The sequence below is a fragment of the Flavobacterium tructae genome, from assembly GCF_001853485.1.
Taxonomy (GTDB): Bacteria; Bacteroidota; Bacteroidia; order Flavobacteriales; family Flavobacteriaceae; genus Flavobacterium; species Flavobacterium tructae.
In genome coordinates, this window is the sequence record NZ_MIKE01000025.1 from 1 (window position 1) to 57671 (window position 57671).

Annotated in this window: 48 protein-coding genes; 22 read left to right on the forward strand and 26 right to left on the reverse strand. The window is 35.2% G+C overall.

Going from position 1 to position 57671, the window contains the following annotated elements:
* The 5 genes from BHE19_RS16030 to BHE19_RS16050 form a co-directional block, all read left to right on the forward strand.
* On the forward strand, positions 1 to 1544 hold a 1544-nt coding region (locus BHE19_RS16030), incomplete at its 5' end, for an OmpA family protein (protein WP_070907969.1).
* A 286-nt stretch (positions 1545 to 1830) separates the two neighbouring features.
* Entirely contained in the window at positions 1831 to 2253 is a 423-nt protein-coding gene (locus BHE19_RS16035) for an MgtC/SapB family protein (protein ID WP_070907970.1), read from the forward strand.
* A gap of 389 nt (positions 2254 to 2642) precedes the next feature.
* Positions 2643 to 3314: a hypothetical protein gene (locus BHE19_RS16040; protein ID WP_123923432.1), complete on the forward strand. Its 672-nt coding sequence runs from the start codon at positions 2643 to 2645 to the stop codon at positions 3312 to 3314.
* A gap of 377 nt (positions 3315 to 3691) precedes the next feature.
* Positions 3692 to 5470: a 30S ribosomal protein S1 gene (gene rpsA, locus BHE19_RS16045; protein ID WP_017498660.1), complete on the forward strand. Its 1779-nt coding sequence runs from the start codon at positions 3692 to 3694 to the stop codon at positions 5468 to 5470.
* Positions 5471 to 5777: 307 nt separating this feature from the next.
* Positions 5778 to 8231 (forward strand): Ig-like domain-containing protein, encoded by a 2454-nt coding sequence (locus BHE19_RS16050; protein ID WP_233431386.1) that lies wholly within the window; start codon positions 5778 to 5780, stop codon positions 8229 to 8231.
* Between the two features lie 108 nt (positions 8232 to 8339).
* On the opposite strand, the gene BHE19_RS16055 is transcribed toward BHE19_RS16050, so the two are convergent.
* Both BHE19_RS16055 and BHE19_RS16060 read right to left on the reverse strand, forming a co-directional pair.
* Positions 8340 to 8864: an ExbD/TolR family protein gene (locus BHE19_RS16055; RefSeq protein ID WP_070907973.1), complete on the reverse strand. Its 525-nt coding sequence runs from the start codon at positions 8862 to 8864 to the stop codon at positions 8340 to 8342.
* A gap of 28 nt (positions 8865 to 8892) precedes the next feature.
* Positions 8893 to 9420 carry an ExbD/TolR family protein gene (locus BHE19_RS16060; RefSeq protein ID WP_070907974.1) on the reverse strand — a complete coding sequence of 176 codons (528 nt, stop codon included), beginning with the start codon at positions 9418 to 9420 and terminating at the stop codon, positions 8893 to 8895.
* 258 nt (positions 9421 to 9678) lie between these two features.
* Here BHE19_RS16060 and BHE19_RS16065 point away from each other — a divergent pair, with 258 nt between their 5' ends.
* Positions 9679 to 13167 carry a patatin-like phospholipase family protein gene (locus tag BHE19_RS16065; protein WP_070907975.1) on the forward strand — a complete coding sequence of 1163 codons (3489 nt, stop codon included), beginning with the start codon at positions 9679 to 9681 and terminating at the stop codon, positions 13165 to 13167.
* Positions 13168 to 13385: 218 nt separating this feature from the next.
* A complete protein-coding gene (locus BHE19_RS16070; protein ID WP_070907976.1) occupies positions 13386 to 13940 on the forward strand; it encodes a fasciclin domain-containing protein in 555 nt (184 codons plus the stop codon).
* A gap of 79 nt (positions 13941 to 14019) precedes the next feature.
* Here BHE19_RS16070 and BHE19_RS16075 read toward each other — a convergent pair whose 3' ends face one another.
* The 7 genes from BHE19_RS16075 to BHE19_RS16105 all read right to left on the reverse strand — a co-directional run bounded on the left by BHE19_RS16075 (position 14020) and on the right by BHE19_RS16105 (position 20967).
* On the reverse strand, positions 14020 to 14865 hold the full coding sequence (locus tag BHE19_RS16075; RefSeq protein ID WP_070907977.1) for an EamA family transporter: 846 nt from the start codon (positions 14863 to 14865) through the stop codon (positions 14020 to 14022).
* A gap of 85 nt (positions 14866 to 14950) precedes the next feature.
* Entirely contained in the window at positions 14951 to 15091 is a 141-nt protein-coding gene (locus tag BHE19_RS16080; protein ID WP_070907978.1) for an SsrA-binding protein, read from the reverse strand.
* 105 nt (positions 15092 to 15196) lie between these two features.
* Positions 15197 to 17014: a M56 family metallopeptidase gene (locus tag BHE19_RS16085; RefSeq protein ID WP_070907979.1), complete on the reverse strand. Its 1818-nt coding sequence runs from the start codon at positions 17012 to 17014 to the stop codon at positions 15197 to 15199.
* An 18-nt stretch (positions 17015 to 17032) separates the two neighbouring features.
* Complete coding sequence (locus tag BHE19_RS16090) at positions 17033 to 17389, reverse strand: BlaI/MecI/CopY family transcriptional regulator (protein WP_017498599.1); 357 nt, start codon at positions 17387 to 17389, stop codon at positions 17033 to 17035.
* Positions 17390 to 17400: 11 nt separating this feature from the next.
* Complete coding sequence (locus BHE19_RS16095) at positions 17401 to 18996, reverse strand: M56 family metallopeptidase (protein WP_070908192.1); 1596 nt, start codon at positions 18994 to 18996, stop codon at positions 17401 to 17403.
* A gap of 6 nt (positions 18997 to 19002) precedes the next feature.
* Positions 19003 to 19371, reverse strand: coding sequence for a BlaI/MecI/CopY family transcriptional regulator (locus BHE19_RS16100; RefSeq protein ID WP_017498597.1), 369 nt, complete (start codon positions 19369 to 19371; stop codon positions 19003 to 19005).
* A gap of 378 nt (positions 19372 to 19749) precedes the next feature.
* Positions 19750 to 20967 carry an MDR family MFS transporter gene (locus BHE19_RS16105; protein WP_070907980.1) on the reverse strand — a complete coding sequence of 406 codons (1218 nt, stop codon included), beginning with the start codon at positions 20965 to 20967 and terminating at the stop codon, positions 19750 to 19752.
* Between the two features lie 97 nt (positions 20968 to 21064).
* Here BHE19_RS16105 and BHE19_RS16110 point away from each other — a divergent pair, with 97 nt between their 5' ends.
* The 7 genes from BHE19_RS16110 to BHE19_RS16140 all read left to right on the forward strand — a co-directional run bounded on the left by BHE19_RS16110 (position 21065) and on the right by BHE19_RS16140 (position 26106).
* A complete protein-coding gene (locus BHE19_RS16110; protein WP_026110205.1) occupies positions 21065 to 21664 on the forward strand; it encodes a DUF1684 domain-containing protein in 600 nt (199 codons plus the stop codon).
* The gene (locus tag BHE19_RS16115) at positions 21665 to 22324 is read left to right on the forward strand and encodes a TatD family hydrolase (RefSeq protein WP_070907981.1); all 660 of its coding nucleotides are present in this window, start codon (positions 21665 to 21667) and stop codon (positions 22322 to 22324) included.
* 146 nt (positions 22325 to 22470) lie between these two features.
* Complete coding sequence (locus tag BHE19_RS16120; RefSeq protein ID WP_070907982.1) at positions 22471 to 23187, forward strand: tRNA threonylcarbamoyladenosine dehydratase; 717 nt, start codon at positions 22471 to 22473, stop codon at positions 23185 to 23187.
* Between the two features lie 153 nt (positions 23188 to 23340).
* Positions 23341 to 24003, forward strand: a complete 663-nt coding sequence (locus BHE19_RS16125) for an HAD family hydrolase (protein WP_017498592.1) — start codon at positions 23341 to 23343, stop codon at positions 24001 to 24003.
* 70 nt (positions 24004 to 24073) lie between these two features.
* Positions 24074 to 24916: a DUF2911 domain-containing protein gene (locus BHE19_RS16130; RefSeq protein ID WP_017498591.1), complete on the forward strand. Its 843-nt coding sequence runs from the start codon at positions 24074 to 24076 to the stop codon at positions 24914 to 24916.
* A 249-nt stretch (positions 24917 to 25165) separates the two neighbouring features.
* Complete coding sequence (locus BHE19_RS16135; protein ID WP_070907983.1) at positions 25166 to 25690, forward strand: TetR/AcrR family transcriptional regulator; 525 nt, start codon at positions 25166 to 25168, stop codon at positions 25688 to 25690.
* A gap of 2 nt (positions 25691 to 25692) precedes the next feature.
* Positions 25693 to 26106, forward strand: coding sequence for a nuclear transport factor 2 family protein (locus BHE19_RS16140; RefSeq protein WP_017498589.1), 414 nt, complete (start codon positions 25693 to 25695; stop codon positions 26104 to 26106).
* A 117-nt stretch (positions 26107 to 26223) separates the two neighbouring features.
* Here the strand turns inward: BHE19_RS16140 and BHE19_RS16145 are convergent, their stop codons facing one another.
* The 11 genes from BHE19_RS16145 to BHE19_RS16195 form a co-directional block, all read right to left on the reverse strand.
* Positions 26224 to 26853 carry an MCP four helix bundle domain-containing protein gene (locus tag BHE19_RS16145; RefSeq protein ID WP_070907984.1) on the reverse strand — a complete coding sequence of 210 codons (630 nt, stop codon included), beginning with the start codon at positions 26851 to 26853 and terminating at the stop codon, positions 26224 to 26226.
* Positions 26854 to 27085: 232 nt separating this feature from the next.
* Complete coding sequence (locus BHE19_RS16150) at positions 27086 to 28822, reverse strand: sodium:solute symporter (RefSeq protein ID WP_070907985.1); 1737 nt, start codon at positions 28820 to 28822, stop codon at positions 27086 to 27088.
* A 123-nt stretch (positions 28823 to 28945) separates the two neighbouring features.
* Complete coding sequence (locus BHE19_RS16155) at positions 28946 to 31477, reverse strand: PIG-L family deacetylase (protein WP_070907986.1); 2532 nt, start codon at positions 31475 to 31477, stop codon at positions 28946 to 28948.
* A 207-nt stretch (positions 31478 to 31684) separates the two neighbouring features.
* Complete coding sequence (locus BHE19_RS16160; protein ID WP_070907987.1) at positions 31685 to 33322, reverse strand: LVIVD repeat-containing protein; 1638 nt, start codon at positions 33320 to 33322, stop codon at positions 31685 to 31687.
* Between the two features lie 221 nt (positions 33323 to 33543).
* The gene (locus tag BHE19_RS16165) at positions 33544 to 34050 is read right to left on the reverse strand and encodes a hypothetical protein (protein WP_070907988.1); all 507 of its coding nucleotides are present in this window, start codon (positions 34048 to 34050) and stop codon (positions 33544 to 33546) included.
* Positions 34051 to 34252: 202 nt separating this feature from the next.
* Complete coding sequence (locus tag BHE19_RS16170) at positions 34253 to 36079, reverse strand: BamA/TamA family outer membrane protein (protein WP_070907989.1); 1827 nt, start codon at positions 36077 to 36079, stop codon at positions 34253 to 34255.
* Between the two features lie 275 nt (positions 36080 to 36354).
* Positions 36355 to 36885, reverse strand: coding sequence for a mechanosensitive ion channel domain-containing protein (locus BHE19_RS16175; protein WP_017498580.1), 531 nt, complete (start codon positions 36883 to 36885; stop codon positions 36355 to 36357).
* A 10-nt stretch (positions 36886 to 36895) separates the two neighbouring features.
* Positions 36896 to 37480 carry a Maf-like protein gene (locus tag BHE19_RS16180; protein WP_070907990.1) on the reverse strand — a complete coding sequence of 195 codons (585 nt, stop codon included), beginning with the start codon at positions 37478 to 37480 and terminating at the stop codon, positions 36896 to 36898.
* Entirely contained in the window at positions 37473 to 38399 is a 927-nt protein-coding gene (locus tag BHE19_RS16185) for a geranylgeranylglycerol-phosphate geranylgeranyltransferase (RefSeq protein WP_083342569.1), read from the reverse strand. The genes BHE19_RS16180 and BHE19_RS16185 overlap by 8 nt, the downstream gene beginning before the upstream one ends.
* A gap of 114 nt (positions 38400 to 38513) precedes the next feature.
* Positions 38514 to 39041, reverse strand: coding sequence for a KdsC family phosphatase (locus BHE19_RS16190; RefSeq protein ID WP_017498577.1), 528 nt, complete (start codon positions 39039 to 39041; stop codon positions 38514 to 38516).
* Entirely contained in the window at positions 39025 to 39786 is a 762-nt protein-coding gene (locus tag BHE19_RS16195; protein WP_070907991.1) for a Rossmann-like and DUF2520 domain-containing protein, read from the reverse strand. Before BHE19_RS16195 ends, BHE19_RS16190 begins: the two co-directional genes overlap by 17 nt.
* 184 nt (positions 39787 to 39970) lie before the next feature.
* Between BHE19_RS16195 and BHE19_RS22975 the strand changes: the two genes are divergently transcribed.
* The 4 genes from BHE19_RS22975 (at position 39971) to ccsA (ending at position 46308) form a co-directional block, all read left to right on the forward strand.
* Positions 39971 to 41182 (forward strand): hypothetical protein, encoded by a 1212-nt coding sequence (locus BHE19_RS22975; RefSeq protein ID WP_070907992.1) that lies wholly within the window; start codon positions 39971 to 39973, stop codon positions 41180 to 41182.
* 9 nt (positions 41183 to 41191) lie between these two features.
* Entirely contained in the window at positions 41192 to 42130 is a 939-nt protein-coding gene (locus tag BHE19_RS16205; RefSeq protein ID WP_070907993.1) for a hypothetical protein, read from the forward strand.
* Positions 42130 to 42810: a hypothetical protein gene (locus tag BHE19_RS22980; RefSeq protein WP_070907994.1), complete on the forward strand. Its 681-nt coding sequence runs from the start codon at positions 42130 to 42132 to the stop codon at positions 42808 to 42810. The genes BHE19_RS16205 and BHE19_RS22980 overlap by 1 nt, the downstream gene beginning before the upstream one ends.
* Positions 42811 to 43101: 291 nt before the next feature.
* A complete protein-coding gene (ccsA, locus tag BHE19_RS16215) occupies positions 43102 to 46308 on the forward strand; it encodes a cytochrome c biogenesis protein CcsA (protein WP_070907995.1) in 3207 nt (1068 codons plus the stop codon).
* A 69-nt stretch (positions 46309 to 46377) separates the two neighbouring features.
* Here the strand turns inward: ccsA and BHE19_RS16220 are convergent, their stop codons facing one another.
* The 3 genes from BHE19_RS16220 to BHE19_RS16230 all read right to left on the reverse strand — a co-directional run bounded on the left by BHE19_RS16220 (position 46378) and on the right by BHE19_RS16230 (position 48166).
* On the reverse strand, positions 46378 to 46758 hold the full coding sequence (locus BHE19_RS16220; protein ID WP_070907996.1) for a DoxX family protein: 381 nt from the start codon (positions 46756 to 46758) through the stop codon (positions 46378 to 46380).
* 89 nt (positions 46759 to 46847) lie between these two features.
* Positions 46848 to 47636, reverse strand: coding sequence for an anti-sigma factor (locus tag BHE19_RS16225; RefSeq protein WP_017498501.1), 789 nt, complete (start codon positions 47634 to 47636; stop codon positions 46848 to 46850).
* Positions 47636 to 48166 (reverse strand): RNA polymerase sigma factor, encoded by a 531-nt coding sequence (locus BHE19_RS16230; protein WP_017498502.1) that lies wholly within the window; start codon positions 48164 to 48166, stop codon positions 47636 to 47638. Before BHE19_RS16230 ends, BHE19_RS16225 begins: the two co-directional genes overlap by 1 nt.
* A gap of 836 nt (positions 48167 to 49002) precedes the next feature.
* On the opposite strand from BHE19_RS16230, the gene BHE19_RS16235 reads away from it, so the two are divergent.
* Together BHE19_RS16235 and BHE19_RS16240 are read left to right on the forward strand one after the other, a co-directional pair.
* Positions 49003 to 49590, forward strand: coding sequence for a glutathione peroxidase (locus BHE19_RS16235; protein ID WP_070907997.1), 588 nt, complete (start codon positions 49003 to 49005; stop codon positions 49588 to 49590).
* 338 nt (positions 49591 to 49928) lie between these two features.
* Complete coding sequence (locus tag BHE19_RS16240; protein WP_070907998.1) at positions 49929 to 50192, forward strand: SymE family type I addiction module toxin; 264 nt, start codon at positions 49929 to 49931, stop codon at positions 50190 to 50192.
* A 362-nt stretch (positions 50193 to 50554) separates the two neighbouring features.
* Here BHE19_RS16240 and BHE19_RS16245 read toward each other — a convergent pair whose 3' ends face one another.
* Both BHE19_RS16245 and BHE19_RS16250 read right to left on the reverse strand, forming a co-directional pair.
* Entirely contained in the window at positions 50555 to 51052 is a 498-nt protein-coding gene (locus tag BHE19_RS16245; RefSeq protein ID WP_070907999.1) for a GNAT family N-acetyltransferase, read from the reverse strand.
* Between the two features lie 36 nt (positions 51053 to 51088).
* The gene (locus BHE19_RS16250) at positions 51089 to 52267 is read right to left on the reverse strand and encodes a thioredoxin family protein (protein ID WP_070908000.1); all 1179 of its coding nucleotides are present in this window, start codon (positions 52265 to 52267) and stop codon (positions 51089 to 51091) included.
* Between the two features lie 180 nt (positions 52268 to 52447).
* Between BHE19_RS16250 and menD the strand changes: the two genes are divergently transcribed.
* On the forward strand, positions 52448 to 54112 hold the full coding sequence (gene menD / locus BHE19_RS16255; protein WP_070908001.1) for a 2-succinyl-5-enolpyruvyl-6-hydroxy-3-cyclohexene-1-carboxylic-acid synthase: 1665 nt from the start codon (positions 52448 to 52450) through the stop codon (positions 54110 to 54112).
* Between the two features lie 523 nt (positions 54113 to 54635).
* Here menD and BHE19_RS16260 read toward each other — a convergent pair.
* Complete coding sequence (locus BHE19_RS16260) at positions 54636 to 55985, reverse strand: M28 family metallopeptidase (protein ID WP_070908002.1); 1350 nt, start codon at positions 55983 to 55985, stop codon at positions 54636 to 54638.
* A gap of 166 nt (positions 55986 to 56151) precedes the next feature.
* On the opposite strand from BHE19_RS16260, the gene BHE19_RS16265 reads away from it, so the two are divergent.
* Complete coding sequence (locus BHE19_RS16265; protein ID WP_070908003.1) at positions 56152 to 57006, forward strand: CvfB family protein; 855 nt, start codon at positions 56152 to 56154, stop codon at positions 57004 to 57006.
* The last annotated feature ends 665 nt before the right edge of the window (positions 57007 to 57671 follow it).

Sequence of the window (57671 nt, forward strand, 5' to 3'; positions counted from 1 at the left end):
ATTTAGAGCAGATAAAAAACAATTCAGGGAGATTTGAAATAGCCGATGCCGGAATTAATTCAAGATACTCAGATTATGGAAGTTCTTTTTTAGATAATAAATTGGTATTTGCGTCTGCCAGAGACACAGGCGGAGTTGCCAAAGTAAAATTTAAATGGACCAATAAATGGTTTACAAACCTTTATTCGGCAGAATTAAACGCCGATGGCAGTGTTGGAATTCCGAAACGTTTTGAAAATAAGATCAATTCAAAATTTAATGAATCGACTCCCGTTTTTACAAAAGACGGATTAACGATGTATTTTACCAGAAACAATTTTCTAAACGGTACAAAAGGGACAGACGATAAGAAAGTCACTTTGTTGAAATTGTATAAGGCAAGTTACATAGAAGGTAAATGGACGAATATCGTTGAATTGCCTTTTAACAGCGATCAATACAGTGTGGCACATCCGACATTAAGTGTAGATGAAAAAAAGTTATACTTTGCTTCAGACATGCCGGGTACTTTTGGGCAATCAGATTTGTATAGTGTGACGATTAATACGGATGGCAGTTTTGGTAAACCAGAAAACCTGGGAGCCGCAATTAATACTGAAGGAAGAGAAACTTTTCCTTTTATATCAGGAGATAATGAATTGTATTTTGCCAGTGACGGACGTCCGGGATTAGGAGGACTTGATGTGTATGTTTCGACTATTAAAAATGATTTGACTTTTAGCGAAGTTCAGAATGTTGGAGCTCCTATAAATACAAAAGTGGATGATTTTGGTTTTATAATAGACAGTAAAAGCAGAACCGGTTTTTTCTCCTCCAATAGAGATGGAGGACATGGTTATGATGACGTTTATCGTTTTTCGGAAACCAGAAAATTGCCTTGTGAAGAGATTTTATCAGGAACTGTTATAGATGCCGAAACAAATTTGGTATTAGAGAACGCAAAAGTAAATTTACTGGACAATCAGCTTCAGATAATAGGCGAGGTAACAACCAAAGCCGATGGAAAGTATAGTTTTAAAGTAAATTGCAATAAAGAATACTTTGTTCGCGCTGCAAGACAAGATTATGATACTAATGAATTGCCTAAAGCAATCGATAAAACAAGTTTGACACTGCCTTTGAAAAAAACGCCTCAAAAAGTAGTCGAAAAAACGATTGAAAAATTGATTGTGGGTGATGATTTGGCGAAAATTTTACATATAAAAATGATTTATTTCGATTTAGGTAAATCGATTGTTCGAAAAGAGGCCGCCATTGAGTTAGAGAAAATCCGTCAGGTGATGATTCAAAATCCAAGTATGAAAATTGATGTTCGTTCGCACACAGACAGCCGACAAACTCATGCTTACAATGAAAAACTATCCGACAGAAGGGCTAAAGCAACAGTGGCATGGCTTGTTAAAAAAGGAATAGCTGCTGATCGCATTACCGGAAAAGGATACGGAGAAACACAATTACTGAATAAATGTGCTGATGGTGTAAAATGTACTACAGAAGAACATCAGGCGAATCGAAGAAGTGAGTTCATCATTGTTTCGATGTAATAAAGAGTTAGCTTTTTTAATGAAGTTGAGTTAATTAAATTGTTATGAAAAGCTGCAAGGTAATCTTGCAGCTTTTTTTTATGAAGTGCAATGAGATTTATTTTTTAATGATACAGATAAAAAATGATTGTATTTAATTTCTTAAATTTATTCTATTAAATAATTTAGAGAAAAGATTAAACAGAAAAAAATCTGCTAAATCTGCAGACCCGAGCAATAGCGAACAGGCGAAGCAATCTGGGTGAAAATATAAACCCAACGGTATCTAATATAAAAAACAATAACATTGAGTACAACAGAATTTCTAACCCGACTTATAATTGCACTCTTCGCCGGACTAATTATTGGTTTCGAAAGACAGTGGCACCACAAAGAAACCGGTTTAAAAACCAATATGCTGGTAGCAACAGGAGCAGCGGCATTCGTTTTATTATCGATTAAAGTGGCTGCGACAGCACCCAATATCGATGTAACCCGTATTACGGCTCAGGTCGTTATGGGAGTTGGTTTTTTAGGCGCCGGAGTTATATTTAGGGAAGGGTCTAATGTACACGGTTTGAATTCTGCAGCGACCATATGGTGCAGTGCTGCTATTGGCTGTATTGCCGCATCAGGTTATTTCATAGAAGCGCTAATTTGCACATTCCTGGTTACAATTGTCAACACAGTTCTCGAACCAATCGAAAGATGGCTTCGAAATCGAAAGTAAAGACCAATCTTAACTGTTTGTTAGATTTAAAATGCAAGCTGTAAAATGTAAAATGTGCCAGATCGTGTTACCTCATGATAATTTTTGCACACTTCGTGATTAAAAACAGCACATCAGATAGTTTATAGTTTTCAGTCTCAGTTTACAGTTTACACATCCTACGTTTCACAGTAAGCGCAACTTAATTCTGCAGTATATACATTCCGGAAATCACATCTCGTATTTTACATTTCACAGTGAACATAATTCATAATTAAAACTCCCTCTCCTCACCACTTATTCCAAACAAAGTACTATTTATTACATCATTACTGCTGCTTGTTAATTATGGATAATTAGCAGTAAATGAGTGTATTAAATTTGTGTTTGAATTTAAAGATGGAGTAAATATGAGGAAGATAATTTGGAGTATTATTTGGTTAGTTCCGGCAGTCGTAATGTGCCAGACAGGTGCCCCAAAACACCGGATAGACACACATAAAGAAATGTCTATTATAGCATCACATTTAGATCTAATTTGTAAAAGTAAAGAAATAATGATACCACGAACAATATTAAAAAGCAGATTTGACAAGTCTACGGTTGTAGGCAGAGATACCAAATTCATTTTGGTTTTTAATACAGCAAAAAATCAGGAAATTTTACCGGGTTATTATTATTGGTACGAAAATAAATGGAACAATTTGAAAAACCTGACCGAAGAAAACGGTTTGCCAAAAGATAATGGAAAAGCAGGAGATCTCTTTTTTGACTATTCTACAAAAGATGTGTACTATTATAATGGATCGATGTGGCTTTCAATGACAACAAGTGACGAAACCTTTTATGAGGCAGTATTTGAAAACAAGAGCGGTGTTTTAAAATATAAGAATAGTGTAGGAGAAAAGGTTGTGATTAATCTTCCTCAGTTAGTACCCAACTTTAATTACCCAAAAACAGTTTCATTGAATGCAGGAAAAGAAACCCTTAATTTTATCGACAACAGCGGAAGACTTACCGTTCTGAAACTTGATATTTTACTGGCCAAAAGCCAAAATACAAATTTAACCTCAACATTTTAAGTAAAGCCAATTCATAAGAATCTAATAATTATATCATACCCGACAGGTTTTAAAACCTGTCGGGTATATTTTTTTATAAATGATTTGTATATCCGTGAAACGTTAGATGTGAAATGCAAACTGAAAGACAGGACCATTATTAATTATCAATTAACCATTAACCATTAACCATTAACCATTAACCATTATCAATTATCAATTAACAATTAACATCTAACACACTTTTGTTTTGCTATTACAAATAAATGTATTAATTTTGCAGTCCTTTTGGCAAAGAAGAGTTTCCTTTAGGTATCAACTATTTATGTAAAACAACTTCTGTATTTTCTACTGCTTTATGAAACTCGAGAGAAACAGAATACAAATTTTTTATCAGCATGTCTGAACAATTAAAATCACAAGAAGAGTTTTTAGCAAATTTTAACTGGCATAACTTCCAAGAAGGAATTGATGCAGTTGATGAGAAAAACTTATTAGAATTCGAAGAACTAGTTTCAAAAACTTTCATCGCTACAGATCAGGAAGAAGTAGTAGAAGGTGTAGTTGTTAGAATTACAGATAGAGACGTTATCGTTGATATCAACGCAAAATCGGAAGGTGTTATTTCTTTAAACGAATTCCGTTACAACCCAAACTTAAAAGTAGGTGACAAAGTAGAAGTATTAATCGACATCCGTGAGGACAAAACAGGTCAATTAGTATTATCTCACAGAAAAGCTCGTACTATTAAATCATGGGATAGAGTTATTGCTGCAAACGAAACAGGTGAAATCGTTAATGGTTTTGTAAAATGCAGAACTAAAGGTGGTATGATCGTTGACGTTTTTGGTATTGAAGCTTTCTTACCTGGATCTCAAATTGACGTTAAGCCAATTAGAGACTACGATGTATATGTAAACAAAATGATGGAATTCAAAGTGGTAAAAATTAACCACGAATTCAAAAACGTTGTTGTATCTCATAAAGCACTTATCGAGGCTGATATCGAAGTACAGAAAAAAGAAATCATCGGTCAATTACAAAAAGGACAAGTATTAGAAGGTGTTGTTAAAAACATTACTTCTTATGGTGTGTTCATTGACTTAGGTGGTGTTGACGGATTAATTCACATTACTGACCTTTCTTGGAGCAGAATCAACCACCCAAGTGAAGTTCTTGAATTAGACCAAAAATTAAACGTTGTAATCCTTGATTTCGATGATGAGAAAACAAGAATTCAATTAGGATTGAAACAATTAAACGCTCACCCATGGGATGCTTTAGATGCTAACTTAACAATTGGTGATAAAGTAAAAGGTAAAGTAGTTGTAATCGCTGATTACGGTGCTTTCATCGAAGTTGCTGAAGGTGTTGAAGGTTTAATCCACGTTTCTGAAATGTCATGGTCTACTCACTTACGTTCTGCTCAGGACTTCGTGAAAGTTGGAGATGTTGTTGAAGCAGTTATCTTAACTTTAGACAGAGACGATCGTAAGATGTCATTAGGTATCAAACAATTGACTCAAGATCCATGGACTGACATTACTTCTAAATACCCGGTAGGTTCTAAACATACAGGTATCGTTAGAAACTTTACAAACTTTGGTATTTTCGTAGAATTAGAAGAAGGAATTGATGGATTAATCTACATTTCTGACCTTTCTTGGACTAAGAAAATCAAACACCCATCTGAGTTTGTAAACGTTGGTGAAAAACTTGATGTAGTTGTATTAGAATTAGATGTTGAAGGACGTAAATTATCTTTAGGTCACAAACAAACTACTGCTAATCCTTGGGATCAATACGAAGATTCTTTCGCTGTAGGAACTATCCACAATGGTGAAATTTCTGAAATCGTTGACAAAGGAGCTACTGTAGAATTCGGAGATGATATCGTTGCTTTCATTCCAACTCGTCACCTTGAAAAAGAAGACGGAAAGAAATTGAAAAAAGGTGATACTGCTGATTTCAAAGTAATCGAATTCAACAAAGAATTCAAAAGAGTAGTTGCTTCTCACACTGCTATCTTCCGTGAAGAAGAAGAGAAAAACGTGAAAGCTGCAACTGAAAATACTTCATCTGCATCTACTACAAATGCACCAGCTGCAACTTTAGGAGATAACAATGATGTATTAGCTGCTTTAAAAGCTAAAATGGAAAAAACGGAGAAAAAATAATTCTTAGTTTCCTCTAAATAGAAAGTCCCACAGCAATGTGGGACTTTTTTTTGTTTCATAGGTTTGGTCAGTTCGAGCGGAGTCGAGAACTCTTGTATGGGGAATTTATATTTTTTTTTCCGACAATAATTCTGTAAGTAAAACCTTAAAGCAACCATTTATTGCAGTGTTTTTACCAGTTATTACACAATAGTCCAAAGAAGTTTTTTTTGCAATTATTTTTACATAATATTCTTACAATAAATAGAATGTTTTTTTAACTTATTAGAAAAGAAAAAATTATGAAAAATTTAAAATGCAGAGAAAAATGAAAAGTAGATTACTTAAAATGTTTATTGTTTTATTGTGCTTGTTGTCGCTTACAGGGCATGGCCAGACCGCAACTAATCCTGCGGCACCAACGGGTAGTGCAACACAGTCATTTTGTGGTTTAACTACTGTGGCAAGTTTATCAGCTACGGGAACAGCTATTAAATGGTATAATGCAGCGACAGGAGGTGTTGTCCTTTCATCAAGTACATATTTAACAAACGGAACTATTTATTATGCTTCACAAACGGTAAATGGTTATGAGAGTACAACTCGATTGGCGGTAATAGCGGGAATTACTTATGCTTCAAAACCACTTGCTAATTTAGTACAGATTGTATGTCAAGCTAGTAGTAATGATAAACCAACCTTGGCAAGTTTTTCAGTCACAGGAACAGATTTAAAATGGTATGATTCGGAAACTGGTGGAAGTGTTATTACATCAACAACTGCCATAATTGAAAGTAAGCATTACTATGTTTCACAAACGATAAATGGTTGTGAAAGTTTAAGACAGCAAGTAGGTGCAATTATTGTTGACAATAGCGCACCCACAGGTAATGCATCGCAGTCATTTTGTGCGGCTAGTAATCCCACCTTAGCAAATTTAACAGTCACAATTACTGGCTGGGGAACAGTTAGATGGTATGATGTTACGACTGGTGGCAGTATTCTTGCATCGGACACACCCTTAATGAATGGCACAACTTATTATGCTTCAAATGCAGGCGGCGGTTCTTGCGAGAGTACACGTTTTGGAGTGACAGTAACTATTAATAATAATCCTCCACAAGCCCCAACGGGTATTACATCACAAACCTTTTGTACGAGTACTAATGCTACCGTGTCCAATTTATCAGCCACAGGAACCGCTATAAAATGGTACGATGCAGCTATAGGAGGTAATGTTGTAACATCAAGTACAGCTTTAACTAACGGAACGATTTATTATGCTTCACAAACCGTAAATGGCTGTGAGAGTACAACACGCTTAGCAGTTACAGCAACCATTAATAATCCTGCGGCGCCAACGGGGACTGCAAGTCAGGAATTCTGTAAGTCTACAAATTCTACCGTGGCAAGTTTACAAACCAATGAGAGTGGAGTGACTTGGTACGATGCAGCTATTGGCGGAAATGTAGTGAGTTCAACAACAGTATTAACTAGCGGAACAGTATATTATGGTTCGCTAAAAACAGGCACTTGTGAGAGCCCAACAAGATTGGCAGTAACAGTAACGATCAGTGATCCGAAAACGCCAACAGGAACAGCAAGTCAGGAATTTTACAAAAGTAGCAATGCTACTGTAGCAAGTCTGGTGACCAATGAAATAGATGTTACTTGGTTCGATGCGGCGACAGCAGGTAATGTTGTGCCCTCAACAACTATATTGACAGACGGGACAACATATTATGGTTCGCTAAAAACAGGAACTTGCGAAAGCCCAACACGTTTGGCAGTAACTGTAAAACTTAAAGAAGATCCAAAAACACCAACAACAGACAACACAATGCAGGACTTTTTGAAAACCAAGAATCCTACAGTAGCTGATCTGAAAGTGAATGAATCCAATGTAGTTTGGTACGACGCCCCAACAGGCGGAAACGTAGTAGATCCAAAAACAGCATTAGTCGATGGAAAAACCTATTATGGCGCTACGAAAGATGGTGATGTAGAAAGTCTAACACGTGTGGCGGTAACAGTTGATTTAAAAGAAGATCCAAAAGCACCAACGACTACACATCCAACACAGGAATTTTTAAATTCAAAAAATCCTACTGTAGCAGATCTGAAAGTGAATGAATCCAATGTAGTTTGGTACGACGCTCCAACAGGCGGAAACGTAGTAGATCCAAAAACAGCATTAGTCGATGGAAAAACCTATTATGGCGCTACGAAAGATGGTGATGTAGAAAGTCCAACACGTGTGGCGGTAACAGTTGATTTAAAAGAAGATCCAAAAGCACCAACGACTACACATCCAACACAGGAATTTTTAAATTCAAAAAATCCTACTGTAGCTGATCTTAAAGTGAATGAATCCAATGTAGTTTGGTACGACGCCCCAACAGGCGGAAACGTAGTAGATCCAAAAACAGCATTAGTTGATGGAAAAACCTATTACGGCGCTACGAAAGACGGTGATGTAGAAAGCTCAACACGTTTGGCGGTAACGGTAAGTATTAAAACATTAGGAGTAAAAGATTTTGAGTTTTCAAATTATTTTGTTCTTTATCCAAATCCGGTTTCAGATGTTTTGACTATTAAAACGAAACAAGACGCAGAAATACAATCGTTGGAAGTTTATGATATTTTTGGCCAGTTGGTCGTATCAGTTCCAAATGCGAAATCAGTTTCTACGGTTGATGTTTCAAATCTTAGTACGGGCAATTATTTCATAAAAGTAAAATCAGACAAAGGAAGCTTCAAAGTGAAGTTTGTTAAAAAGTAAAAATAAATGAGCAAAGAGAAAGTCCCACAGCAATGCGGGACTTTTTTTAGTTTCACAGGTTTGTCAGTTCGAGCGGAGTCGAGAACTTTTGTACTACGAATTTACAATCTATTTTGCAGCTAATAACTTTGTTTCTTCAGGCATAAAATCATTTATAATAGTATAGGAATTGATACCAGCAATTTTCATCTCATCTAAAATATCTACGAGATTTTTGAAATTAGATTTTTTAGATGGTTTAATAATAACAACCATGCCATTTTTTGGTTTCCCTACGGATACCATATAATCACTTACTTCTTTCTTTTTTAGAAATACTTCCTTTCTAATACCATTTTTCCCAAATTTAACTTCTTTAGGCGCTTCTAAAGGATAGGATAATACACCCGAATAGGTTATTATGTTATCATTATCATCCAGTATAATAGTGTATAAACGATTTCCTCTAATGCATCCCATTCCTCCACATGTATCTGAATAATCTGGTAAATCAAGATCAATACCTTTTGGCTTAGCTAATTCAATGGTTATCATAAAGAATATAATCAGTAAAAATGAAATACTTACCATAGCGGTTAAATCAACTTTTGTATTTAACTTTTTACTTCTTACTTTTTTTGGAAGATTTTGCATAGAATTTAATTTAAATTTTAAAAAGGAATTAATTGGACGCCAGTAAATTTTCTTCCTCTGGAGTGTAATAATCAACAATAGAGTAGGAAGTTATACCTATAACTTTCATTTCGTCTATTATATCAACTAAATTACCATAACTGGATTTTTTGCTTGGTTTTATTATAACTGTTACTCCTTGTCCGGGTTTACCCAAAGCGGCTGAGTATTCCAGAACTGTTTTATTTCTTTCAAATAATTCTCTTCTTATTCCATTTTTACCATATTCTAACTCTTTTGGAGGAACAATAGGGGCAAATAGTAAACCTGTGTAAGCAATTATTTTGTTGTTCTCGCCTAATATTATAGTCATTGATCTATTCTCTCCATAATGGCGAGGAGGGCAATCACAACAACCTCTGTCTGCACCAGTATCATATACTATAACTTTTGGTTTGGTCAATTCGATCGTTACCATAAAAAATATAATCAGCAAAAATGAAACACTTACCATAGCGGTTAAATCAACTTTTGCATTTAACTTTTTACTTCTTATTTTTTTGGGAAGATTTTGCATAATAAATTGGTTTTGATTCTAAAGTTATAAAAATATATTGAACTGAAAACAGTTGATTAAAATTGATTTTAAATAATAGGATCGATGTTTCATAAACAGGTAATTCCACCTGCTTTGTACAGAATTTTTTGATGTAATTTAGTACAGTTTTAAAGTGCTGAAAATCCCGGTATTTTACGGAGAATCAATTGAATAATCGATTGTTTTTTCTGACAGCTTAATTCCTCTAATCTATTAATCATTAAACCTCATTATATTATGGATATAGTAACCGATCTCACCGCCGAAGCAATATCCTATCTGACCCTTTTTCAGGATATTTTAAAAAGTAATCCTCAGAACACTTTTCCTAGAGCTCTTTTAGAAAAAGATTCATGGAAGAATCTCGGGAACGAGAATGAAAATCAATATGGTATATATGAATTAACTCCCGGACAGATAGATGAAATAACAGATTTAGTCTGGCATAGCCCTGATAAGCATGGAGATAAGAATTTGACAAAAATATATTTGGATATACTCTATGATCTTTTAGGTTGGCTAGCCGATAATATTGATGAGAGGTACATGGATAAACCTGAATCAAGTGAACTGTTGTTATTCAGAGTACCTTTTTTTTGGAGACAGCGTATACGGACAGCACTGTACAAAGAAAATTTGGGCAAACGAAAAGAATTATCAGCAGCACTTCGGTACATGCCGGTACAAGTGGTTCAGGCAATTACAGGACAGAATAAATCAGCATATGAGATTCGTCTTTATCAATTTTATGCCGCAAAAGATAAGGTGTACGATTACTCAGAGATTCTAAATGTTGATGATGCTAAAAAACATAAGGATTGGTGGAATGAAAACGGAGAGCAGGCTCTCACTTATCTTACTGATGATAAACAGCTTCTTGAACAGTTGCTCAATAATAAGTCTAAAAGAAAAATCAGAACTGAGTTTCCATTGCCGTTTGAAACCTTATTTAATGATGAACTGGATGAGATAAGGGAAGCCCGTAAAAAGAGAAGTGAAGAATGGCAGGCATCGACAACAAGTGATGATAGTGTATATGAGAACCTGTTAAAAATAGCCAGTAGTGAATCGAAAGTCTGCGATCCCATGTCAAGAGCTATTGATATGAAGCTTACCGGTCTCGCTTTTTCGGGTGGAGGTATTCGTTCGGCTACCTTTAATCTTGGAATACTCCAGAAATTGGCAAGTCTGGATGTTTTAGAAAAAATCGATTATATTTCTACGGTATCAGGAGGTGGGTATATTGGTACCTGGTATACCTCCTGGATCAAACGCTCCGGATCTTTTAGTAAAGTTACAGATCAGTTATGTCCGGATAAATCGTCCGACCCTTTTGCCGATGAAGTCCGTCCTATACGCTGGCTTAGGATGTTTAGTAATTATCTTTCTCCAAACGTAGGTATGATGTCGCCGGACGCCTGGACATCCGGAATGACGTGGCTGAGGAATACCCTTGTCAATCAGATATTGTTATTATTGGTGTTGTTAACTGTTTTTTCTACCATTTTAGATCTTTATAAAGGCTGGGAAATACTTGGTTTATTCTTTAAAGGATTAGAGAAGAAGGATGAAATTCCGTTTTTCTGGCTGAATACTGTAATGCTCTCAATCGGAGCACTAACTGCAGCTTTTGCCATGAGATCCTATTATAAAATTAAGCGGAAAAGGAAAGTGGCACGGGCAACAAAAATTTGGAATATTCTTAATTTAGATATACCCTTTCTTACAAAGGTATCAAGTGTTTTACCTTATTTACTCATAATCTGGACGATTATTTGTGCCTTTTTGGTTAGCACATTTATGTTTAATATCAGTATCGACGAAATTTGCCGAAAGCATGAAGATCTTTACGGATGGTTTATTTATAATATATCACTTCCGGGATTTATCGCATTGATTTTTGTTGCCATATTGGGTAATTATCACAAAAGATACGATCTTATTCAGTTAGGAAAAGCAAATGTAGTAACAGAAAAATCGTCTAATGAAGCAAATAAGGAAGCTAAAAATGAAACGACTAGAACCCGATTTGTAAATTGGTTTACCATAATATTAATAATATCTTCAGCTATTGCTGCGGTTGTTCTAAGTATATTGCTTTATCTGTTTTGGAAAAATTATGAATCGATACTTATTCCGATTAGAAATTTCAATCCGAAAGTATGTTCAGATAAAGTAATGTTGTTGCTTGGATTACCTATTGTTCTTGAAATTTTTTCTCTTGCCATAATAACAAGGATGGCTATATTGGGCAAAATGTTTCCCGATTATCGTCGGGAGTGGTGGGGAAGAACCGGAGGTTACATAAATCGTTTTGTGCTTTTCTGGGTTATTATCTGCTTTGCAGTATTTATAATGCCCGATTTATGGGATAGTTTCAAAGCTAAAGATGCTTTGATTATGCTGCCTATTACGGGTGGTTGGGCCGGCGTAGTGGCCTGGGGAGTAAAAATAGCATTTGCTTCCAAAGGTGACGAAGATCCAAAGAAGACGAATAGTATTGTAAACATCGTTGTTAAACTGGTACCCTTTATTTTCATGATTGGTGTACTGCTTATTGGTTCAGGTATAATAAACCTGATAAGAATAGGGAATAGCGATTTTGTAAATCGTCTCACCACAGTAGGATTAGCGCTAGTCACACTTTTCTTGAGTTGGCGTGTTGGGGTTAATGAGTTTTCGCTTCATCATTTTTATCGCAACCGTCTTATAAGAGCTTTTATGGGAGCTACCCGTAGTAGGGAAGATCGTATTAAAACGGCAAATGCATTTACGGGCTTTGATACAAATGATGATATATTACTGTCGTCTATGAAGGTTGAAGACGGTTATTTTGGTCCGTATCCTATTCTCAATACCGCACTTAATGCCACTGTTGTTTCGGCATTGGACCGTCAGGATCGTAAAGCAGAATCGTTTGTATTTACACCCTTGTATTGTGGCTATGATTTTAGTCCAACACGCCCGTCTACGTATGATGTGGATCATGTGTATGAATACGGTTATCGTCCTACTAATAAATTTTCTAACGAAAAAGGAGGGCCAACTATCGGGACAGCCATGGCTATTTCAGGGGCAGCAGTAAATCCGAATTGGGGATATCATTCTTCGGCACCTATGGCTTTTTTATTGACAATCTTTAATGTCCGCCTGGGATGGTGGATTGGAAATACGAGACTTAAGAGATGGAAAGATTCAGATCCGAGAGGAGGTTTGCTGTACCTAATTCATGATTTGACCGGAAAATCCGATATCAATATGGATTATGTATGCCTTTCAGACGGAGGACATTTTGATAATATGGGATTGTATGAACTTATCAGAAGGCGTTGTAATCATATCATATTAGGAGATGGTGAACAAGATCAGGACGTTGCTTGCGAAGGATTGGCCAATGCCATTAGAAGATGCCGAATTGATTTTGGCGTGGAGATTGTTTTTGAAGACTTTAAAGATATTACGAAACTTGCTGAAGAGGGTAAAAAGAAGCATGTCATCAAAGGAGAAATCACTTATCCGGGTATAAAAAGAAAAGGAACGTTAATCTATATAAAAGCCGCATTGACAGGGGATGAGCCCATTGACATACGGGAATACGCTCTGGCTAATCCTGATTTTCCACAGCAGTCCACGGCAGATCAGTTTTTTGATGAAGCACAATTTGAAAGTTATCGTAAGTTGGGGTATCATTCTATAGAACATATACAAGAATTGGGGCTTACCTAAATCAAACGATTCTCAGAAAAAGTAATGATTTAAGATTAATGTTTTTAAATTAAAAGGGAAGGAAGTTCGATTTTTTATAAAAAACATTTCATTTCTAAAGCCTTGTTATTAAGCGGATTTTGAAAAATATTCAGTATAATATTAGTTTTTTTGAAGATGTATTAAAAACCAAAACTAGTATTACCGCGTAAATGAGCTTATAACTTAAAATATTAATTATGAAAACTAGAAATTTTTTAGCCGTAGCAATCCTGGTATTAGGATTTGGATTTTCATCATTTGCGCAAAAAACCGTAATGGTTGGAGGAGCTGCAATGTATCCTACTAAAAATATTATTGAAAATGCCGTTAATTCAAAAGACCACACGACATTAGTAGCAGCTGTAAAAGCAGCCGGATTAGTAGAAACCCTTGAAGGAAAGGGACCGTTTACTGTTTTTGCCCCAACAAATGCAGCATTTGATAAATTACCAAAAGGAACTGTTGAAACATTATTGAAACCCGAAAATAAAAAATCGCTTCAAAACATCTTAACCTATCACGTGGCAGCAGGGAAATGGAGCGCCGCCGATATTGCGAAAGCAATTAAAGAAGGTAAGGGAAAAGCAGTTATTAAAGCGGTTAACGGAGGAACTTTAACGGCCTGGATGAAAGGGAAAGATTTATACATCAGTGACGAAAGTGGAAACAAAGCTAAAGTTACTATAGCAGATGTAAACCAGTCAAATGGTGTAATTCACGTAATTGACGCTGTATTGTTGCCAAAAAAATAAAAGAGGTAATTCAAATTCCAAAAATCAAATTCCAAACTCCAATTTTTAAACTGGGATTTGGAATTTGATTTTTTAAGATTTATCGCTTTGCCGTTAAAGTTGATCCCGCCGAAGCAATTACAACACATATAACGGCTAAAATTTCATAAAAATTTAAATGTTCCTGCAAGAAAATAAAAGCGCAGATAGCTGCCGCAGCAGGCTCTAAACTCATTAAAATACTAAAAGTACGAGGAGGAAGCTGACCCAGAGCTTTCATTTCGAGTGTAAATGGAATGGTACTGGATAGAAGAGCCAGAGCAACACCCATCCCGAAGAGCTTAGGGGTAAGATTTATCAATCCGTTTTCATAGATACCAAACGGTAGAATTAAAATGGCTCCAAATAACATTCCGGTGGCAACAGCTTCTCCACCATGCATAATTTTAGAAACTTTTCCTCCCAGAACAATATAGGCAGCCCATAAAGCACCTGCAAAAAGAGCAAATAAAACACCTATAGGATCGATTTGGTCATTTGACCACGGAGCTATTAAAACTATTCCGAGTGCTGCCAGTACTACCCAGCAATAATCAAGCAAACGCTTTGAACCAACAATAGCAACCAGTAATGGACCTATAAATTCAAGCGTCACAGCCAGACCAATCGGGATTCGTTCTATTGCACTATAGAAAACTAAATTCATAGCGCCAAGTGTCAAACCATATGGAAGAACGATTCTCCATTGTTTCGGAGTAACTGCTTTTAAATTGGGTCTGTATGCTAGAAGCAATATGACAGCCGAAATTCCGATTCGCAAAGAAGCTGTTCCCGCAGCACCTATAGTTGGGAATAAACTTTTTGCAATGGCAGCCCCACACTGAACACTTATAATTGCCAGAAGCACAGCGTAAACAGGGGGGATATTGAATTCTTTATTTTTCATGGAAATGTAATGGAGAGAAAAACGGCAAATATATAGCCGATAACCAAAGACGGTTAGTAGAGCTTTGAAGAGATTTTTTAGAATACTATCCTAAAGCTCTTTTGGTAACATAAGCACGATAACCAATAACGGCCATCTGCCATTTTTTTGCTTTCGTAATGTCCAGACCTTGTTTCGTAAAACTCGGTAACAGTATTTTGTTGATTCGGGCTAAAATTTTGTACATGAGTGCTTAATTTTTTGCAAAGATATAAAAAAAAGACTTTGCGGTCAGGCAAAGTCTTTTAGTTTGATTTTTAAGTATTTATAGTGTTTTGAAGTAAAGCCGAGATTATGATTTTCTGCTTTCTTTCTCAAGCTTTTTCATTTCTTTTTCGTGTCTCTTCATTTCTTTTTCATGTTTTTTCATGTCGACTTCATATCGTAGCATATGCTGCTCATGTTGTTTCATGTCTTCTTCGTACTGTTTCATATTGATGTCGTACTCTTTAGAATCTTTACCGTATTTACCTTCTATATCCTGAGCAAACTTATCCATCTCAGCACTAAATTTATCCATCGCGGCCTCATATTTTTGCATCTCTTTCTCGTAGATGGAATTCTTTTGTCCTAAGAATTCATTTATTTGTTTTTCATAAGCAGCTATCCCGGGTTCGATAGATTTTATTTTCTTCTCATATTCGGCCATATCTTTTTTAAATTTAGCCATGTCAGCTTTACTGCCTGGATTCATTGGTGGCATTGGAGGCATGGGAACGTCTAATGATGGCATTTGCGGCATTGCTCCAATTGGATATGAAGGCGGAGTTGGAGGGGTTGGAGGAGTTGGAGGGGCAAGAGGGGCACCATCTGTATCATTGATTTCATCTCTTTCTGCAACCTGATTTCTGAAAATTCGGGGTGTACTTGGAGCATCATCCGTTATTAAGGCTACATTCTTGAAACCGTTATTTTGGGTTGATACCACAATTCCACAGCCTTTAATCGCTTTATTGCTTTCAATGTGAATGGTTTGTGTTTTTCCATTTTGTCTTTTCACGTCCACTTTAATGGCGGTCAGTTCATTTTCACTGTTTCTTTTTACATCAGAGATAACAACATCAACATTGTGTTTTTGTTTAAGATCTTCTGTAATTTTTTTAAGTTCTTGATCTGTAGTGTTTTTTTGGATTTTAATAACATCGGTTGAGTCATTATTTTTGATGACCCCTTTTGATTCTCTAACTTCTTTAGCTTCTTTTTCTTGTGCGATGGTTTTAATTTGGAATAAAAAGATAAAAGCAGCTAGTGCCGGAATGATGGCATAATACTTCCAGTAATTCCATTTCTTTGATTGATTTTTGTTTAACATGACAATTCGTTTTTTGATTAATGATTGATAAAAATGATTGGTGATTGCAACACAGCTTTCGTGTGCTGTTATTTTTAAAAGCGTGTATTGATACGCTTTTTTGTCGGTTATTATTTTGGCAGCCTCACTGTCGGCAATAAATTCAAGGTTTTGAAGAATTGCTTTTTTGTACAGCCAGATAAAAGGATTGAACCAGAATAAGACGCAAAATACTCTAGAGATTAAAACATCCATCGTATGATTTTGGTCGCTATGTACCTTTTCGTGTTCAAGAATACTCTCTAATTCTGATGCGGTATACATTGATGAGTTGTATACGATATAATCAAAATATGAAAAAGGAGCGATGTTTTCGTTGATATCGACAAATTTGAAATCGGCCTGCTGCAGTACTTTTTTACCTTTTAGAACAGAATTAAGACTATAAAAGTCAATCATGAATTTTATGACCAAAGCCAGAAATCCGATACCATACACTGCCAGTACAACATAATTCCAATTAATTTCAAAAGGATCTTCTGCTACAGCAGGAACAATATAGGCTTTCGAATAATCCATTGCAGCGATTGTTGCTTTTGAGGCAGCCATTACTGGAGCCTGAACAATAGGAGCGGGTTCTATCCATATAATTTTGGTGTAAACTAAAAAAGGTAAAACAACGGAGGTAATTAATCCTGCCAATAAGAACCATCGGCTGCTGTTAAAAAAGGTTTCTTTGCGCAATAAAAAATAATAAGCACAATAGAACAATATTACCAGTCCGCTTGATTTTGCGATAAAAATGAAAAAGGCTTCCATAACTAACTATTTTTTCTTTTAGGGAGTTTCGATCATGACTAAGATTTCTCGTAATTCTGCTGCCGAAATTTTTTCTTCTTTGGCAAAAAATGAAACCATACTTTTGTAAGAGCTGTTAAAATAATTATCGATAGCAGTATGCATGAACCCTTTTCGATATTCTTCAATACTCACGAGTGGGTAGTATTGATGTGTATTTCCAAAAGCGCTATGACTTACATAGCCTTTTTCTTCCAGATTACGAACAATTGTAGATAAAGTGTTGTAATGTGGCTGATCTTCTGTGATCTCTGCCTGAATTTCTTTTACAAAAGCTTTTTGAAGCTTCCATAAAATGTGCATGATCTCTTCTTCTTTGTTGGTTAGCTTTTGCATTCTAAGCCTTCCTATTTATGTGTTTCGATTTCGATTACACCATTAGACCCTTTTTCTCCGTATTTAGCAGTTGCTTCACTTCCTGTAAAAACGCTCATTTTTTTAATATACTTTGGTTTAAGGTCTTCCAGGTTATAATTTGCAGGCATTTCAACTCCGTCAACGATGGTAAGTTTAGGCCCTTTTGTGCTGGCTTTACCTGATGTCGAAACAATAATTTTACCATCACTATTTGAAGTAGATACGCTGGTTGTTCCGTTATCATCAGTAATTACAGTAGTAGTGCTAGTATTTGTACGAGTATTGCCAGTAATTTTTTCGTCAGTACCAGAATTAGTGTTAACATCTTTACTTTGTTTAAGGATTACTTTTTTGTTTTTTACTTTTTTGGATTCTTTGTGGCTTTCAGAATTAGTATTTTCATCAGCAGTCTGAATGCCAATTTTTTTGCTGCCATTCGTGTCCGTTGTAACAATTAATCCAAAATCTTTAATGGCATCATTTCCAGAAGTCTGAACAGATTGTGCTTGCTGTTTACCATTTTTAACATCAATTTTAATTGATATTAATTCGTTATCAGAATTTCTTTTTATCTCAGAAGCTTTAAATTCAATGTTATGAATTGATTTCAATTTTTCTTTGATTTCCTTTAATTCAGCATCTGTCGTATTTTTTTTGATTTTGTAAACATCTACAGATTCTGTTTTTCCTGAAATTACTTTTGACGTTTGTTGTTTTTCTTTGGCAATTACTTCGATTTGAAACAATAATACAAATGCGGCAAGTGCCGGAACTATTGCTCCAAATTTCCAGGAATTTCTTTTCTTTGATTGATTTTTGTTTAACATAATGATTCGTTTTTTGATTAATGATTGATAAAAATGATTGGTAATGGCAACACAATTTTCATGTGTTGTGATTTTTAAAAGTGTGTACTGATATGCTTTTTTGTCGGAGATTTTTCGTGCAGCTTCACTATCGGCGATGAATTCCAGATTTTGAAGAATTGCTTTTTTATACAGCCACATGATGGGGTTGAACCAAAAGAGAACACAAAATACTCTGGACAGTAAAACATCTACAGTATGATTTTGCTCACTATGCACCTTTTCATGCTCGATAATATTTTCTAATTCCGAAGGCGTATACATTGATGAGTTGTATACAATATAATCAAAATAAGAGAAAGGGGCGATGTTTTCGTTGGTATCGATGAATTTGAAATCGGCTTGCTGTGTGATTTTTTTCCCTTTCAGAACCGCATTTAAACTATAAAAGTCGAAGGCAAATTTTAAAAGTAATCCTAGAAGTACTATAACGTAGACTGAAAGCAGCACCAGATTCCAGTTGATTAAGGGAGCAGTATTTTCGATAAGCGCCGGCTGGTAAACAGTTGTATAATTCACATTGGTTACGGGAGTAGGGTTTACCCACACAGTTTTAGAATATACCAAAAAAGGCAGCACTACTGAGGTAATCAAACCAGCCAATAAAAACCATCTGTTGCTGTTAAAAAAAGTTTCTTTGCGCAGTAAAAAATAATAAGCACAATAAAACAATATTAATAAACCACCGGATTTTGCGATAAATAAGAAAAGTGCTTCCATAAACAATTATTTTTCTCCTTTTGGATTTTCGATCATGTCTAAAATTTCACGTAATTCTGCCGCCGAAATTTTCTCCTCTTTAGCAAAGAATGAAACCATATTTTTATACGAGCTATTAAAATAGTTGTCAATTGCCGTATTCATATACTTTTTACTGTAGGCCTCTAAAGTAATGATTGGATAATATTGATGTGTGTTTCCAAAAGCATTGTGAGCCACAAATCCTTTCTCTTCCAGATTACGCACAATAGTCGATAAGGTATTGTAGTGGGGTTGATCTTCTGTTATTTCTGCCTGAACTTCCTTTACAAAAGCTTTTTTAAGCCTCCATAAAATATGCATGATTTCCTCTTCTTTGTTCGTTAACTTTTGCATGTTTTCTAATTTTAATTCAAACCTACAACTATTTTTCTAGTTACGCAACTATAAAAATAGTTATTTAACTAAAAATTACGTTTTAAATATCTTTTAGAGGCATTAAAGTTAGTTTAAAATTAAGTTTAATGATTTGTTTTATAGGTTTTTAACATGGTTTAGGGGGTAAAATGCACTCGTAGATTTAAAGTTTAAAAAAAGAAGTGAAGGAAACAATCGATTTTCTTCAAAGGGTTAAATAAGAAGGATTAGGGAAACATCTAAGAGAATTATTGGACTTTGATCTGTAAAAATTGTTTTCATATATAAACAAACCCGACAGGTTTTTGAAACCTGTCGGGTTTAATAAACGATAAACGATATAAGGAGAGTAAGTTTTTAAGAAATTTTCTCCCTAGCCAATGCCTTTTTAATCCAAAAGCAGCATAGCGTGGCAAAAACTCCAATAGAAGCCATGAAAAGCCAATTGATTTGGTATCCGAATCGGGAGATGATTTCGAATCCTACTTTTGCACTCACAATATGTGCAAGACTAAAACTCATAGTATAAAGTGCCATATAACGGCCTTCCTGTCCGCGTGGTGCCCGGCTTAGCGCAAAAGCATTTGAGAATGGGAAGTTGAGAATTTCTCCAATCGAGAAAAGAATCATGCTGATTATCAGAATCCATGCCCAAGCATTAATCAACAGTAAAAAGAAACTCAGGGCTATAATGGAAGATCCAAGTGTGATGATTTTTATTTTAGGAAAGCCTTTCCTCTCCATAAAAGCAACAGTTGGCATTTCCAAAGTAAAAATAAGCAACCCGTTTAGTGTCATTAAGAGTCCGGTCTGAAACGCACTTAAACCAAATTTTTCATTATGATACAGTGGTAAGGTGGTAAAAAGCTGGAAGAATATGATAGCCGTCGCGAAACACACAAACAAGAAAACCCAAAAGATTTTGTCCTGAAAAACCGATTTTTTAACTTCAGTACTTTCGATTTTATCTTCGTGTAGTATTTTTTTCTTCTCTTTAACCAGTATGGCAAATATCGAAATGGCGATGATACACGATGCACCGTCTACCCAAAATAAACCTGAATATCCCATCCCCATAATAATCAATCCTCCTAATGCAGGACCTGCCGCAAATCCTAAATTAACGGCAAGACGCACCAAACTAAGGGCGCGCGTTCGGTTTTCAGGTGCAGAATAGGCACCGAGCGAAACATACATGGCCGGGCGAAACATATCGGCAATGGTCATTAAAGAAAATATCGCGATGCAAAGCGTCCAGAAATGGGTAACATATTGAATAAGGAAAAGGAAAACTCCACTAGTAAACAAACTAAAAATCATGATTTTGTAAAACCCAATTTTGTCTGTTAATTTTCCACCTAGCCAGGAACCTAACATTGATCCGAAACCAAAAGCCACCATAATCCAACCTACCTGATTATAAGTAAAATGTAAATCTTCTTTTAAATATTTGGACAAAAATGGAAGCACCATGGTTCCGGCACGATTGATAAAAGTAACAATAGCAAGAATCCAAATTTCTCTCGAAAAACCTTTAAAATTATTGATGTAGCGGCTAAAAGCGGTTTTAAGCATTATAAATAAGTTATTTGCAACAAAGTTAGTAAACTTTGTATGGATGAGCGGTTGCTGCTTTGTTACTTTTGAACTATTTTTGCTCAAAATTTCTAAGATGAAAAATAGTATAGTTTTTTTAGTATTGTTAGCGATTAATTTTTGCCTGGGACAAAGTAAATTTAATCAAAAGGAAAGTGAAAAGTTTCAAAAGACAATAAATTCAGAATATGCTGATGCTAAGACAAGTCCATTAATGGCAGAAGATCTGAAAACCTTTAAAAGTTTAGATTTTTATCCCATAAATGCAAAGTATTTTGTGACAGCAAAACTGGAGAAAGCACAAAACGAAAAAGTTTTCGAAATGAAAACGACCGGAACACGAACGCCAAAATACATTAAGTACGGAACTTTATATTTCACAATTGACGGAGTTGCCCTTAAATTGAATGTTTACAGAAATATAGAGCTTTCAAAAACGAAGGAATATAAAGATCATCTGTTCTTACCATTTTCAGATCTAACTTCAGGAAAAGGAAGTTACATAGGAGGAAGATACATTGATTTAAAAGTTCCAAAAGGAAACACAATTGCAGTTGATTTCAATATGGCCTATAACCCGTATTGTGCTTATAATCATAAATATTCATGTCCGATAGTTCCTTTGGAAAACGATCTGAATGTAGAAATCAAAGCAGGAGTTAAAGCATTTCATTAAATGGAATTCTTTAATTTTCATACCCATCAGTTTAAAAGTCTGGCCAATGTGCTGGAATTGGTCAATCAATACCCACAGGAGTTTGATGCTTCTATTCCGTTTTATTCCATAGGAATTCATCCCTGGTACATAAAAGAGGATCAAATTGATGCTGAATTGAAAATTATAGAAGAAAAATTGCAATCGAATAATTGTCTGGCTATCGGCGAATGCGGCTTAGACAAACGAATCGAGATTCCGTTGGATCAACAAATAGTTGTTTTTGAAAAGCAACTGGCATTGGCGGAGAAGTATCAAAAACCGGTTGTCATTCATTGTGTTGCTGCTTTTCAGGAAGTGATTGCACTGAAGAAGAAAATGAAAGTTTCAGTTCCGATGATTGTTCATGGTTTTTCTAAAAACGGCCAGATTGCCGCGCAGTTGATTAAAGAAGGATTCTATATTTCGTTTGGGAAATATCTTTTGCGAAATCCGGATTTGAAAACTGTTTTTCAGACTGTTCCCAATGATCGCTTCTTTTTGGAAACCGATACGATAGAAGAAAGCATAGAACAGGTTTATGATTTAGCCTCACAATATAAAGGTTTAACCATTAAAGAATTGCAAAAGATTGTGTTGGATAATTTCAATGCTGTTTTTGAGGAAAGTAATAAGAATTAAAATTTCAATTTTAGAAAATCCAAATTCCAAAAAGTTCTCGACTTCGCTCGAACTGACCAACGTAAAACTTGAAACTTGAAACCTGAAACAAATAACCTGAAACCTGAAACAAATAAAAAAATAAACAAAAATAACAAGATTAACATATGGCAGAGTGGACAGAAAGAGCCGAGCTTTTATTTACGAAAGAAGGATTGCAAAACCTACAAAATTCCAATGTGTTGGTAGTAGGTTTAGGAGGAGTTGGATCATTTGCAGCTGAGTTTTTGGCAAGAGCAGGAGTAGGAAGTATGACTATTGTTGATGGCGATGTAGTAGATATTACAAACATTAACAGACAGTTACCGGCTTTACACTCCACTGTTGGTCAATCTAAAATTACGATCGTTGGAGACCGATTAATGGATATCAATCCAGAATTGAAACTAACAAGAGTACAAGAGTTTTTGTCTCCTGAAAGAGCTTTTGAGATGGTTTCTTCTGAGTTTGACTATGTGCTGGATTGTATCGACAGCATTACACCAAAATTGAATCTGATCATTGCTGCAAAACGTAAAAGAGTAAAAATCATCAGCAGTATGGGGGCGGGTGGAAAAATGCTGGCTTCGAAAGTAAAAGTAACTGATATTTCAAAAACAATAAACTGTTACTTCTCTAAAACAATCCGAAAGCGTCTAAAAGCCGAAAAAATAAACAAACTAAAAGTAGTTTTCTCCTCTGAAATTCAGGACGAGAAGAGTTTAAAACTAACAGACGGAAAAAACTTTAAAAAATCATTCTACGGAACCAACAGTTATATGCCGGGATTATTTGGTTTACATGTTGCTGAAACGGTGATTCGTCATTTGCTTAAGAAGGAGTAGAAAAGGTTCTAAGATACTAAGGTTCTGAGGGACTAAGTCTTTAACAGATATGTCTCAGAAAAAAAACTCAGAACCTTAGAATCTCAGTACCTTAGTACCTTTAAAAAAAACCTTAGAACCTTAGTAACTCAGAATCTTAGTATCTTTAAAAAAATGATAAAAACAGTAATCTTCGATATGGATGGTGTCATTGTAGACACTGAACCTGTACATCGTTATGCCTATTACAAACAATTTGCCGAATTGAATATTACAGTAACGGAAGAAATGTACACTTCGTTTACCGGATTTTCGACGCGAAATACGTTTCAGACGTTAAAAGAGCTTTTTCCAACAATTGAGCACGAAGTTGAAGATTTAATCCAACGAAAAAGAAATATTTTTAATGACGCCTTTGATACCAAAGAAGATTTGTACTTACTAGAAGGCGTTGAAGATTTAATAAAAGATCTATACGCCAACGGAATACAGTTAATTTTAGCTTCTTCGGCTTCAAAAGTAACGATTGAACGTGTGTTTACCAGATTCAATTTGCACCAGTATTTTACCGATATTGTGAGTGGTGAAGATTTTCCGCAATCTAAGCCAAATCCGGCCATTTTTGTGCATGCGGCTTCGCTATCGAAAGCTCCGAAAGAAAACTGTATTATCATTGAAGACAGTACAAATGGAGTAAAAGCAGCAAAAGGTGCCGGCGTATATTGTGTGGGGTATAATAGTCATCATTCGAAATTACAGGATTTATCAGATGCCGATTTGATTATCAATCACTTTGCCGAGCTGAACGCGCAAAAAATATCACAGTTAGACGCTTGAATTAAGTTAAATTTAACATTTATTCGCTAATTGAATTTGTAAATTTGAGGGAACAAAATAAACTACGAAAATGAAAAAACTACTTATTGCATTGGCCATTGTTTTGGCTCCTTTTGCTTCAGAAGCACAAATAAAAACTCCACAAGCGAGTCCTAAAGGATACATCAAACAAACCGTTGGATTGACCGACGTTGAAGTTACCTATTCAAGACCGGGTGCCAGAGGAAGAGCTGTATTTGGAAATTTAGTTCCTTTTGGAAAATTATGGAGAACCGGAGCTAATGAAAACACGATCATTAACTTTAGTGATGATGTAGTGATCGACGGGAAAACATTGAAAAAAGGTAAATATGCAATTTATACTATTCCTAAAATCGAAAGCTGGGAAGTTATATTTTACCTTTCTACTGATAACTGGGGATTACCTGAAAACTGGAGCGATTCTTATGTGGCGCTGAGAACTACGGTAAAAGAAGACGCATTGCCAACTCCGGTAGAAACTTTTACTATTGGAATTAATGGTTTAGATCCAAACTACGGTTATTTAGAAATGTCTTGGGAAAATTCTCATGTAGCGTTAAAATTTGAAGTACCAACTGCAAAAACGGCTACAGCAAGTATCGAGAAAGTTTTAGGAGGCCCAAGTTCAAACGATTATTTTTCGGCTGCTACTTATTTGTTTCAGGCTAACGGAAACATCGAAACGGCCAGAACTTATGTAGATAAATCATTAGACCTAAGCGCTGATAAACCATATTACATTTTAAGATTGAAATCGCAAATTCAGGCAAAACAAGGAGATAAAAAAGGAGCAATTGAAACCGCTAAAATTTCCCTTGCTGCTGCAGAAGCTGCTAAAAATCAGGATTACGTAAAATTAAATAAAGACAGTATCGCTGAGTGGAGCAGATAATAATTCACTGAATTAGAAAATTCCAAATTTAAAAAATCCAAATTCCAATGTTCAAGTGGAATTTGGATTTTTTATTTAGTATTGCTTTGGAAGTCTTAAAAAAAAGTATTTCAGAATTCACCCTGGTGTACTTTGCGTAAACCTTCGCGTTCTTTGCGGTTAAAAAAATAGAAGATTTATTCAAATAGACAGACTTGTCTGTTTTTTGATTTAAAGTTGTATATTTGTAATTCAAAACAGATAGTAGACATGCAACCCAAAGAACGAATTTTAGAAAAAGCCGCCTTTTTGTTTCATACCCAAGGATATAATTCCACAGGTATAAATCAGATTATTGAAGAAGCAAAAGTGGCAAAAGCAAGTTTTTACCAGCATTTTAAATCAAAAGAAGATTTATGTGTCGCCTTTTTAGAGTGGCGTCATGAATATTGGTTTACGAAGCTGGAGGAATTCACTTCAGATCAAAAAGATTCTAAATTAAAAGTTTTGGCTTCTTTTGACTTTTTAATAGCCATGAATCTAAAGGAAAATTTCAGAGGGTGTAGTTTTTTGAACCTACTTTCAGAAATACCTTCAGATAACGAGAAAGTACTGAGTGTCATTCAAAGCCATAAATCAGACTTACGAAATTACTTTAAAGCGGAGATTGAGAATGAGCTTTTGGCTGATCATATTTATTTACTATTTGAAAGCTGTATCATCGAAAGTCAGTTATTCAAATCCAATCATCTTATCGAGCAATCCAAGAAAATAATTCAAACTTTAATTTTATAATTATGGAACAGAAGTTACCATTGCCGCCTTTTACTTATGAAACGGCATTAGAAAAAATTCAATTGGCAGAAGATGCCTGGAACAGTCAGGATCCTGAGCGTGTTTCAAAAGCCTATACCGTTGATAGCGAATGGCGAAACAGAGATCAGTTTGTCAATGGGAGAGAGGCTATCATTCGCTTTTTGACCCAAAAATGGGAGAAGGAAAGGCATTACAAACTCAAAAAAGAATATTGGGCACATACCGAAAACAGAATTGCCGTGCGATTTGAGTACGAATATCAGAATCCCGATGGAAACTGGTTCAGAGCTTACGGAAATGAAAACTGGGAGTTTGATGCTAATGGACTTATGCAAAAGCGATTCGCCAGTATAAACGACTTGCCAATTAAAGAAGAGGACAGGAAACTGAAGTAATAGATAGCGTTATTTTTGACATTGACATTGATATTGACATTGACATTGATATTGAAACGGATCCGTAAAATCCGCGTATTAAATTCGCAACATTCTTAATGAGAACACATTCTAAAATTAGTTCAAGCTTGGCGGCTCAGGAATTTTGATACTTTTTTTAATTTTCTTGACAATCAAGAGGTAAAATGTGATTCCTCCTAAAATAATGAGGAGTGCAATTTGCAATTGCCCAAGACTATTGTTCTTACTGTACATTGCATTGGCATTCGCCAGTTTTGCTTTTCCTTCCTGAATCTGAATTTGCGATAAAGCTTCTAAGGTTTTTAGAGCTTCATTGCTTGAGACGGCGATTTTATTCCAGTTTTTGGCAGCAACCTGATGGTTTATTTCTTTACAGGAATTTAAAAAAGCATCGAAATATTGTTTTTCCGTATCGGTCAGGACAGTTTTAGCATATAAATCGTCAATGGTGTGGATAACATTTAATGTCTGAATGATTTCATCTTTTTTGATGGTATCGCTTAAGTCCAGTTTTTCGGCTTCCGATTTTATAAAATGGAGTTCTTTGGAGTATTGAAAAATGTAATGCGCCACCACTAAACGATCTTTGTAAATTGCGTTAATATTTTCATTTACATTTTTTGAATTTTGAAGCGTATTGAAATTCCCCAGAAGAATTAGAAGCATCACAATCAATAAAATAAAAGCAGCTTTAGTCTTATTGCTGTATTTTTTCAAATCTTTCATAGAGTTGGAATTTAGACGGTTGTTTTCTCAAAGATAAAAATTTTGTTGAAGAATTAGTTGAAGTAAAAGATTAGAAGTGAGATGTGAGATGGTTTTGAACTACCAGATTATTCGCTACAGCTTATTCAAAAGAAAAAAATCTTCTAAATTTGATTTTAGAAGATTTTTTTTAATTGTCCGGATTTAAATTCTTCAACCTGAAAAGGCTGTATACTAAATTTAGGTTTTAGAATCAATCTATAATAATTTCCTCAGCGTCCGGTTCATTTCTAAAAAAGGCCAGCTGCATAAACAGCGCAAGAACAATGGTTAGAATGGCTCCAATGAAATTCAGCCATAAATAACCCAGTTTTTCCTGACCGCTCGGGTAAATTGCAATCATAAAATAATAGATGATAAATATGGTAAGCTGACTGATTATAGCGCTATAAAACATGGCTTTGGCTTTTACGCGTCGGAGATAGAAGCCGACTAAAAAGATGCCTAGAACAGTTCCGTAGAAAATAGATCCAATAATGTTTACCAATTGAATTAAGTTTTCGAACAAAGTTCCCACGCAGGCAAAAAGTATCGCTACAATTCCCCAGAATAAGGTAAAAAACTTGGTTGCGTTCAAATAATGTTTATCTGATTTTTCAGTTTTCAGATTTCGTTTGTAAATATCAATGGCAGTCGTCGACGCTAAAGCATTTAACCCTGAAGCCGTTGAAGACATTGCTGCTGAAAGAATTACTGCTAAAAGAAGACCAATTAATCCTTTTGGCAGGTAATTGAGAATAAAATGAAAGAAGACATAATCTTTATCATTAGTTTCACTGTTGCTGTCAGCCTTGGAAATGATTTCTTTGGCACGATCACGAAGGTCTTTTTCTTTATTGGACAAGGTAACCAGTTCTTTTCGTAAAATCGGATTGTCGAAATCCTGATTCAGCTGGTCGATGTATAATAAATTGATTACTTTTTTGTCTTCTGATAAAGTGCTTAGTTTTTTTTCTAAAGCATGGTATTCCTCTTTGTATGGTGATTTTTCAATGACAATTTTATTGTTGGGATTGAAATTTAACGGAACGGGATTGAACTGAAAAAAGACAAAAACCATAACTCCGGTCAGCAGAATAAAAAATTGCATTGGCACCTTTAAAATTCCGTTCATAATTAATCCCATTTGACTTTCACGAACAGATTTTCCGGATAAGTAACGACCAACCTGCGATTGATCGGTTCCGAAATAGGCAAGGGCGAGGAAAAAACCACCGGTGATTCCACTCCAGAAGGTATATTTTTCTTCCGGATCAAAAGAGAAATCGACAATATTCATTTTATCGTTGGCTCCGGCAATGTGCAGCGCACTGGTAAAAGTCATATCGTTTGGCAGGTAGTGCAGAATCAGGAAAAAAGTAATAAACATCCCCGACATGATCACAAACATTTGCTGTTTCTGAGTTACGTTTACCGCCTTTGTTCCACCGGAGAAGGTATAAATGATAACCAGAACCCCGATTATAATGTTCATTAGAGTTAAATTCCATCCCAAAAGAGCCGAGAGAATAATCGCCGGAGCATAAATGGTTAAACCGGTTCCTAAACCTCTCTGAACTAAAAATAAAATGGCAGCCAGGGAACGGGTTTTTAAATCGAATCTCTTTTCCAGAAACTCATAGGCGGTAAATACTTTATTTTTATGATAAAGAGGAATAAAAGTCACACAAATCACAATCATGGCAATTGGCAATCCAAAATAGAATTGTATGAAACCCATTCCGTCATGGTAAGCCTGTCCCGGAGTCGAAAGAAAAGTAATAGCACTGGCTTGTGTGGCCATAACAGATAGTCCGACGGTATACCAAGGAGTTTCGTTGTTTCCAAGAATAAAATCTTCGACGTTTTTACTTCCTTTGGTTTTCCAAGAGCCGTACCCAACGATGAATAAAAGAGTAACGATCAGTACGATCCAATCAAATAGCTGCATAGGTTATGAGTATAATTTCATGATTAAGAAAAAAATCAGAATGTAAATGGCGTTGGCTACTAAAACATAAGTGTAGCTTTTCTTCCATTTTTTTATTTTTTTAGTTTCCATATTGGGAATAGTTTACTTTTTTAATTCCTGTTTGGGAGCCTCTATGGGCTGTTTTAATGAAATCATATTCGATAACAATCGATAAGCTCCGGCAACACCTTCGGGCAGCTCTCTAAAGAAGCTTAAACCGGTGTAAATATAGTATCCTTTTCCGTAGGGCGCTACCAACAGAGCACCATTTTTAGCCGATTCTCCTTTGTCATGTGAAGAAAGAATAGGAGTAAAGGCAGGATCGTACTGATCAGGATAATACAAACCTTGTTCTTGTTTCCAGCCTTCAAAATCTTTTGCACTGATTTTGTTTGGTGTGTTTAGGATAGGATGATTTGGAGCCAGAAAAGTGATTTTTGCATTTTCTTCAGTCACACGATCGTTTGATATTTTTAACGGGTATGGAGCAATTTGATCGGTTACCGTTTGTCCGTACGTATTGTATTGTACGATCATGTTTTTACCGCTTTTGACAAAGTTGAAAAGGATATTTTGTTTGTGTGCCAAAGCATTTATGGTATTATAGGCCCGTACTCCGGTCATTACAATATTGAAGGAATCCAGTTTTTCGGGTGTGATTTCTTCCGGTTTAATAATACTGACTTTGTATCCCATTTGGGCTAAACTTTCCGGTACTTCATCACCGGCACCCATAATATAGGCTATCGAATCACCATTTGTTTTTAGCTCAATTCGGATGCATTTTGATTCAGCCGGTTTTAAAACCATTTGTTTGGTAATATGACTGTAATCGATAATGGTCTGATCTTTATCAAAACGTTTGCCATCGACAACTGCAATACTTTTTGCAACAGCTTCTTCCGGATTTACGGGTGGTGTAACTTCAAAGTAAAAGATCTGTTCGTTTCCTTTTTTCTCTAAAGTAAAAGGAATTTCTTTAGGAGAAACGCTCCAGCTTTTTGGTAATTCCAATTGCAGATTTCCTTTGATACCGTCTTTCCCTGCACGTACTTTTACCGGAACCAACTTGCTTTTCGTACTTCCAAAAATTAAAACCTTTTCAAGAACTGAGGTCGTAACTTCAGGAACAATGTCAAGGAAATTGTACATTTCGCCCTTTACACCGTCATTGTATTTGTAAATGACAGTGCGCTCGAACGGAATCTCTACACCATTTATTCTGACATTAAAAACAACTTTGACTTGTCTGATAATATCGGGAATTCCAATGTTTTCCTGATTAGAAACCGTGTACATTCCTTCAGTTGCTTTTTCTTTTAACCAATAAGGCTGTGTGTATTCTAATGTAGTAGGAAGCTGAATTTGGTAGCTTATTTTTTGATCGTTATTGTTTTTTAGCACTATATTTTGTGGGGTGCTTTTCTGATCCGGTAATGAAGTCACACTGTTTAATTGCATTTCGATTGAAGATCTGTTAATGGCTTCCAAAGTAACTTTAATAGTGCTTCCAGGAGTGGCTTCCTGTTCAATTGCTGCAGCTTCCAGATACAATCCGGTACAGGAAGCGATGATATTTTTGATGGCGATTGATTTTACAGACTTCCAGTGATCGTCTTCCAATGCCTCAATCATAGTATAAGCTTTAACCAGATCCGGAATACTGGCTGAAGGATTGCTGAAATCATATTTGGCGATGATGGAAGAGATTAAATCTCCAACAGGTTTTCCGTTTTTAACGCGGTTCCATGAAGTATCAATTCCTTCAAATAAATTAGTTTTGTCTATCGGACGATCACCATTGATGAGTTCTAAAAATTCGGTTTCATCACCACGTGATCCGGTACTTCCAAAACCTTGTGATTGGTGACGGCTGCGGCTTAAAGCAGCAATTTCCTGATTTGATTTTCCAATTCCCGGATAGTAAACTCCGGTTTCCAATTGAATAAAGTTGGATTTATTTGCCGCTTTAAAATTTTCCTGACTTCCGTAGAACCACCAGGATGTATTGAAAAACTGACGTTTAACCTGCCAGGGTTTTACATATTTTAGTTGTTCCGGGTATATTTTCGGATCATTGGTGAGTTTAAAGCTTTCCACACTTAGCATCGCCGATGATGTATGATGCCCGTGTGTAGTACCCGGTGAACGGTGATCGAATCGGTTGATGATTACATCCGGCTGAAATTTTCGGATCGTCCAAATCATATCGGCCAGTACCTTATCTTTATTCCAGATTTCTAACGTTTCATCAGGAGTTTTAGAATAGCCAAAATCATTTGCACGGGAGAAAAACTGTTCACCACCATCAATTTTTCTGGCTTCGATTAGTTCTTGTGTTCTGATAACACCTAACAATTCGCGTAATTGCGGACCAATTAAATTTTGTCCACCATCACCGCGAGTTAAAGACAAATAACCTGTTCTGGCATTAACTTCATTGGCCATATAAGAAATTAAGCGGGTATTTTCGTCATCCGGATGCGCCGCGATGTACAATACGGAACCTAAAAAGTTTAATTTTTTAATTTGGTTGTAAATTTCAACAGAACTTGGTTTTTGTGGTTGTTGTGCAAAAGAAAGGGTAATGCCTGATAAAAAAAAGAGAAGAATTTGTATCTGAATTTTTCGCATAATAAGGTTAGGTGTTTTTTGATAGCGTTTCAAAAATACTAATTAAATCATGGAAGAGTATTTAAATGAAATGTTAATGTTTGGTTATTGATTTGCTTTTTTAAGAAAATTAATTCAAAAAAAAAGCTGCCAGATCAAATCTGACAGCTTTATAGAAAATAGATCTAATGTTTTAGATCATGTGGTATTTCTTAGGATTGCAGTAAATTATTTCAATTTATTTTCTGTGTCTTTATAGTTTCCTGTAATGGTAACATTGCTGTTCTTGGTTACTTTTCCATAAATGGTAATAGAAGAGTTGTTTCCAATAAAGTTAATCTTAGCACCACTATTTAATAGTAAGTCTCCCCAAATTACTACAGTACCTTCAACTTGTAATATCGCATTGCTGTTAATAATAAGTTGTGTTGGGTTAGGCTGACCGTATTTACCCTGAGACAATGTTCCTTTCATGTTGAAAGTTCCTCCACTGTTTAAGGTTAGATTATTTTGAACTGTAATTGAACCACAATGCGTTAATATTGCACCAGAATTAATAATGGCAGAGCTTATAGAGGTAGCACCGGAATACGATTTAACTTCATTTGAGTTCAGAATCAGATTTTGTCCCTGATTATAAGTACCATATCCTGTACAGCCATCAAAAGTGGTGTTTGGTTTTTCCATCTTAATAATTTTCAAACCACCTTTTCCACTGGCTACATAGATAAAATTACCGCTTGATTTTACATAGTTTGACGAACCTAGTATATCAACAGTTCCCAGTAAACCAAGTTGAGCCCCAGTTTTGTAGACATTTAAACCTGCAGCACCATTGGCAACAAAGGCATAACCTTCATTAACAGAAAGTGCATTGGTAACATTCTCTTCACCGGCAACAGCTAATGGAATAGTCTGTAATTTTGAACCGCTATTGATGTCGTAAACACCTAAGCCTTTATAACCTTCTGATACTAATAATTTTGTACCATCAAAATCTATCGTTCTTTTTGAAGCTTTTACATCTGTTGATGTGGTAAAGCTTTTTTGTAATGCCAGTGTTGATTCGTTGTAAATATTTACTCCTTTTGTTCCGCTCAAAGTCACGACTTTATCTCCGCTTATTGCTACAGAACGTAAATCTTCTACGGCAACTTTTCCTGAAATTGCTTTAGAGGCAGCATTAATTTTAAACAGACTTCCCTGATCTCCTGTTACTGCAAAGTAAGAGCCGGAATTCGAAGTAACATCGGTTGTTACGTAACCTTCAACATTAGTCGTAGTGTATTTATCCGTTAGCATACCTGAACTTAAAGGCATGTTAATGACAATTGCCGGGCTTTTTAGCGTAGAATTTTTATCGATATCGGCCGCTGCACCAATAATCAGACTTCCGTTTGAATAGGTAAGGGAGGTAATATCGGTATTGGCTATTAAGGCAGAAGTGATCAATTTAGGTTTATAAGGATCAGATACGTCAATAACATCAATAGCTCCTGAATATGCTTCACCACTCATGGTATAAGCAACGTAAGCATAGTTTCCGTTAACAGCTACATGACTGGCCTGTAACGTTCTCCCGCTATTGTCTTTGGGTGGATTAACTTCTGCGATTTGAACCAATGGAAAATCGGTAGCCGAAGATTGAGCGCTATTGAACAGTTTACCTGTTGAAGCTGATGAACCGGTAATTGAAATTACTCCGGAATTGGTGTAATCAAGTCTCTTATTTAAAGCCGTAACATCGCTATTGATTTCGATGTTGTTATTTGTTGCCTGATCATTCGTTGCAGAGTCGTCATGATTCGTACAAAATGTAAAAAGGGACAACACGGATAATGAAAATAAATAAACACGCTTTTTCATATAATGTATATTTAGTGGTTTAAAATTTTGTGCAAAATTACAGTTTTAAACGTAATGTATTGATATTCTTGTGTATAATTTAACTTTTTGAATTGTTTTGATTGATATTTTTATGTTTTCATCGTTAAATTAACGTTTTAGTTATTTAGTATGCATGCATAAAAAAAGAGTATCATGATTTTGATACTCTTTTGTATTGAAAGTTAATGATTTAGCAAAAACTAACCTCTTCTGCGACCGTAGTGACCATCATGATCGTCATCGTCATCGTCGTCGTCTCTATCATGTTTATGACGTTTCTCATAACGTTTTTTATCATAATGACGGTCGTCATAACCATATCTTGGTCTTGGCTTGTAACATCTTTGTGGAGCACCATGGTATCCTCTGTAATACTTTACTTTGTGACGATCAAAATAAACATAAGGAGTTCTGCCGTGATAGTCGTTCAAAACTACTTTATATCCTCCGTATAAATCATAGTTTCTGTATTGTCTTGGTAAGTAGGTTGTTCTTACCCATCGGCCTCCTCCAAAATATAAAAACTGTGAAGCTCTAACATCATAGTATGCTTCGATGTCGGGTAGATAATAATACTCCATTTCTTCGTATCCTGCCGGTCCCCAAGCCGGAGGTGTTCCTATGTTAACGTTTATAGATACCTGCGCTTGCGTGGCATTTGCAACCAGGAGAAAAAGTCCTGCAATTGCTAATTTTATTGTTTTCATTTTTTTTAATTTAAAGTTAAGGTTGATCCTGTTTTGTGATATTCATATACTGTGCCAAAAATTAAAGTACAATGCAGTTCATCGGATAAATGATGCATTTTGACGACTTTTTAAAAATGAATTTTATTTTAAAGTATTGAATACTAGTTGTTTTTGTAGTATGGATTTTTTTTTGAAAAAAGTAGAGAAAATAGATTTTTTACTATTTGTACTCTACAATTCTTGGCTTAGCCAGTTCAAAGCTTTGTAAGCCAAAATCAGAGGTCTGAAAAGTGTTGGTTTTAAAAACATTATCTCCCTGAAAAGGAATAGTAGGGTAGTAGGACAGTGAAATCTGGAAGGAACTAAATACTAAGTAGTCATTATTTATCGACAAACCTAAGGTTATTTTTTGGTAGGCTTTATTCCTTCCAACGGCATCATTTGGGGCTCCTAATACTGCCAGTCCGTAATTAAAGAATGGATTGATACGAAATCCTAGTAGTGCATAAGGGGAATAAGTTTGCGTTTGAAGTGACAGAACCACCTTATTTGTTCCATAGATTGCAGTATTAAATCCAGCCAAACCATTTTGCTCATTAATGTTAAGCTGATCTCCAATGATATTTTCCCGATTGGCACCAATAACGATGAATGGGTTTACAAATTGGCGGAGTTTCCAGTTTCCGATAGTGAATAGTTTCGTAAAATAATTAGATTCAAATGAGAAGGCCGTTTGATAGGTTTTCGAATCATGAAAAAAAGTACCGGCTTCCAGATTGGTACTAAAAAATCCCCAACGGTAGTAATTTCCAAAAGAGAACTGCGCTCCCGCATAAGGACGCCATTGTTTGTTTTTGTATTGATAGCCCAGAGTAATTCCGTATATTTTCCCAATGGGAACATCCTCTGTCTGACCATTTCTAAAAATATAATTGTCTTTTATAAATTTACGTCGGTTCAAACCAATTCCGCTTAAAATCAGTTTTTCATCAGAGTAAAAACGAGTGGGGTCGTAGAGTTCAGAAGGAGTTTGACTATAATTAACGTTCAGAAAACGTGCGGTTGCCACCAGATTGGTGATACCGTCTTCATCTTGAGTTACTTTACTGGCATGTCCTGCCCAAAAATCATGAAAATTATTTTTAAAGGGTTGAAATGCATACGATTTATCAGGTGCCTGCAAAGAGTCTTTTTTGTAGTTCTGTCCCACATATAAACCGCCGGCCCATCGGGTCAAAGGAGAATAGAAAAGTCGCTCAATGTTGATACTTTTCGTATAGTTGTTATCAATATCGATCTTGTAATATAAAGTGGTTCCTATATAAGTATTTTTAATATTGGGAATGTTGTAGCTTACTTCGTTGGCAGTACGGCCATCTTTAAATCGGTTGGTATGTTTGTAGTCCAATTGCTGTCCTGTTCCGAAAAAGTCTTTTTCTTTAATACCAAAAGACACCTGATTACCCGAGATCGCAAATCTGGGAATCGTACTCCAAGAGTCCAGAACCCTAATCGTTATGTCAACTGAATCTGAAGCTACTCCGGTTATCTTATTTGTTATTCTTACAGCTGTAACATATCGTTGCGATCGTATCAAACGCTCAGATTCCTGTACTTTATAAGTGTCGTAGGGGGTGTTTTTTTTAAAGAGCAGCAGATTATAAATGGCTATTTTTTTTGTTTTTAAATGCAATCTGTTTCCCGTTCTTTCTCCCCAGTTTTTGGGTATCTTAGTGGTGTCTGTAACCGAATGCCCAAACGGATCAAGTGTTATAATATTGATGTTCCGAATGATTTTACCACTAAAATCGGTGGTGTCATTTTGTACTAAAACTTCTTTTTTTTGTGTATTGTCTCCCCTGAAGAACAATTTGTGCAGGGTTTGAGTAAATTTATTCTTTTTCGAATAGTTTCTAATTTTCTGATAAACTTCGCTGCTGTCTTTTTTAGTTTTTGCGTCTTTCTGTGGTGGATTAACCTGTGCATAAGCGCCTTGTAAGCAAAAGCATAATAGAATAAAAACGACTATTTTTTTATTTACAGACATTATATAACTTTTTATAGGCTTAAAGGCTCATTTCGACATGAATATAAGCAATTATTATGACTCTTTATAAAATTAGATTCGTATTTCGTTACTGATAATTTTGTTTATGGCGTTTCCCTACGGGCCGGGCTGTATGCTAAATCTTTTGCAATAGGAGAACTTGGGAAATGCAAAAAAGGTTTGGGTATTGCAAAAGGATATCGCTGCCATCCCTAACGCTTTGAGAGAAAGAGGTATTTTGTTCAATAAAATCGTATAAGATTCCAGAACTTATCTTAATCAAAAAACTCCTTCTCTTCGTATTGGACAGGCATTATAGAAATTCCTTTTTGTAGCAGTAAATTATTGGGAAAAATAATCTTTTCGCCGTCTTTTGTTTTTAAGTTCACATGGAAGGCACTTATATCCTCAATTTCTGCTTCGATTGGAAAGTCTTTATCATGAATTTTGATAGTATCTCCAATTCGGAAAGGAAAAGAAAAAAACAAAATCATTCCCGAAGTTATATTGCTCAAAATAGACCATTGGGCAAACATAGCCACTCCAATTACAGTAGCAATGGAAGAAACTGTTATAAAAATATCTTTGGTCTCAACGCCCCAAATTATAATTAGGCTAATCATAACCAGTATGTTCATGAGCAAGTGAATGTACTTGATCACTAAATTGGTACGATGCTCTAATAACTGACTTGTGCTGGCATAACGACGAATTAGTTTCGCAACAATAATGCGCAACGCTATCAGAACGAGAATCAGAATTATGGTCGTTAAGATCTCCTGGCTATATTCTTTAAAAGAAAACATAAATAAATTTTTACACTAAAGTACTCAAATATTCATAAACTTTGGCTGTTGGCAACCCCATAACATTGGTGTAAGAACCTTCTATTTTTGCAACTGCCATAAAACCAAACCATTCCTGAATACCGTAAGCACCGGCTTTGTCGTACGGTTTGTAATTTTCGATGTAATACAAAATAGCTTCGTCTGATAAATCATTAAAGGTAACTTTTGTTGTATCATTCAAAAGAGTAGAAGAATTGTTTGTTTTAAAACAAACTGAGGTGATCACTTCATGAGTAGTGTTGGATAATGACTTGATCATAGTAAAGGCTTCCTCAGCATTTTTTGGCTTGCCTAGTGCTTTATTCTCATGCCAAACTATGGTGTCACTGGTCACCAGTATTTCATTTTCATTCAGTTCACCTTCAAATGCACTGGCCTTTAACGCTGCCAGATAATCTGTGATTTCGACTGCTTTTAATTCCGGTGGATAGATTTCTTCAATGTCTTTTAACCTAATTTCGAAGTCAAGATCCAAGTCTTTAAAAAACTGCTGTCTGCGAGGCGATCCCGAAGCCAGAATTAACGTATATTTTTTTAGTTTTTCTTTAAGCATTGTACTTGATATTTAAGGTGATAACGAGAATGGATAAAATCCCGAAGAATAAAATTAGTTTCAAAACGATACTTAAATGGTGGAATTCTTTTTGATTTTTCGCTCCAAATATTTTTACAATAAAATACAGTAAGGGAGCCAGAACAAATGCAAAAGCATAAAATGTAGCGATAAAAAGATTGTTCTCAACAAAATAGGTTTTGATATAAAGTAAACAAGAAATAAAAGGAATTATTGCAAGTCCCAAGGCTATTTTTGCGGTTCTGCTAATTCCAATAGCGATTGGCAATGTGTTCATTCCCTGATTGTAGTCGCCATTATGATCCTCAATGTCTTTGACGATTTCCCGAATAAAATTAATCATAAAAGCAAATATTGCATAATCGGTTAAGATGGAGAAGAAACTCGCCATTTGTGCCTGATTTTCAGAATTTGTAGCCGGAAAAAGGTCGAAAATTCCAATAATCCATACGCTTACAGAAAGTAATAAGGCCACAACAAAATTTCCCAGAATCATAATTTGTTTTAATGTCGTCGCGTAAAAGTAAAGCAGCGAGGCGATTAAAATAAAAAGCGAGGCAAACATAGGTCTAAGGATGATATTTGACAAAAGGAATCCAATAGCAACCCCTGTAATATTAAGTCCGATATAAATGTTATAGGCCGTTGTTTCAGAAATTCCTTTACCAATTACAACATCAGCAGGTTTATTGATACTATCCGTTGCAACATCATAGATATTATTAATTACATAACCAGCTGCCGCCAGTAAAACGGTACTTAAAACCAATAATCCGTATTGCCAATCCGCTAAAGCTAAAGGAATATTTTGCTGTTTTAGAAAGGCATAACGAAATAATACCTGCATAAAAGCTAGCATGAGCAGGTTTTTGTAGCGAATGAGTTTGAGGAATTTCATTTTTATTTGAGGTACTAAGGTTCTGAGGGGCTGAGGGGCTGAGGGGCTAAGTTTTATGTTATTTGTAAAATGTGAGATGTGATCGTGCAATCTAAAATTTACAATCTAAAATCATTAATCGTGTTTTCCGTTAAAATGTTCCATCCATTTCCCCTGAACTTTCATTACTTGTTCGATTACGTCACGTGCAGCACCTTTTCCGCCATTTACGTGCGAGATATAACGGCAAATGTTTTTAATTTCCGGACTTGCATCTTGAGGACAAGTTGGTAAACCTACTAATTTCATCACATGATAATCCGGGATATCATCACCCATATATAAAACCTGTTCCGGTTGAATGTTATAAGTCTCTGTATATTCTGCAAAAGTTGCTACTTTATCGGGAGTTCCTAAATGAATGTCATTAATTCCTAAATTACGCAAACGTACACGGACACCTTCATTGCTTCCGCCGGAAATAATGCAAACATTGTAACCGCTTTCAACTGCTGCTTTCATCGCATAACCATCACGAATATTCATGGTACGAAGAATCTCTCCTTCATTGGTTACAAAAACAGAACTGTCGGTAAGCACACCATCAACATCAAAAACGAAAGTGGTGATGTCATTCATTATTTCTTTATAATTTTTTGCCATTATTTTGTATAGATTGTGTTAGTATTTTATAAATATTCTTTTGATTTTCTTGGTTTAAATACTCCAAATGCGCTTCGATTGTAGTAGAATCTTTGCGTTTTGCAGGTCCGGTTTGAACGTCAATTGGATCTAGTGTATTTATTTTTTGAGCAGTTTCCTGAATTAAAGGTTTCAAAACGTCAAATGGTACCTGATGTTCTTTGCAGATCTCCTGTCCGATTTGATACAGATGATTGGTGAAATTATTCACAAAAACCGCTGCAACATGCAGAGCCTTTCTTTGATCAGAATTGATTGGGTAAACCGACTGTGAAATGCTTTTGGCAACTTTTTCCAAAACACGGAAATCAAAGGTATTTTCAGCCTCCAGACAAACCGGAATTGCTGAAAAGTCAATGGTGGCATTTTTAGAAAAGGTTTGAAGCGGATAAAAAACACCTCTACGATTCTTAATGTCTAAAGTCTCAATAGGAGCGGCTCCTGAAGTATGAACGACAAGACGATTTTGAAATGGTAACTGCTTTGAAACCTCGGAAATTGCATTGTCAGAAACTGCGATAATATAGAGATCAGCTTCTAGCAAAGAGTCAAAACTATCTGTGATTTTTTCAAAACTTACCAAAGAAGCAAGGGCCTCTTTTTTTCTGGAAAACACCTGTACAATTTCGACCGTTTCACTTTTAGAGAAAGCTTTGATCAAATGTTGGGCAACATTTCCGGAACCAATTATTGTAATTCGAATCATAGCGCAAAATTAGCATTATTTTTTTTAAACCTTAGCTTTTAATTTAAGACTATAAATCGATTTAAGGTTTGGAATGATAAATTGAAAAAGCTCCGATTGTAAATAAAAAGTTACTAAAGTTTGTTATGATTTAATATACATTTGCAGGCCGGATAGAATTAATTATTAAAACTAAAACGTTAAAATGAAAAAAAGAATTATAGGTATTATATCATTTTTAATTACTGCAATTGGGTTTTCCCAGCAATTAGGTGATGGTTATGCATCAGGAATCGATAATTACACAATTCCGAGAACTTCCGGAGCTTATAGTGGATTAGATGCGATTGGGGGAATTCCTGACCTTACACACAAGTGGAGTCATTTATTTCTGATTCGGCATGCCAATTCAAATAACAATCATCAGTTGCAGCTGGCTTCTTCATTTACACAAAATGACAGATTGTTTTTTAGAAAAATTGCAGCTGATTTAAATCCTTCAAATCCTTCCTGGGTAGAACTCGCAACAAGAGGAACTAATACTTTTGCAGGAAATCAGTTTTTTAATGGTTCGATTAAAATTCAGACTGCAAACGGTGATTATAACGAAAATTTAAGATTATTGCCTTCTACAACAGGTGATTTTTCTAGTATTGCATTAGGAGCTGTTCCTGGAGATTCCGGGACAGGAATAGGACAATGGACTATGATAAGATATCCAGCAATTAGTAATTATATGTTTAGCTTAAGATACAATACAAAAGATTATTTTAACATCCTAAACAATGGCAACGTTGGTATTGGTATCACAAATCCAAACACAAAACTGGCGGTTGTTGATGATTTACAGAATCAAGTAGTTTCCTCTTTTATTGGTGGAAAAAATCATCAAAATTATAAATATACAGCAATATCTATTGGGGAATCTATGAGTGCAGGTAATTCTTCAAATATAGGTTATATGTCTCATCAAACAGATAAAACTTCGAGTGGTTTATATTTAACAAATTACGGAGACAGTGAACATAATTCCAGTTTGTTTATAAAAGTTGGTGGAAATGTTGGTATTGGCGAAATAAATCCAAAAAACAAATTAGATGTCAAAGGAACTATTCATTCTCAGGAGGTAAAGGTTGATATGCTGGGTTGGTCAGATTTTGTTTTTAAAAAAGAGTATAATTTGCCCACCTTAACTGAAGTTGAAAAACACATCAGAGAAAAAGGGCATTTAGAAAATATTCCCAGTGAAAAAGAAGTTTTGGAAAACGGTATTAATCTTGGGGAAATGAATGCCAAACTTTTACAGAAGATAGAGGAGTTGACACTTTATATGATTGACATAAAGAAAGAGAATGACCAAATGAAGGCGGATAATTTAGAGTTGAAGAAGAGATTAATAAATCTTGAAAATAAATAATACATTATAATGAAAAAAATAATTACTTCTTTTAGTCTGTTACTTGCGACAACACTTGCTTTTGGACAGCAATTAGGGGACGGTTATGCACCTATCATAACCGATTTTAATGTTCCGTTGCTATCAGGCTCGTATAGCGGTCTGGATGTTACTGCAGGAGCGACCCCAGACCCTTATGGCTGGCAACATTTTTTTGCCATTAGACATGGTAATTCTAATTATAATTACCAATTGCAGATCGCCTCTTCTTTTTTGGAAAATGATAGATTATTTTTTAGAAAATTAGCTACTACAAATTCGTCTCCAAGGAATTCTGGATGGGTAGAACTCGCAACAAGAGGATCTAATAATTTTATTGGAGATCAGATTGTTAATGGCGGGATTGTAGGTTCTGGTTCTGGTGATACAGGTGTATATTTAAGTTTGGTAAATTCTTCAAAAACTGCACCAGCAATAGCTAAGAGATGGACTATTTATAACATGACTGGCTCTTATGGAAACAGTTTGCAATTTTGGGCATATGATAATTTAAGTTGTGGATCTGGTTTATGCAATAATCGATTCACCATAATGGATAATGGAAATGTTGGTATTGGTATCACAATCCCACAGAATAAACTAGATGTCAAAGGAACTATTCATTCTCAGGAGGTAAAGGTTGATATGCTGGGCTGGTCAGATTTTGTCTTTAAAAAAGAGTATGATTTACCTACGTTAGCCGAAGTCGAAAAACACATCAAAGAAAATGGACATTTAGAAGATATTCCCAGTGAGAAAGAAGTTTTGGAAAACGGTATTAATCTAGGGGAAATGAATGCCAAACTTTTACAGAAGATAGAAGAGTTGACGCTTTATATGATTGACATAAAGAAAGAGAATGACCAAATGAAGGTTAAACAGCTGGAATTTGAAAAAACAATTAATGAACTCAGAAAAAAATCTAAATAATGAGAAAATCTCTTTTTGCTTTTTTATGTTTGATTTTAGTAGCTAAAATTAGCGCACAGAACACAGATTTTAATAATGTTTCAATAGGTACAGATGGTCCGGCTTATGGAGTAAAAATAAAAGCAAATTTCCCTAATGTTACTGGTGGGTGGGCAAGGAGTTTTTCTGTGGTGAATGAAAATGACAGTAATAATTATATCGTTTTTGGATCATTTGGAGGAGTATATAATGGGGTGTCAACTCTTACTTATAGTTTTATAGGTAAAGATTGGGACAAAACATATTTGACTTTTTTACCCAATGGTAATGTTGGTATTGGAACAACAACTCCTCAAAACAAATTAGATGTAAATGGTACCATTCGCTCCAAAGAAGTAAAAGTTACTTTGGAAGGCTGGTCTGATTTTGTGTTTAAAAAAGAGTATGATTTGCCCACACTTGCCGAAGTTGAAAAACACATCAAAGAAAAAGGACATTTAGAAAATATTCCTAGTGAGAAAGAAGTTTTGGAAAACGGGATCAGTCTGGGGGAAATGAATGCGAAGCTTTTGCAGAAAATTGAAGAGTTGACTTTGTATTCCATTCAACAGTCAAAAGAGATTGAGGTACTTAAGGAAGAGAATAAATCTTTTAAAACCCTAGCGGAACGTCTCTCTAAAATTGAACAAAAAATAAAATAAAGTTTAGCTACAGATTATACTGATTGCAATGATTCTGTTGATTTATTTAAAAAGTACTGCTCTAAATGAAGTTTGCTAAACGAATAAGTCCTTTTTTAATCCCGTAATCTGTGGCATAAAAAAACAGATTCGTAAACTAGATTATGAATTTGTAAAATTAAGCGTACAGTTTTTAAAAGAATGATTTGATTTACTAATTTATATTTGGTTTTTATTAACAAATTACAGCCGTTGCAAATCAACATTTTTAAGTATTTTTGTGCCACTTTTATACAATGTAATTCCTTAAAAATGGATAAAAAAATATTCTCTTTTTTGTTTTCTACACGATTAATGGCCGTTCTTTTTTTAACATTCGCAATTGCAATGGGTGTTGGAACTTTTATCGAAAGTAAGTACAACACAGATACAGCCCGAATTTTAATCTATAACACCTGGTGGTTTGAGGCGATAATGGTCTTCTTTTTGATCAATTTCTTTGGAAACATCAAACGTTATCAATTGCATAAAAAAGAAAAATGGGCCACTTTATTACTTCACCTTGCCTTTATTTTTATTCTTTTAGGAGCTTTTATTACGCGTTATATTAGTTATGAAGGAATGATGCCTATCCGTGAAGGGGCTGCTGAGAATCAGGTTTACTCTGATAAAACATTTTTAACTGTTTTTGCAGATGGCGAATATAAAGGAGAAATGAAACGCAGAGTTTTTGACAAAAGCTTATTGTTTTCACCCGTAACCAATAATGATTTTACGCTTTCCGGAAAATTCGATGAGACTCCTTTTGAAGTGTCGTATGTGAATTACATCATGGGAGCTAAAGAAACTATAAAACCAGATCCTACTGGAACGTTATACCTTAAAATGGTGGAAGCCGGTTCTGGAGGACGTGAAGAACATTTTCTGAAAGAGGGTGAAGTACAAAACATTCACAACGTATTATTTGCGTTGAACAAACCAACAGCCGGTGCGATCAACATCAATACTACAGGAGATAAATATACGATTCAGACCCCTTTTGAAGGAGAGTTCATGCGAATGGCCGATCAGTTAAAAGGTAAGGTAAGCAAAGATAATGTACAGCCTTTAATGATGCGTTCTTTGTATAGCATTGGTGATATCAGAATTGTATTTCCTGATCCTGCCGTTAAAGGAGTTGTAGATTATGAGTCGAATAACGATTACAAAGCAAAATCACATCATGATGCTTTGATTGTAAAAATTAAAGCTGACGGACAGGAAAAACAAGTTAGACTTTTGGGATCTAAAGGAAGTGTAGGGGAGCCTCAGACGGTTAAAATTGGAAAAATCGAATACAGTTTGTTCTACGGAAGTAAAGCGTATGTTTTGCCTTTCAAAATAAAATTAAACGATTTTATCGCTACAAAATATCCGGGAACAGAAAAAAGCTATTCTTCTTTTGAAAGTAAAGTAACCGTTCAGGATTCAACAGAAACATTTAATGCTGATATTTATATGAACCACGTTTTAGATCACAAAGGATATCGATTTTTTCAATCTTCATTTGATCCGGACGAAAAAGGAACAGTATTGTCTGTAAATCACGATTTCTGGGGAACTAATATTACTTATTTAGGATATTTTCTTTTATACATAGGCTTAATGGGTATTATGTTTACCAAACATTCCCGTTTTGGCGATTTGAAACGCAAACTAGAAGGCGTAAAAAAGAAAAAAGAAAAACTAATTACCATTTTAGTTTTAATGATTGGTTTAAGTGGTTTCGCTCAGGCTCCGCATGTGCACACACCGGGCCACAAGCACGATCACAATACAGATCCAAACGATCATGCCAATCATGTTACCGCACCACCGAGTCAGAAACAGTTAGATTCTTTACTGACCATTTACAAAGCTCCGGAAGCGCATGCCGCTAAATTTGGACGTTTGATCATTCAGGATGCGGGTGGTAGAATGAAACCGGTGAATACTTTTTCATCTGAATTACTTAGAAAAGTAAGTCAGAGCGATACGTACAACGGAATGAATTCTGATCAGGTATTCCTGTCTATGACACAGTATGCTCAGGTTTGGATACAAATTCCTTTGATTCATCTAAGAGCCGGAAACGACAGTATTCGTAAAATTATTGGAGTAGAGAAAGAGGCTAAACGTGCTGCGTTTGTACAATTTTTTGATGCTAACGGAAATTATAAACTTTCACCATTTTTAGATGCAGCCTATAAAGCAGCAAACCCAAATCAGTTTGAGAAAGATTTTATAGATACCGATAAAAGAGTGAATCTGATGGAATCTGCTTTAAGTGGTAGTATTCTGAAAATATTCCCTATTCCGAATGATCCAAATCACAAATGGGTTTCGTATCTGGAAAGACAACAGGGAGGATTTAAAGGAATGGATTCGACTTATGTAACGCAAATTCTGCCAATGTATTTTAGTGCATTAAACAATGGCTCAATTTCTAAAAACTTTACAACAGCCGATCAGTTGGTGGAGAGTATTAATGGTTTCCAAAAGAAATTTGGTGCTAAAGTAAGACCAAGCGAGGAGAAAATTGATGCCGAAATAACCTATAACAAATACGATATTTTCAAAAAATTACCGTACTGGTATCTTACCGTTTCCGTCCTGATGTTGATGTTCACTATTGTAAATATCTTTTTGGAGAAGAAATGGCTTCGCGTAACGATCAACGGTTTTCATATTCTGGTAGGAGTATTGTTTGCACTGCACACTTTAGGGCTTATTGCACGCTGGTACATCTCGGGTCACGCTCCATGGAGTAATGCTTACGAGTCTATTATATACGTAGCCTGGGCAACAATGTTCTTCGGATTGGCTTTTGACAGAAAATCGAAACTTACTGTAGCTTCATCTGCTTTTGTAACTGCAATGATCGTAATGGCAGCTTATATGAACTGGATTGATCCTGAAATTGCAAACTTGCAACCGGTATTGAACTCGTATTGGTTGATGATCCACGTAGCAGTAATTGTAGGAAGTTATGGTCCTTTTGCCTTAGGAATGATTTTAGGTTTTGTAGCCTTGGTATTGATTTTCTTTACCAATGAAAAGAACAAAGCTAAAATGGATTTAAATATAAAAGAGATCACTTATATTAATGAGATGTCCATTACAATTGGTTTAATCATGTTAACGATCGGTAACTTTCTGGGCGGACAATGGGCCAACGAAAGTTGGGGACGTTACTGGGGATGGGACCCGAAAGAAACATGGGCTTTAATCTCGATTATGGTATATGCTTTTGTAATTCACGCTCGTTTTGTACCGGCACTTAGAGGAAAATGGTTCTTTAATTTAATGAGCATGTTCGCTTTTGTGTCAATATTGTTCACGTATTATGGAGTAAACTTCCACTTAGTAGGTTTACACTCGTATGCCACAGGAGAAGCACATTCGTTAAGCTGGATTTGGTATTCGTTAGGAACCATTTCGGTTATTGGAGCTTTAACGTATCCGAAATACCGTAAATACTATAAAAGCAAGAAAAAATAGTAAATAGTATAATAAATAAAAAAAGATTCAGCTTAGCTGAATCTTTTTTTATGTCTAAACGGGAGGTATTTAGTTTTGTTTTTTTAAGCCATTGGGATACATAATTGCCAGTAGCACGACAATGAGTAAAAAATTATATTCGGCACCGTTTCTTCCACCGCCTACAACAAACCAGCCTTCCTGAAAATGAACAAGGATTATTCCCATTATCAATATGAGAATAGTGACAAAACCTGCCGGTTTAACGTATTTGTTACTAAGCAGAAGAATGGCTGCTACTACATGGGATAGTTTAATAGACCAGGCCAGAAAAACGCCAAAAGGAGCGAAGCCAATCTGATTTAAATATAGATTTCCAAAATCATTGATTCCGTTATTAAACATTCCGAAAACAGAATGGGTGAGTAGAATAATAGCGACTGCAGTTCTTAAAAGTAAATTTCCATTCATATTTTTTTCGAGTTATTTTAATTGAAAGTAATAAAAAAACGCATATTAAATTGAATATGCGTTTCTTAAGTGATAAGATGTGTTATGTTTTAAACTTTCCCTAAAGTATACAATTGTTCCATTGTAGGCGTCAGGCTTCCTCCGGCAGGCTCTAAAGTGATTCCAAAAGCTTCTGCTGAATCAGTTTGATTAACAGCAAATATTTTTTGAGAGTTTCCTTCAAAATCGCTCAATAAACCAATACTCGTAGGAGTTAGTACAGGACTTAATTTTAAAGCCCAAACCTGATATACCATACCTTTTGGAGGTTTTGGTAAACCGGCAGCATCAATATACGTTGTTTTTGTGTCTTTGTTCCAGTACACTTTTGCAAATGAACTTGGAGAAACGGCTTGCCCGCCAAGTGTTACACCTGTGTTTTTGATGTCTCTTACAATGGTCAGACTTTTTTCAGTTTGCTTGTTCTGCTGATCTAAGAAAGCGTAATCTTTTTCAATTTTGTTTTTCTCAGTCCCAACAGTAGCAATAGCTTCTTTCGTTTTTGTCAATTCCAGAGTTTGATATCCAAAGCCTAATAGCAGTAACACTGCCGCAGCCCAGCCTACATATTGTGACCAGTTCGAAGCTGGTTTCATGTCGACTACTTTGCCGTGTTTCAGCTCTAAACGGGCTTTTATCTTCTCAAAATTGGCTACCGAGTGAAAAGGAGAGAAACTTGATGATAAAGCAACAATAGCTTTTTCTATCGAAATAATTTCCTGATCAACTTCCGGGTTTTTCTTAGCCAGTTCGGCTATTTCCAGATTTTCAGTTTCGGTCAATAAACCGTAAACGTATAGTTCCAGAATTCCTGATTCTATATACTCTTTTGCTTCCATTATATTTTTAGATAATTTCTTAGATCATTAATACAGTTTCTGTTTTGCGTCTTGATAGTCCCCAATGGCATTGCCAATTCTTCTGAAGCTTCTTGTTGGGTATATCCTTTAAAAAATAATAAATCAATAATCTCGATACATTTTGGTTTTAATTTTTTTACAAACTCTTGTATTCCAATAGTATCAATTCTATTAACGAGTTTATTACTGTCGTCTAACAGATTTACGAAATTATCTGAAGAAAGGTTTTTTTGACTGTTATTAAAATTTTTGGATCTTAACTTGTCAATGGAGGTATTCCTTGCAATATTAAGGATCCAGGTATAAAATCGGCCTTTACTCTCATTATAAGAATCGATGTTTTTCCAGATTTTGACAAAAACTTCCTGTAAAACATCTTCGGCTTCTTCACGGTTTTTTATGAGAACATTAATAACAGAAAACAAACTTTTCGAGTACATATCGTACAAATGGGTAAAAGCTCGTTCGTCTTTCTTGTAAATTAAAACTAATAATTCTTCTTGACTCATAGGTGTAGTATTTTAAGTTGGAACAAAATTTTAAGGGACATTATGTCTAACCTGAGATAAAGATAATTTATTTTTTGTGAATTTTTTATTTTTTTTAGTAGTCTTAAACCTAGGAAAATAAGGGGTTTGAAAAAAATATTACTTTTTTTTGATTTTTTTAAAACCAAAAGCAATCCAATTACGTAAATGCTATTATAACATCGGATTTATAGTGTCGTAAATAGCAAAAGTTTGAAAATGAAGAAGATTGGAATTTTTTAACAGCACTTTTGTTTTAAGAATTAGTAATGAAAATTAATATTTAGAAAGAGTAAATCGTAAAGTAAGTCTTAATAAATAAAAATTTATTTGTCATGAATAGCTTAAATAAACTGAAAATACTGATTGTTGGTTTGACTACAGTTTTGTCGCTGGCGGGATTCAGTAAAAGTGATTTCCGTAAAGGACTTGTTCATAAGAATTCAGAGCTTGTAATAAGCGATAATACATTATTTAGGAATTAGTAGATCAGTTGATGTCTTCGGACTTCCAAAAAAATGAAGGTAGTCCAACTCTTGCCCAGAATAAAAAATAAAAGCCGTTAAAAAAGATACGCCTGAGGGATTGGAATTTTGAAATGTATGAGCACTATAACCGGGGCATCAACTATTTTTAATATAACGATATAAAAAGGGAATAACAATTAATTCATGGTTTGATTTGTTTGTATGGGGGGAAGCCTAACGTCTGATTAACGTTAGGCTTCATTTTTTATTTAACGTATGTTTAGCAAAAAATAAAGAATTTAAAGTGAATTTTGAGAAGAGAATTTAACTAATTTTATAAAAAAATAAACAATGAAAAAAGTAGTATTTATAGCTTGTAGTATTGCCCTTTTGTTCGGTACTAAAATTCAGGCACAAACCAGTAAAGAGAAATTATCTAAAACGGATAAACCTATGACAAAAGAAACCATTTATCAATTTAAAGTAGAAGATTTATCAGGAGACACTTTTGATTTTGCTTCGCTAAAAGGAAAAAAAGTGATGATTGTTAACACGGCATCAAAATGCGGTTTAACTCCACAATACAAAGATCTTGAAGCAATTTACAAGGAGTATAAAGATAAAGGATTCGTAATTGTTGGTTTTCCTGCTAATAATTTTGCCGAGCAGGAGCCTGGAACAAATAAAGAGATTGAGACATTCTGCCAGCAAAATTATGGTGTAACTTTTCCAATGATGGATAAAGTTTCTGTAAAAGGAAGTGATATGTGTGAAGTGTACAAATTCTTAACACAAAAATCAAAAAATGGCTTGAAGGATTCTGAAGTTGAATGGAACTTTCAAAAATACCTGATTAACGAAAAAGGGGAGTTGGTAAAAGTGATTAAGCCAAGAACATTGCCAACAGATCCGGAAGTCATCAACTGGATTAAAGGTTAAAAGAAGAAAACAATAAATCTAGTCCACAAAATTGAAATTTCACTTTCAATTTTGTGGATTTTTTTGTTTGTAAATGGAGGACAAAGAACATTGTTCTGACTCATTTTGTTTGTTGTTGGTCAATACATTTTCATTTTGTACTTTTGCTGTGCATTACATTTTTGAAGGGTGGAAATTTTGCCCAGTATTTTTATGGGCATTTTTTATGTCCATAAGTAAACATACGCGGTTTCAGTACCTCCGTGTGGAGCATTAATGTGCCCACTGCCCTTCAAAGGTGTAATGCAACGGGAAAGGCTGAGACCGTATTTTTTTTAGCCATTTAAAAATTTCTGAAAATGCATTATACAGAAAAAACAAATCGCGTTGCAGTAAACACTGCAATTAAAAAACCACCCGATGTATTATCTGTTCGTCGGATCAAGATTCAACCATTTTATAGAAGGTCACGTTCCAGGTGTATGTACAAACCACCTGCAAAAGTTGTTCCCTATATACATCTTTGCGGTAATTGGTTACAGGAAGCAGGCTTTAAGCCCTGCGAAGGGGTAACCGTTACGGTAATGAAAGGCACGCTTATTATAAAAAGAGGAAAGAGATAATTTTGGAAAACTGATGCTCTGAAAGAGCTATAGCAATAGCATGGTGCATAGCACTATGAATGAGGACAACAATTATTGGGTTACGCCCTGAAAGGGCAAAAGCCTGATCGCAAAGAAATGCATCTTGCATATTTTGTGTGAGATTCTCTAAGAGTTGTGAACGGTTTTTATTGAGATTTATAGGGAATGAAGATTGTTTTTGCCCTTTCAGGGCAATTTTACCCCCTAATCTAACTCAAAGTACTACGCACTATGCTGTTGCTTTTTGGGCTTTCAGCCCTTTTCTTTTCAGCTTTTGTTAGATCAATAACAAAACCCGCTATTTTTTTAGCGGGTTTCTTATTTTGTATTTCTAAAGCTGTTTATTTCAATATTAATTGCATGAAAACCAAATCGAGCCAATGATCAAATTTATATCCCACCTCACGAAGTGTTCCGGTTGCGACAAATCCAAATTTTTCATGAAAAGCAATACTTCCGGCGTTGTCGGCATCAATAGCTCCAATCATAACATGATACCCCTGTTCTTTAGCCAAACGAATGAGTTCTGACAGTAACTGAGATCCAATACCTTTTCCGATAACAGTATCTACCACATATACAGAATGTTCTACGGTATATTGATATCCAATTTTCTCACGGAATTGTCCGTAACTCCCAAATCCTACTACTTCGCCATCTAATTCGGCAATCACTATGGGCAGATTTTTAGCTTTTTTGTCTTCAAACCATTTTGTTTGAACTTCAAGGGTTTGAATTTCATAACTGTAGTTTGCGGTGGTATGCAGAATCGAATGGTTTACAATATTCAGAATCTTTTCTAAATCATTTGTTGTTGCCGGTCTAAGGTTTAGGCTCATAGTTTTTTGAGTATATACGATGTGTTTTTTAGAAGATTAACGTTTGCCTAGTTCCACCAGTAAAGCATCAACCTCTTTGGAGTTCCAGTTCATTTCTTTGGCGATTTCTTTGGCATCTTTAGCATATTGCAAGGCCAGTTTCTTATCCTTTATTTTTTGATAGAGCCTTGCCAGAAGTAGATTTCCATCGTAAGAATCATTCAGTTCAATAGCATGTTTTATCCATTCGATTGCTTTTTTTAAACTCTCGGTATCCGAAATATGCTTTAAATAAATTTGTCCGATATCTTTCAGAGAACTGGCATCATTCCAGACTAACTTTTGTGTATTTTCAAGAGTAACTTTTTTGTAAAATTGCCATTTTTCGGTTCGTTCTGCCAGAGTTAAGTCAAATTTAAAAACCAGTGAATCTACTTTTTGCAAGCGTATTGATTTTGCAATTTCTCTTTGTTTGTAATAGTTTGTAGTGTCTAAATTATCAACATACGGACGAAGTGATTCTGTGACTATATTTTCAATCTTTCGATCGATACGACTTTGGGAGGCCACAGCAGCAAATTCCTTGTTATGACTTAATACATACTGAAATTCCCTCGATTTGATATCGGTAACCCCATTGGCAATCACTCGCCAGTTGGTTTCACTAATTAATTGCGCATCAGATTGTGTATGGAGATAAACATGTGTTGGAATTGATAAGTCAGTACGGTCTTTTCCTTTTTTCAGCGTGTTCAGATAGTTGAAAAATTTGTCGACATTAGAAGGATCAGCGAGAAATTCTTTTTCCAGATAAGGCAATTGCAATTTCGGATTTAAGGCATTATTTACTTCTGTCATAAAAACCTCTTTTTTTAATTCGCCTTTTAAAGCATACAAAAGGGTTTCGGCGGCAGAGTCTATAAATAAAAAGGAAGGTAACGATTTTGTATTGAATTTATTCTTAAGTGCAGTTCCTTCTTCTTTTTCAATATTTTTCCAGACACACACATAATTCTTCTTTAGAAAATCGATCACAGCAGGATCACTAAAAACTTCTTTTTTCATCAAATTACAATGCGGACACCAATCGGCATAAAGCATTAGAAAAACCGGTTTTCCTTGCGCTTTGGCATTGTTCAGAGCGGTATTATAAGGCATGTCATCAGCAACAAATTGATTTTGAGCCGATGTAGTCTGTAGGGATATAAAAAGAAAAAATAAATATAAAAAGCGCATAATCGGTTTGTTTTTGTATAGAAATAATCAGTTTTACAAATATATTCCCTTTTTCGGGAAACTCCTTTTAATATCTTCCTATTTATAAGTTAAATCCAATGCGAAGTTTGTAACTTTGTGAGGTTAAAAAAAGAGTTTTATAACTGTAAATCTCTTTTCAAAAAGTAATACACCATAAGAATGATTTACCCCAAAATAGCGCTTGCACAAAGCATTATCGAAATTTGTTCAGGCAAAGGAATCACTAATATTATTATTTCTCCGGGATCAAGAAATGCTCCTCTAACGATAGGATTTGCTCAAAACCCTAATTTTAACTGTTACAGTATTGCCGACGAGCGCTGTGCCGCCTTTTTTGCATTGGGAATTGCACAGCAAACCAAAATGCCTACCGCAGTGGTTTGTACTTCAGGCTCTGCCTTGTTGAACTATTATCCGGCTGTAGCCGAAGCGTTTTACAGTCAGATTCCACTTATTGTTATTTCAGCCGACCGTCCGCAAAGCAAGATTGATATTGGTGACGGACAAACCATTCGTCAGGAGAATGTTTTTCAGAACCATTCTGTTTATAATGCCAATTTGACTGAAGAAGCTTCAATAGAAAACGATTTAAAGATCAACAAAGCCATAGAAGCAGCTATACTTCAAAAAGGCCCTGTTCATATTAATGCTCCTTTTGAAGAACCTTTATACGAAACCGTTTCAGAACTTTCTGTAGCGCCAACAATTACCCATTTAGAGGAAATTATCGGTGCAGGAACCATAGAAAACGAAGCAGAGACAGTTTCTGTTTGGAATGCTTCAAAAAGAAAATTAATTCTTATTGGAGGAATAAACGAAGCGAATTCTGTCGATAAAGAAATTCTGGAAAACTTTGCCAAAGATCCCTCAATTGTAGTATTGACAGAGACGACTTCAAATTTGCATCATCCGAGTTTTATTAATAGCATAGATACTTTAATTACGCCATTTGATGATGCTGATTTTAAAGATCTTGAACCGGAAGTGTTAATTACTTTTGGAGGTATGATTGTATCCAAACGTATCAAAGCCTTTTTACGAAAATACAAACCCGAACATCACTGGCATATAGATACTTTACGTGCTTATGATACCTTTAATGCTTTAACGAAGCATTTTGTAATGGAACCTGATGCATTTTTCAAAGCGCTGCTTCCGAAGACAGAATTTGCAGCAAGCGATTATTTTTCTAAAATTGATCAGATTTACGATTTAAGAAAAATCAGAAAAGAAGAATATCTGCGTAAAATTGCATTTTCAGATTTTAAAGTATTTGAAAAAGTAATCGGATCACTTCCTAAAAACAGTCAGTTGCAAATTAGCAATAGTTCGGCCATTCGCTATGCACAGTTAATTGAGATTGATCCTTCAATCGAAGTTTATTGTAACCGTGGAACCAGCGGTATTGACGGAAGTACATCAACAGCAGTTGGTGCAGCAGTAGGAAACGATAAACAAACCGTTTTTATTACCGGAGATATTAGCTTTCTTTACGATAGCAATGCTTTATGGAATTCGTACATACCGGAAAATTTCAAGATTATTTTAATCAATAATGGAGGAGGGGGAATTTTTAGGATTCTTCCAGGCCATGAAGAAAAACCGGTTTTTAATACCTACTTCGAGACTTCACATCACTTGACAGCTGAGCATCTGGCCAAAATGTATAAGATGCATTATTTTGCAGCCACAGATGAGGAATCTTTAACGGGAGGTATTAAGTCGCTTTATGCTACAAATAATGCTCCTTGTATTTTGGAAGTATTCACGCCAACTTTGGAGAATGATGTTATCTTAAAACAATATTTTAAAGAATTGGTTTAGACTCAAAAATTAATGCAAAAAGTTGTGTGTTGATTCAAAAAATGGTATTTACTGAAATAAATCTATTGCTCTGAAAGAGCTTTAGCCAGAGCGTAGTGCGAAGCGCTATGAGCTATGAAGGAGATTGTTTGAGCCCTGAAAGGGCAAAAGCTTAATTCCAAAGAAAAACAACTAGCTTATTCGGAATGGTGTTCTAAAGGAAAATGAGCTGCTTTTATTAAAATACGTGCTTCTCTATCTTTGCTCTTGCCCTTTCAGGGCAATTTTATTTCTTTAACTTAGACATAGTGCGTTGCACTATGCTTGTGCTATCAGGCTTTCAGCCTTAAAAAGTAGATATGATTGTTCTTTTAATGTGTGCCAAGATTTTTTTTCACTGATTCTACAGATTTAAAGGCAATTATTAAAGGAATCTGTGGCTAATTTTGCCACCTTGGTAATGGTAACGGATAGTCATAAAACAAAAAAGACGCAAGAAGGTAAGTATCTTTGCGTCTTTTTTGTTTTATGATAGTAAGAGAAATTAACGAATTGGAACCGGAAATACCGGTAAACTTGCATGTCCTAAAGCATCAATACTTTGTACGGCAAAAAAGTAATTGTCTTTAGAATAGGGGATTTCGGCCTTGGTTTCTTTTACAAAAAAAGTTTTCTCCCAATGAGACGATGAAGTTTCTCTCATTAAAATCTGGTAACCAAAAGGAGTTTGTCCTTCAGGTGCAGTCCAGGCTAAGGTAGAAGAATTGGAAAGTTCTTTTACTTCGATTCCCACATTTAAAGGTGCTTTTGGCGACCAGGCTAGATTAGCCAGTGTTGCCAAGTTCGAACAGGTATTTTTTCTCAAATAGTCAAAATCCATGAATTCAGCAAGATCACCGTACTGGATACCATTTTCAGTTCTTAAATCCTGATGCTGATGATTGAAGTTTTCATTCATTTCGCAGAAACGAACAGCAGTAAAACCATTTTGACTGAACGGAGTATGATCTCCACCACGAAGAAAACGATCGTTTCGGTAAACCAATTTTACTTTTAATTGATCTACATACTGTTCCGTAACGGTTTTGATATAACGTGCTAATAATCTTGAAGGACTGTCGTTATCACGGTTTGTTGCTTTGCGCATTTTAGCTTCCTCTTCAGTTTCTGTAAACGGAATGGTTTCGCTAAATATCCTGATCTGTGTGTTATCTCTTAAATTTGTACCACTTGAGAGGCTGTTTCCAATCATATCATTGTTTAGCATGGCTACAATATTCCAGTTGGCTGCTTTGGCCAATTCTGCTAAGTGACGGGCACCATAAAGCCCTTGCTCTTCACCGGTTACCGCGACAAAAATTATAGTAGCAGGAAATGATCTTTTACTCATTACTTTGGCCAGTTCGATAACAGCTGCAACACCCGAACCATCATCATTGGCACCCGGAGCGTCAGATTTGACATTCATCACATCTGAAACTCTAGAATCCAGATGTCCGCTTATGATAAGTACGCGATTGTCGTTTGGATCGGTACCTTTTAAGGTCGCCATAACATTTCCGAGCTGGCTGTCTTTGGCAATTCGTTTTCCATCGGCTTTTACATCAAAATAATCGATTTTAGAAGTTAGTCTTCCCCCAGATTCCTGGGCAAATTTATCAAACTCCGATTTTATCCATTGTTGTGCCGCGCCGATACCTTTGGTTTTACTTTTGGTATCGCTAAGCGTGTGTCTGGTACCAAAAGAAACTAATTTATGAATCGTAGCTTCGAGGTTTTCAGCTTTGATTTCGCCGATCATTTTTTTGATTTCAGGATCCTCCGTAATTTGTGAAGTGGCAATATGAGTAAAAAATAAGAAGGTAAAAATAGAATAGAAAATGGTCTTTTTCATTGGTTTTGGATTAATTATAGGTTTTCAAATGTAACCAAAAGGAGTAAATTAGAGTAAGATGCGGTTGTCTTTTTTTAATTAGAAACATTTTTAGGATTACCATTTTCAAACTTCGTACATTTGCAGCTCGAAACTTAGCTGCTTAACAGCTTAGAATTTTTAGCATATGATTGAAATAGGAAAATACAATACCCTTACTATACTTCGTGATACCAAAGTTGGTTTGTTTTTAGGTAACCCTGAGAAAGACCCTGAAGGAATTCACGATATTTTATTACCCAACAAATACGTTCCAAACGAGTTTGAAATCGGTGAAGAATTAATCGTTTTTGTTTATTTGGACCATGAACAGCGTCCAGTGGCAACCACTTTAGAGCCTTATATTCTGTTAAATGAATTTGCGTTATTAAGAGTGAATTATATCAATAATGTTGGTGCTTTCATGGATTGGGGAATGGAAAAGGATATTCTTGTCCCGTTTAAAGAACAAGCCCGTCCAATGGAAAAAGGAAAACGTTACCTGGTGTATTTGTACATGGACGAAAAAACAAATCGTCTGGTAGCGTCAAGTAAAACCAATCAGTTTTTGAGCAATGAGCAGCTGACCGTTGAAAAAGGGGAGGAAGTAGAATTGATTGTTTCTCATATTACAGAGATTGGTATTAATGTAATTATTAATGAGAAACACAAAGGATTGCTCTACAAAGACGAGGTGTATGATGACGCCATCAGAACCGGAGACAGAATGCGTGGTTATATTAAAAATATCCGTCCTGATCATAAAATCGACGTAGCGTTGCAAGTTCAGGGATATCAAAGTATTGAGCCGAATGCAGAGAAGATTCTGGACGAATTAAGAGCTAATCGTGGTTTTTTACGTCTGAATGACAATTCACATCCGGAAGATATTAAAACGGTGCTGAAAATGAGCAAAAAAACGTTTAAAAAGGCTGTTGGAGCTTTGTATAAAGAAAAACTCATTGAAATTAAAGATGACGGAATTTATCTGATAAAAGAATAAATTTTCTAAATTTTTAAAATCCAAATTCCAAATTCCAATGGGATATCAGTGCTGTTGGGATTTGGAATTTTTTATTTCTTGGAATTTGGATTTTGGATTTTTTTTGAAATTTCTCCAGTATATAACAGGAAAGGCTACTCATTACAAGTAGCCTTTCCCTTTTTATTCTAGTTTTAAAAAAAATTGTAATTAAAAAAAAACAGAAATAAAATAAACTCGAATCCATTCAAAAAATAATAGCTTTAAAAATTTTAGAAACTATTTTCTGAAATGGGTATGTCTTTAAACAATTTATAAATTCATATTAAAAGCAAAAACTCAATTTCACGGCTCGACCCATTTAGTTTAATAAAATAACTTGTAGAAAGTTTTCATTAGTATTTTTTCCTCTTTTCGTAATCAATCTCATACTAATTCTTAAACAATTCCAGCTTTTAACCTTAGGTGTTACTATCTCCTTTTCGAAGTTTCAACAAATGAATAAATCATTTGCTCATTGATCCACGGCGTATGAATAAAAACCGTAAAATAATGAGCGACAAAATTTTTAAATTTTCTCAAAAAAATCATTTTTTAGGTTAATAAATCAGTGAAAGAAAATCAATCTTCTAGTCAATGAAATAAAATGTATCTCATTGATTTCTAGGTGGTAAAATTAAATATTA

Excerpts from the sequence above, each read along its gene's own strand:
- BHE19_RS16040 (WP_123923432.1), top strand. The coding sequence starts at position 2,643 with ATGAGGAAGATAATTTGGAGTATTATTTGGTTAGTTCCGGCAGTCGTA.
- rpsA (WP_017498660.1), top strand. The coding sequence starts at position 3,692 with ATGTCTGAACAATTAAAATCACAAGAAGAGTTTTTAGCAAATTTTAAC.
- BHE19_RS16050 (WP_233431386.1), top strand. The coding sequence starts at position 5,778 with ATGAAAAGTAGATTACTTAAAATGTTTATTGTTTTATTGTGCTTGTTG.
- BHE19_RS16055 (WP_070907973.1), bottom strand. The coding sequence starts at position 8,864 with ATGCAAAATCTTCCAAAAAAAGTAAGAAGTAAAAAGTTAAATACAAAA.
- BHE19_RS16060 (WP_070907974.1), bottom strand. The coding sequence starts at position 9,420 with ATGCAAAATCTTCCCAAAAAAATAAGAAGTAAAAAGTTAAATGCAAAA.
- BHE19_RS16065 (WP_070907975.1), top strand. The coding sequence starts at position 9,679 with ATGGATATAGTAACCGATCTCACCGCCGAAGCAATATCCTATCTGACC.
- BHE19_RS16070 (WP_070907976.1), top strand. The coding sequence starts at position 13,386 with ATGAAAACTAGAAATTTTTTAGCCGTAGCAATCCTGGTATTAGGATTT.
- BHE19_RS16075 (WP_070907977.1), bottom strand. The coding sequence starts at position 14,865 with ATGAAAAATAAAGAATTCAATATCCCCCCTGTTTACGCTGTGCTTCTG.
- BHE19_RS16080 (WP_070907978.1), bottom strand. The coding sequence starts at position 15,091 with ATGTACAAAATTTTAGCCCGAATCAACAAAATACTGTTACCGAGTTTT.
- BHE19_RS16085 (WP_070907979.1), bottom strand. The coding sequence starts at position 17,014 with ATGGAAGCCTTTTTCATTTTTATCGCAAAATCAAGCGGACTGGTAATA.
- BHE19_RS16090 (WP_017498599.1), bottom strand. The coding sequence starts at position 17,389 with ATGCAAAAGCTAACCAACAAAGAAGAAGAGATCATGCACATTTTATGG.
- BHE19_RS16095 (WP_070908192.1), bottom strand. The coding sequence starts at position 18,996 with ATGGAAGCACTTTTCTTATTTATCGCAAAATCCGGTGGTTTATTAATA.
- BHE19_RS16100 (WP_017498597.1), bottom strand. The coding sequence starts at position 19,371 with ATGCAAAAGTTAACGAACAAAGAAGAGGAAATCATGCATATTTTATGG.
- BHE19_RS16105 (WP_070907980.1), bottom strand. The coding sequence starts at position 20,967 with ATGCTTAAAACCGCTTTTAGCCGCTACATCAATAATTTTAAAGGTTTT.
- BHE19_RS16110 (WP_026110205.1), top strand. The coding sequence starts at position 21,065 with ATGAAAAATAGTATAGTTTTTTTAGTATTGTTAGCGATTAATTTTTGC.
- BHE19_RS16115 (WP_070907981.1), top strand. The coding sequence starts at position 21,665 with ATGGAATTCTTTAATTTTCATACCCATCAGTTTAAAAGTCTGGCCAAT.
- BHE19_RS16120 (WP_070907982.1), top strand. The coding sequence starts at position 22,471 with ATGGCAGAGTGGACAGAAAGAGCCGAGCTTTTATTTACGAAAGAAGGA.
- BHE19_RS16125 (WP_017498592.1), top strand. The coding sequence starts at position 23,341 with ATGATAAAAACAGTAATCTTCGATATGGATGGTGTCATTGTAGACACT.
- BHE19_RS16130 (WP_017498591.1), top strand. The coding sequence starts at position 24,074 with ATGAAAAAACTACTTATTGCATTGGCCATTGTTTTGGCTCCTTTTGCT.
- BHE19_RS16135 (WP_070907983.1), top strand. The coding sequence starts at position 25,166 with ATGCAACCCAAAGAACGAATTTTAGAAAAAGCCGCCTTTTTGTTTCAT.
- BHE19_RS16140 (WP_017498589.1), top strand. The coding sequence starts at position 25,693 with ATGGAACAGAAGTTACCATTGCCGCCTTTTACTTATGAAACGGCATTA.
- BHE19_RS16145 (WP_070907984.1), bottom strand. The coding sequence starts at position 26,853 with ATGAAAGATTTGAAAAAATACAGCAATAAGACTAAAGCTGCTTTTATT.
- BHE19_RS16150 (WP_070907985.1), bottom strand. The coding sequence starts at position 28,822 with ATGCAGCTATTTGATTGGATCGTACTGATCGTTACTCTTTTATTCATC.
- BHE19_RS16155 (WP_070907986.1), bottom strand. The coding sequence starts at position 31,477 with ATGCGAAAAATTCAGATACAAATTCTTCTCTTTTTTTTATCAGGCATT.
- BHE19_RS16160 (WP_070907987.1), bottom strand. The coding sequence starts at position 33,322 with ATGAAAAAGCGTGTTTATTTATTTTCATTATCCGTGTTGTCCCTTTTT.
- BHE19_RS16165 (WP_070907988.1), bottom strand. The coding sequence starts at position 34,050 with ATGAAAACAATAAAATTAGCAATTGCAGGACTTTTTCTCCTGGTTGCA.
- BHE19_RS16170 (WP_070907989.1), bottom strand. The coding sequence starts at position 36,079 with ATGTCTGTAAATAAAAAAATAGTCGTTTTTATTCTATTATGCTTTTGC.
- BHE19_RS16175 (WP_017498580.1), bottom strand. The coding sequence starts at position 36,885 with ATGTTTTCTTTTAAAGAATATAGCCAGGAGATCTTAACGACCATAATT.
- BHE19_RS16180 (WP_070907990.1), bottom strand. The coding sequence starts at position 37,480 with ATGCTTAAAGAAAAACTAAAAAAATATACGTTAATTCTGGCTTCGGGA.
- BHE19_RS16185 (WP_083342569.1), bottom strand. The coding sequence starts at position 38,399 with ATGAAATTCCTCAAACTCATTCGCTACAAAAACCTGCTCATGCTAGCT.
- BHE19_RS16190 (WP_017498577.1), bottom strand. The coding sequence starts at position 39,041 with ATGGCAAAAAATTATAAAGAAATAATGAATGACATCACCACTTTCGTT.
- BHE19_RS16195 (WP_070907991.1), bottom strand. The coding sequence starts at position 39,786 with ATGATTCGAATTACAATAATTGGTTCCGGAAATGTTGCCCAACATTTG.
- BHE19_RS22975 (WP_070907992.1), top strand. The coding sequence starts at position 39,971 with ATGAAAAAAAGAATTATAGGTATTATATCATTTTTAATTACTGCAATT.
- BHE19_RS16205 (WP_070907993.1), top strand. The coding sequence starts at position 41,192 with ATGAAAAAAATAATTACTTCTTTTAGTCTGTTACTTGCGACAACACTT.
- BHE19_RS22980 (WP_070907994.1), top strand. The coding sequence starts at position 42,130 with ATGAGAAAATCTCTTTTTGCTTTTTTATGTTTGATTTTAGTAGCTAAA.
- ccsA (WP_070907995.1), top strand. The coding sequence starts at position 43,102 with ATGGATAAAAAAATATTCTCTTTTTTGTTTTCTACACGATTAATGGCC.
- BHE19_RS16220 (WP_070907996.1), bottom strand. The coding sequence starts at position 46,758 with ATGAATGGAAATTTACTTTTAAGAACTGCAGTCGCTATTATTCTACTC.
- BHE19_RS16225 (WP_017498501.1), bottom strand. The coding sequence starts at position 47,636 with ATGGAAGCAAAAGAGTATATAGAATCAGGAATTCTGGAACTATACGTT.
- BHE19_RS16230 (WP_017498502.1), bottom strand. The coding sequence starts at position 48,166 with ATGAGTCAAGAAGAATTATTAGTTTTAATTTACAAGAAAGACGAACGA.
- BHE19_RS16235 (WP_070907997.1), top strand. The coding sequence starts at position 49,003 with ATGAAAAAAGTAGTATTTATAGCTTGTAGTATTGCCCTTTTGTTCGGT.
- BHE19_RS16240 (WP_070907998.1), top strand. The coding sequence starts at position 49,929 with ATGCATTATACAGAAAAAACAAATCGCGTTGCAGTAAACACTGCAATT.
- BHE19_RS16245 (WP_070907999.1), bottom strand. The coding sequence starts at position 51,052 with ATGAGCCTAAACCTTAGACCGGCAACAACAAATGATTTAGAAAAGATT.
- BHE19_RS16250 (WP_070908000.1), bottom strand. The coding sequence starts at position 52,267 with ATGCGCTTTTTATATTTATTTTTTCTTTTTATATCCCTACAGACTACA.
- menD (WP_070908001.1), top strand. The coding sequence starts at position 52,448 with ATGATTTACCCCAAAATAGCGCTTGCACAAAGCATTATCGAAATTTGT.
- BHE19_RS16260 (WP_070908002.1), bottom strand. The coding sequence starts at position 55,985 with ATGAAAAAGACCATTTTCTATTCTATTTTTACCTTCTTATTTTTTACT.
- BHE19_RS16265 (WP_070908003.1), top strand. The coding sequence starts at position 56,152 with ATGATTGAAATAGGAAAATACAATACCCTTACTATACTTCGTGATACC.